A 57,671-nucleotide genomic window follows, 5' to 3' on the forward strand; every position below is an offset into this window, starting at 1 on the left:
CCATTATTATTGGTGTGGCAGCTCAAGTGGCTATTACCTCATTCAGAGACAGCCTGAACAATACCATCGACAACCAATCCAAGGAACTGTTGGGCGCCGATCTGGAAATTGAAACAGAAAAACCACCCCCCGACACCCTTACTACCTATTTTAATTCGCTGGGCGGTGAACAGGCTACCATCACACAATTTCCGTCTATGGTGCTACTTCCCAAAACCGGATATACCCGTCTGTCGAATATTCGCGCACTCAAAGGTGACTTCCCATTTTACGGCAAACTGGAGACTATACCATCATCAGCTGCACAATCCTTTAAGACTGACTCATCAGCACTAGTTGATCAGGCATTGCTAACACAATTTGGGGCTGAAGTAGGAGACTCTATTAAAATAGGTGAAGTTACTTTTCCCATTGGCGGTGCGATAACCAAAGTGCCCGGCGAAGCAGCTGCAGCATCACTCGTGGGGCCGCGCATTTTTATCCCGCAGTCTATGCTAACCGCCACAAACCTTATCCAACCCGGCAGCCGCGTAGAGTATAAACAATATTTTAAGTTTGCTGACGGCCGGGCCATGAATCCTATAGAAACAGAACTTGATTCGCTCGAAAGTAGCCTTAATATGGATGTGGATTACGAGACGGTAGAAGAACGGCGTGAAGAAATCGGCGAAGCTATCAGCAATCTGGGCAAATTTCTTAATCTTGTTGGCTTTATTGCCCTGTTGCTGGGAGGCATTGGTGTAGCCAGTTCCATCCACGTGTATATCAATCAAAAGATTAATACGGCATCGGTTCTGCGTTGCTTCGGTGCGTCTTCGAATCAGACAATGAGCATTTTCCTCATACAAGCCGTCGTGCTTGGATTTTTGGGGGCCCTTACCGGCACGGTGCTCGGCGTGGGGATTCAATACTTGCTGCCTAGCTTGGTAAGCGATTTCCTGCCGGTAAATGTGGAGCTTACGATATCCTGGCTTTCTATTGGTCTTGGACTGTTCACCGGCACCGGGGTTGCGCTGGTCTTTGCCCTGCTCCCACTAATGGGGCTCCGAAAAGCTTCACCACTGTATGCCCTGCGTACCATCGAAGGATCCATTACCGAACTGCTATCCACCAAAACAAAATCAATTATCTATACTGCTGTAGTAATAACGGTGGTAGGCTACGCTGTCCTGCTTACCGGGGATTGGCTTATTGGCGGACTTTTTACGCTTGGCATGATCGGAGCATTTGCATTACTTCTTCTAGTCGCAAAAATGCTTATCAAATTAGTACGTCAATTTTTTCCCTCACACTGGCCGTACGTATGGCGACAGGGGTTAGCTAACTTATACCGTCCACACAATCAAACAGCCACGCTTATGCTCTCTCTTGGATTGGGGATGCTTTTGGTTAGCACACTTTATTTTAGCCAGGATATGCTAATGAAAGAACTTGATTTTGCTACTCGCGATGATGCTCCAAATCTTATCTTCTTCGATATTCAACCTGACCAAAATGAGGGCGTCAACCAGCTTTTGAAGGATAACAATTTGCCTGTACTACAAAACGTACCCATGGTTACCATGCGGCTGGATTCCCTGCGAGGACGCAGCACACAGGCCATCGACGATGATTCTACTAATAATGTACGCGACTGGGCGCTGCGCCGTGAATATCGTTCCACCTATCGCGATTCGCTCATCGACTCCGAGACCCTGACCCAAGGCAAATGGATTGGCCAAACACCTGATACCGGACGTGTCCCCATTTCGGCAGCCAAAGAAATTGCTACGGATCTCAATCTTTCTATCGGGGATTCCCTTACCTTTGATGTACAGGGTGTACCCGTCAAGGGTTATGTGGCCAGTATCCGCAAAGTTGACTTTCAACGGGTCCAACCTAATTTCTTTATGCTCTTCCCGACTGGTGTACTCGAACCGGCCCCCCAAATTTATGTAACCATCTCCCGTGCCGCAAATGAGGATATTTCCGCTTCCGTCCAGCAGGCCGTGGTACAAGAATATCCCAATATTTCGGCTCTTAATGTGGGACAAATCTTGGAAACCATTAATCAATTTATTGGCAAAATATCATTTGCCGTGCAGTTTATGGCGTTGTTTAGCATTATCACAGGACTCATTGTCCTGGCCAGTTCTGTAGCTACCAGCCGATTCCAGCGTATCAAAGAAAGTGTACTGCTGCGTACTCTCGGTGCCAGCAAAAAACAAATCATCCAAATACTATCCGTGGAATACCTCTTTCTGGGAATCCTCTCTGCACTTACGGGACTAATATTATCCATCGGCGCCACTTGGCTGCTGGCATATTTTTACTTTGACATCACCTTTACTCCGAACCTGTGGGTTATTTTGATTGGCATACTTGCAGTTACTGCTCTAACAATCTTCATTGGGATGATCAACAGCCGCAGCATCTATACCAAAACACCGCTCAAAGTACTTCGCCTGGAAACTACCTAAAGCTAATATGATGAATATTTCCCAACGAACAAGTCTTATATCAGGCATCATTTTAGTGGTTTGCCTGCTCATAGCAGTCTTAACCTATTATTACACCGGCCAAATAGTTATTGCCATCTTCTTTGCCCCACCCATCATCCACTGGATCCTAAAAAAACGACAAAAGTCATCGGATAGTTAATATCCTAAGCACATTTGTTAATAGAAGTAAGCTTACTCATATTACAGTAGTGTTAATCTTATATTAATCGTAGATATGAGTACTAAAAAAACGTTTAGCCATTTTTTACCTGATATTCGGTTGCCCTCCCGGAAACAGAAAGATGCCGGTGCTGCACCGGGAACTATCGAACATATTGGTGAACGCCATCTCGACGAAGTTCAAATAATCGTTCGTGACTATGATGAGAACCAGTTAAATGTAGAATCTGTTCCCGATATCCATAATGTGCAGCCCTTTCTTGAAGCCGCATCCAACACATGGATTCAGGTTAGTGGCCTCCACGATACCGATAAATTGACATCCATCTGGGAGTTTTTTGACCTCCATCCCCTTATTCGGGAAGACATTGTTAATACAGCTCAGCGTCCCAAAGTAGAATTCTATGATAACTGTGTGTTTTTCGTAATGCGCATGCTCAATTATTCGGATCAAGAACTTACGGCTGAGCAAATAAGCATCGTCCTTGGCAACGATTTTGTGTTATGTTTTCAAGAGACAGGCGAAGACTATTTCAATCCTATTGTAAAGCGGTTATCTACCAAAGATGCACGTATCCGCAAGCAAGGTACCGATTATCTTACCTATGCACTTATCGATACTGTAGTAGATTATTATTTTAATATCATCAATCATTTAGCCGATGAAATTGAACAGGTAGAAGATGAACTGCTTGAAGAATCAGACACTGAGCAGTTAAATCAGATCCACAAACTGCGCAGAGAAATTATCTTTTTCCGCAAATCCATCTGGCCACTGCGTGATGCCGTTAACGCAACCATTCGCGACGAAACAACCTTTATAGAAGATAATACAAAAATATATCTGCGGGATGTATATGACCACATGATTCAGTTGATTGACAATATTGAACATTACCGCGATATGATGCTGGGCATGCATGATATGTATATGTCACAAGTCAGTAACAGGATGAATGAGGTAATGAAAGTACTAACGATTATTGCCACTATTTTTATTCCCCTGACTTTTATTGCCGGCATTTACGGGATGAACTTTAATCCCGAAAACAGCCCTTATAATATGCCGGAACTCAGCTGGTACTGGGGGTATCCTGCATCACTGGGTTTTATGACCATTATCGCTCTAATTATGATCTATTATTTTAAACGAAAAGGCTGGTTTTAGTTTTTTTTCAAACATTATCACCTTTAATAGAATAATTATTTTTTTCTGATAATTGATTATCTTATCTAATAACAAATCTACTTTATTTAAAACGAATCAAAGAGGCTACCATGGAAAATATCAATATTCTAGTACCGCTCGATTTTTCCGATCTGGGATCGAAAGCACTGTACTCGGCTGAAAAGATGGCGAAATTATTTAATGGTTCTATCACACCCTTCCACTCATACCTTCCGCTTAACGAAGTTAACAGCGGGCCCTACATGTTTGGGATGGAACCAGCCTCGGTAGGAGAATATGATAACATTGAAGATACGCTGCACGATCGCTTAGCCGAAATTGCCAATGAGGCAGTAGATTCTTCCCTGCTGACGGAACCGCAAATTTCTATTGGCAACCCAGCACAAACCATTGTTGAAGAGGGAGAAAAATTTGACATGATCGTAATGTCCACCCACGGCCGTACAGGGTTTTCGCGATTTTTCTTGGGATCGGTGTCGGAAAAAGTGCTACGCACTTCGCGCGTGCCGGTGCTCATTGTAAATCAAGAACGTGAGCTTGATACGTTGAACCGAATCATGCTTACCACCGATTTTTCGGATAACTCGCGGGCAGCCTTCCCCTTTGCCAAAGCTATTGCCAAACAGGCCGGCGCTAAACTTGAACTGGTAAACATTTTGGCTTACGACCAACAGCATGAAGAACAGCCGGAACAATCTAAAATCGACCTGCGCCGACAACGACTTGATGTGCTGGCGAAAGAACAGCTGCACGAAATAAGTGATCTGGTGGAAACAAAAGTTATAGTCTCCACCGAAACCCCACACGAAGCAATCTTAAATTTTAATCTCAATAATCCCCACGATTTGATTGTTATGTCCACTGTGGGACGAACCGGCATCGACTATCTTATGATGGGGAGTACTACGGCTAATGTGGCCAGACATGTTAAAAGCCCCGTACTGAGCTTGAATCCTAAACAACAAACTGAGCAGTGAAGCACACTGACTTTTCTTTTGTTTTTATTTTCTTTCTCGTATTTGCATTGATCAGCGGCTGTGGCACCGAATATCAGCCTTCAGAAGAAGACAAAGAGGATCAGGAACCACAAGAAGAAACCAATCTTCCTACTACCGATGCTGTAGCAGCTGATGCCAATCTGGATGCTGTGACATGGAATTTACTAGGATATGGAACGGGCTTTACCGGACCTTCGGACACTCTGCAACAAACGAAAAATATTATCAGTGTCATCGACTCTCTTGATGCCGATTTGTATGCCTTCCAGGAGGTAGCTGGCCAACGAGACCTGGATAAAATCGTAGATCAAATGAAAGAATTTAAGGGATTTGTGACTGATTTCGTGCCCCGATCCCAAAAAATGGCTGTTGCCTATAACACAAATACAATTGATTCTCTGGAGGCGGGCTCAATAAAAAATGTTGCCAACATTAGTAATAACGACTGGAGCTACTACTGGGCCAGTGGACGCATTCCACTGTATTTCCGATTTAACTACACCTTTGGAAATACTACCAAAGAATTCTATGCTGTCGTTATTCACGGAAAGGCTAGTGCCGAGTACGAGGCCTATCAACGGCGAAAAAAAGCAGCCGAAGGACTTTATACTTACCTGCAAAATAACAAGCCGGATGCCAATATTATCTTGCTGGGCGATTATAATGATGATGTGGATAAGTCTATATACTCTTCTGAAGATCAGAATGGGAATGAAGTATATCAGCAAACCCCCTATTATAATTTTGTTAATGATACCCAAAATTTTGAGGTCATCACTAAAAAATTCTCTGATACGGACGAATCTGCTTCGGTCAACTATTCAGACATCGTTGATCACATCACCATGAGCGATGAGCTGTCTAACTTGTATGTTGACAACAGTACCGATATTTACAAAGAGCCCCAGTCGTTTATCACCAATTACGGTACTACTACCTCTGATCATCTTCCCGTCTCGGCCGCATTTGATATTACGGCTTCGAATTAACCTGTGTATCATTAAAGTACGATAAGCAAGTAAATTATCTATCCCGCGGCTTCATTCGCCCCATTGGAATCGGGGTTCTTTGTGCACAGCATGGCATTACACCCTATATCCCTCACAAAATTTAAAGTGCCATTTTAAAGCCGGCCATCACATTTATCCTAGTCACCTCTTCGGTTGCCACTTCGCGGGTACTGGGCGTTTGATATAACGTATTTTGATCTTTCCAAAAGCTGTACTGCAACCCAAAGTCGAACATGAGCCCTTTCGTGATAATCGCACTAAATCCACCGTTAATAAACTGCCGATCTCTGTTTAAATTTTTCTGTGGACTGGGGAAATAAGCATAGCCAATACGAGGTGTAAACCGTTCATTAATAGCATATTCTATACCTCCGCGCAGGTTTATCACATCCCGGAAGTTGGATCGAACAACATTGTTAATCCCGTTTTCCTGGGGATTTAAGTTAAGGTCATCAAACTCTATACGTGCATCCGAATAAAATACCGCCTCTGCCGAAGCCGAAAGGGTAACGCTATTCGCTAAAGCTACCGTTGCCCCACCATTAATTCGCCGGGGACGCGTAATTTTATATGAAAACGCTCCGGGTGCATCGTCTTCAAAAACCACACCGTTGTCAAAAGTAGTTCTCAAACTGGTATTATATTCTTCATCAATATGTAATGTGCTGGGAAATTCATACGCCCCCCCAATACTTAGCTGTTCCACTGGTTTAAACACAAACCCAATCCTGGCGCTAAACGCACGAATATCTCCATCAATAGTATCAATACTTTCTATTGACTCAATATCAGTCTCAAAGTTACCGTCTCCGTCAGTATCAATAAACTGCGCGTCATAATCGTTTTGACGATCCGACTCCAAAAAGTTACGGCGATAAGAATATGAACCGCTCAGATATCCCACGGAAGCTCCTACAAAGAAATTCTTTGAAAATTCAGTAGCAATAAATGCCGAATACTCTCCCATTCGGCCCCGCTCAGTAAGTTCAAAATCCTGATTGATACCTGGATATGAATTAGGGTTAGAAAAAAAGCGAAAGATAGATTTTGTGTTGGCAAAAGAACTGTCGGTCGCCGCAAAATCAATGGCATACACATCAAAAGCAGCAAAAAACAGACTATCGTCAGCAAAAGAGCTATTATAAAAATCAGTGATGGTAGACTCGTTATTGCGGCCACTGCCAGACAATGCACGGTTAAAATCAGTGGTTTGACTAAAGCCCCCACCAATCACCAAGCTGCCCCGAGCCGTTGGAATCTTATAGGCCAACATGGCATCTCCTATGCTGGTCTGATTATCAGAATATTGCGAAGTATTTCCCAAATACGTGCTGCTTTCATCCAAAAATCGACTGCTTAATCCAAGTGATAAATAGCTGTCTTTCAGCAAGGCCATCGTGGCCGGATTTGCCTGGAACCCACCCAGTCCTGCGGCATCGCTGACTCCCGGCATCACCAAACTCACCGGATCATACGAAGGATATTCGAGGCTATATCGCAATACATCATCCGCCGTTTGAGCGTTAAGCACTCCGGCCAGAACAAAAAGTAAGGCGAATGCAATTATGCTTTTTTTACACATACTTCTCGTAGTTGCTGGAAAATTCATCATCTCAATTTATAGAATTGAATTTATAGGCTAATTGTCGCGACTTCTATCTGAGGATGAGCTTCCGCCACCGTCATTTCCTCCACTCCGGGAACGGGATGAACTGCCGCGTGAACGTGAACTGCTCGACGAAGACTGACTGCTACCTACACTCGATCTATTGCTAGTGCTGGATCCTACTGTAGATCGACTTCTAGTAGTTGCTGCTGAAGAAGAACCAAAACTAGATCTGATAGATGACCCAAAGGTAGAATTAGACCTACTGCCAGTAGTTAAGGTCTGCGAATTTCGTTTTAAAAACTCTTTAAAACGATTTAACAGGGTACGCCTGTCGTTTTCTCGCACCTCAACTGTAACCTTTTGAAAGGTTCTGGATTGTTGCTGTGTAGCTATATTATCCAAATCATTATCTGAAACAGAACGATTGCGAATACGCTGTGAGGAACGGTTATCATTACCGCGATCGTCTCGGCTACGAACTGTCCCTCGGCTGTTGTTTTCCGAACTACTGCTATTGCGTACTGTGCCTCGGTTACGGGTCCGCGAAGTGCCTACCGAAGACCGAGTACGTACGGTAGTACCACCGGACGTTACGATCGATTTTTGCAGGCCTCTGACCGTTCCATTATTACTCCCTCTGCTCCTGTTTACATTTACCCGATCCGTACCAATACTACGCCGTCCGTATCGATTATTTTTGCTTACATCCTGGCTATTGCTACCATAATAAATACTGGATCCATAAGAATTACTATAGGCATCGTGGTTGTGATATCCCCAAAATCCACTATAGCCATAACCGTAAAATCGATTATAAAAATAACTGTGATAAGGATATCTCCAAGAAAAGCCAAGACTAAAACGGCTGCCATAATAATACCGTGGACTATAGAAACTACCGAATCTCCAGGAATTGTAAAATGGACTGGTTGTCAGATATGGCTGTTGCCATCCATAAGGATAGTATCCGTAGTCATTAAAAGATAAACCATAAAAATTATAGGGATTACATTCACATTCCTCCCATTTTTGAAGATATTCATAATATTTATAAGTGCTTCTATAGTCATCCTCTAATGACTGCCTGGTCTTGATGTTCTCTCCCTTCTCCTTATAGGCCTCTGCAGTTTCACCATTATTGTCGTCATCAGTCCATGAGTAACCACTTACGTTTTCTTCTTGCTCATCGTTACTTTTCTGAGTCGTTTTCGAATATTGCAACTGCGTATAACAACCTGTTAACAGTATCGCAAACAACGTAAGTAACAAAGCTTTGAAATGTCTCATAACAGACTCCTCTGGGGATTTAGTTTATCCATGTAAAGTGATTTTCAGCTTCTACTAAAACTTATGAACTGTTTTGTTATCCAACAATCACATGTTCATGTGAAGGACTAAATTTCACCTTTCAGCGATTTGGCAATCACTTCGGCCTTAGAATTAACGTGCAGCTTCTTGTAAATATTACGGATATGGGCACGCACGGTATCGATAGAAATGTCATAGCGGTCGGCAATCATCTTGTAACTGAGCCCATCTACGAGGCCGTTAACAATATCATGCTCACGGGGTGTTAAGTTCGAGTCACTGTCTTTTTTGGGCGTATTTTCCTGAAAATGATTGATAACTTTTCTTGCAATCTGCGGAGACATCGGTGCCCCACCATCAGCAAGTTTTAGGATAGATTCTTTAATTTCCGGCAGTGAAGTGTGTTTCAAAAGGTAACCCGAAGCCCCGGCCCGCAAAGCATTAAATATTTTATGTGAATCATGATAAACGGTAAGCATAATAATATCGATATCCGGATACTCTTCTTTGATAAGACCTATACCCTTAATACCAGACATACCGGGAAGCTCAATGTCCATTAGAATAATATCCGGGGCGGGATGCTCATCCAGATATTCTGTCATTTCTTCTACCGAGTCAACCCCAACGGGACAGGCAATCTCATCCTCCATGTCGAGATACCGCTGAATGAGATTGCGAATTTTTTTATTGTCTTCAACTATTCCAACGGTAGATTCCATAATTGAGTATTTAAAATATTAAGTGGCTAAGCTGTTAACTTTCTCTTTTTACATATACTTCGAAGCCGCTATCATTATTAAACATAATATCTGCATCAATACGTTTCGCTCGCATATTCATGTTACGCATTCCCTGCCCACTTTTCCGGTTAGCAGATGAGGTTGTGCCATTATCTTTGATGCTCATCCTAAAATTATCTCCATCGGTGCGCAGCTCCACTTCCACCTTCTGAGCATTCGAATGTTTAGCCACGTTGTTGATGGCTTCTTTAAAGATCAAATACAGATTCTCTTTAAGTGTAACATCCAGTTTTTTATCCATGTTTCCCTGAAAATTATAGGCGATAGTTTTCTGAGGAAGCACATTATTTACATAATCCTGCATGCGATCTGTCAAATCACCGACGGTATCATTACGCGCATCAATTGACCACACAATATCATCAAGACTGGTAACAATTTTTCGGCTTTGATTTCCAATCTGCTGGAGAGAATCCTGCAACTTACTGTTCACATCCATAGTCTGCAGAAAGTCTGATTGTAGAGCGATTTCCGTAAGAGCCGACCCTACATCATCATGAAGATCACTTGCTATCTGTACCCGCATACGTTCCATCTCCATCATCTTTCGCACACGGTAGTAATTATAAATAAAGAAAATTATAGCTGCCAGAATAAGCACTACTAGTCCAATAAACCACCATTGCTGCCAAAATGGTGCGAGTACTCGAAATTGGACCTCAGCTATTTCGGTGCTCCACTGGCCGTCATTATTTCGTGCTCTAACCTGAAACGTGTAGTCACCACCCATCAGCGAAGAGTATCGGGCAGTTCTTCGGTTGGTCTGCTGCCACTCTCCACCAGAGTTTTTCAAGCGATATTCATACCTCACCTGCTCGGGAGCTGTAAAACTAATCCCAATAAATTCAAATGTAATATTCTGGTTATCACTACTAATCTCCATGTTTGGCTTCATGGAAATAGGTTCACCGGAAACACGGATATTTTCAATATGAATTTTAGGAGGGCCGCGACTGGTATCTAATTGAGAAGGATCAAGCTGAGTAAGCCCATCAACTGAACCAAACCACAAATGCCCATTACTGTCTTTAAAAGATGCACCGGCATTCATCTCATTTGCCACAAGTCCCTGATCTTGTGTAATCAGTCTAAAAGGATGGACGGCGGAATCAGTTTTTGCCAATTGAAAAGTATCATAATCAAAACGGACAACTCCCTTGTTAGTTCCGATCCAATAAAACCCCTGATCATCTTTATTAATGAAATAGAATACATTCCCAGGCAAACCATCTTCAGGAGTAATCGTTTTGAAACTGCCTTGCTCGAACCGAGCAATCCCTCCAAATGTAGCAAACCACAGGGCACCGGAATCATCTTCCAAAATATCTATAACGCCATTGTTCGGCAAACCGTCTGTGATCGTGTAATTAGTAAACTCCTGCCCATTTAGTCTGCTTATCCCACCATAAGTAGCTATCCAAATAGAACCGTCTTGAGTTTTTTTGAGAGCCAAAACGGTATTATTAACTAAACCATCCTCTTCGGTATATTGCCGAAAGGAACCTTCTTTGTACCGTATAATACCTTCACCATAAGTGCCCATCCATATTTCATTGGATTCTTCGACCTTCAGCACATCTCTTACTTTTCGATACGGCAGTTCATCTTTATTGAAGTTTAAAAAGTTAGTACCGTCGTAGATACTCAATCCCCAGCGGGTACCAATAAGCAGTTGATTATCACTGGTATATTCCAAGGTATATACTTTATTATCAACTAACCCACGATCAGCATCATATACATCAAATTTGCCGGAAGATAATTCTGCAATGCCACCGCCGTACGTTGCTATCCAAGGATGTCCGTCCCGATCTTCAGAAATAGAAGTTACTACGTTATTTGGTAATCCTTGTCCTGAAGTATAATTCTTTAGATGGTCACCCAGAAACAGGCTAATTCCCCCGCCATAAGATCCGAACCAAATGTTGCCTTCACGATCATAATGCGTAGCATAAATAATATTATTAGCCAAACCTTCATCCACCGAATAGTTCGTAAATTCCCGACCGTTGAAATAACTTACTCCTTCTTCGGTGCCCAGCCACAAGTTCCCATTTCTATCTCTAGACATCGACCGGATGCGGTTATTGATAAGGCCATCCTGTTCATCATAACAATCCATCTGGTTCCTCTCTTGCCTGCAAAGTCCACCGCGGCTTGCTATCCAAAGGACATTATCATCGTTTATAATCAGATCTCGAATACGATCATCCGGCAATCCATGATTGGTTGTAAATGTTCGCAAATTGCCATCCTCTAACTTAGTGACACCATCTCTGGTACCAAACCAAAGCACACCTTGCTGATCTTCTACAATCGCCCGTACTCGATTCGATCCGATGCCATGCGTTTCTGAATACTGAGTAAGGTTATCCTCTCCGTCCAGATGCCAAACTCCTTCACCATCAGTGGCAAACCAAAATTCTCCCTGTTGATCTTCATGGATATCCAGAATAGTGCTGGATTCCAGCGGGCTTAACTTACTAAGCACATGGACACTGTCCTCCTTCATTATGTTTACCCCACTACCGGTACCAATCCACAGTCGGTTTGCACTGTCTTCGTAGAGCGACAAAATTTTGTTACTCAACAATCCATCCTCGGCATAGTAATTCTTGAATTGAAAACCATCAAAACGGTTCAATCCATAGCTGGTACCAATCCAAAGATAACCGTCGTTATCCTGCATTAAGTCGTTCACTACAGCTTCACTAAGTCCCCGCTCAATGGAATAGGTGCGAAAGGGAAAAGTCTGTGCCTGAACAGCACCAGCGGTCACTATCAAAAAAATAAACAGCAGTAATCGCTTCATAAACAGAATTTAGCAGTAGAACTTAATAACATTTAATAAATAGTACCTTAAAAACCATAACGCCATCCTGGATTCTCAGGAAGATTCAGGATGGCATTTATATTTTTCGAAGTCTTCTATTAGTCTATTAAAAGTTCTTGAAATAAAAAAAGCCCCGTTTCAAACGGGGCTTTGCAAAATTAAGTATCTTAACTTTTATCCGAGATATGCCCGTAAAGCTGCACTGCGGTTATGGTGACGCAGTTTACGCAGGGCTTTTTCTTTAATTTGTCGAACGCGTTCGCGGGTCAAATCAAAACGTTCACCAATCTCTTCGAGCGTCAACGAATGCTCACGACCTATACCAAAATACAGTCGAATAACTTCTGCCTCACGATCCGTAAGCTTAGATAACGCTCGTTCAATCTCAACCTTCAGAGATTCACCCATCAGGTCATTGTCAGGATCGGGTGTTTCTTCATTTTCAAGTACATCCAACAGACGATTATCTTCGCCCTGGGCAAAAGGTGCATCAACCGAAAGGTGACGCCCGGAAATTTTAAGAGTATCAGCTACTTCCGAAACGGTCATATCAAGACTGTCGGCCAGCTCTGCGGCAGAAGGTACGCGTTCATACTCCTGCTCAAGCTTGGATAGCTCTTTACCAATTTTATTAAGTGCTCCTACCCGGTTAAGCGGAAGGCGTACAATTCGGCTCTGCTCGGCCAATGCCTGTAAAATAGACTGCCGAATCCACCAAACGGCATAAGATATAAACTTAAATCCACGTGTTTCATCAAATCGTTTGGCGGCTTTTATAAGTCCCAGATTTCCTTCATTAATAAGATCACCAAGTGAAAGCCCTTGGTTCTGGTACTGTTTGGCAACCGAAACTACAAACCGAAGATTCGCTTTGGTTAAATCCTCAAGTGCTTTCTGACTACCTTTTTGGATTTCCTTAGCAAGACGAACCTCGTCTTCGGGAGTAATAAGTTTTTCTTTTCCAATCTCTTGTAAATAACGGTCAAGAGATTCTGATTCTCGAGTAGAAATACCTGAACTTCTAGCCACTGGACTTAATGGATTTCATTAGGATTTACAATGAGTTGTTAACGGATACTATTGATCAACGTGAATTCTGCTGCTAAATTATGATCAAATTGTCGCAAGATATGAACGATAGCCGCTTTTGGTTAATAAGAATTCTTCTTCTTAATCTCTGTAATATAATGGTAACAGTAGTCAATTTCTAATCATTCCAAAATTATTATTGATCGCCATTTAGCATTGATGAACCGGGGTAATCAGCATTTACACCAAAAAAATCAGCCGCTGTACAGGCAATATCACTGAAGGTTTCTCGTGTGCCCATATTCCGTTGAAAGGCTTTTCTATGCGGAAAAAGCAGGACCGGCACAAACTCACGACTGTGATCAGTACTTTCGGAGGTAGGGTCATTACCATGATCGCTAGTAATGATCAAAATATCATCCTCTTCCAGTTTACTTACGATAGCAGGTATAGCCCTATCGATCTCTTGCAGGCACTCTGCATAGCCAGCCGGATCAAGACGATGTCCATATTTTTGATCGGTATCAATCAGGTTTACAAATACAAAACTATCAGAAGCTGCCGACATTAAACTTAAAAGCTGAGAGATTCCTTCGGCATTACTTTTGGTGCGCCGGAATTGGGTAAATCCGTCACCTCCAAAAAGATCTATTATTTTACCAATAGAATAGGTTTTAATTCCTTCCTGTTGTAAACGATTAATCAGATTATAATCAGGCGGAGCCAGTGAATAATCATGCCGCTCTTCTGATATACGATCAAAATTCCCGGCAGTACCTTCAAACGGCCGTGCAATAACGCGCCCAACTCCGTGCTCATCCTGTAGCACCTCGCTGCGCGCGTATTCACACCATTCATAGAGCGTATCAACGGGAGTAACATCCACATGAGCGGCAACCTGAAAAACACTGTCTGCGGAGGTATATACAATGGGATATCCCGTTTGCAGATGCTCTTCTCCATAATCAGCAATGACTTCAGTGCCGGAATACGGCTTATTCACCAAGACCTGCTCTTTGCCAATCCCGTCACAAAACTGATCAATAACTTTCTGCGGAAATCCTTCCGGATAGGTTGGAAATGGCTGATTAAGCTGTACACCGGCTATTTCCCAATGTCCGGTTGTTGAATCCTTACCGGCGGAGACTTCTCTCATTTTACCGTACGCACAAAGCGGATCCGACTCAACGGGAACTGACGACAGCGGAATAATATTCCCTAATCCCATCCGCTGTAAATTGGGCAACTTACACCCCGTTTCTTTGCAAAGATGGACCAGTGTATTTTCATTTTCGTCCCCATATTCGACTGCATCTTCCTGTGCACCTACACCAAGTCCGTCAATGACAATTACATAACAGTTACCCATATCTATATAGCTTCATTTTTGTTCGATTTTAGTGCCTGCGACAATGCAGACTTCGCATTGCTCAACACCTGATACGAATCTCCATAATCGTCGGTTAGGCGAACGAAACCCACTTTTATACCCGTTTCTATCTCTTCACCACTTGAAAGTGTAAAAGCATTGGTGAATTTTTTCTTAACTGCTCGGGTCCATTTTTGAACAGTCTCGGAATCTTTATTCTGCAAGAAAAAAGAATACACATAGTCTGAGTTGTATCCCAAAATCCCAGGGAAACCGAACTGACTGGGATTAAATGCTGTAATCAAATCTCGCTGCATATCGGCCAGCTCTTCCATCCGCATTTTCGTCCGCAGTTCGGCCACATTGGAAATCGTTACCAACCCAAACCACGAATCATATGATACAATGTCTTTTTTGATTCGTAACAGCTCCGTATCCACGGTTCGCTCCCATAAATCGGGTAGAAAAGCACGATAGTCATTTGCAAAAATTGGGGCGTCAAGCTCCATATTAGGATCATTCGCCATCATTTGAAGTGCTGCTGTACGAACGAGATTGATAAATTTATGCTTGGTTGACTCTTTGAAAACAAGAGGATTCTTATCATACACCAACACAATGCCCTGTCGGCGATCTTTCATCATCAACGGAATAGCCATTGAAGCTCCTTCTGTGTGGAACTCTCTCGGTGACAATCGATTGGGATTATTATTCAAATGAATGGCAAATTCAGCCTCCCCGCAATTGGCGGCTTCATAAGCCATTGACCGTTCCACCATCTGCATGCCGATGGGTGGAGCATACTTAGCATCTTCGGAATTCATAACGTTACACCAGCCGTCCATGCCCTGCGTCACAAACGATGCACCACCGTCATTTAAAAAAGACTGAATCTTATTTAGCAGCTTTTTGACCATTTCGGCCCGATGGCAGTTTTCCTCCAAATCAGAGATTGTATCTTCATAGGCAATCCACTCATCCTCTTGTTCATATAAATCGCTAATTTCCAGATAAGTATTCAACACATTGCGCAGTGCGTTGATATAGGAATATATGACGTCACCGTTATCTTCTGTAAATACGTGTTCGCTTGATTCAAGTACCGTAATGGCCACGGTTTCCCCGTTATTTACAAAAGGCAACAGGGTAACATATTCTACGGGTACGTCATTATAATAATGGCTGAGAGCAGAAGCAGAAATATCTTCTCCAATCCGAACAGACACCGGCTCATCAATATCTTTAAATTTATCTAAAAAGTGATTCTCAAAGCTTATGCGATCTTTGAACATCACATTATCAAGCATAGTCGATTGAGTTTCCATAACGAACTGCTTACGGGAACGGTTAACCCAATACATATAGGCCGTCTCCATTTCAGAAGCGCTTCGGAGAAGAAACATCAGATCATTGAGCACTTCCTTAAACTCTCTCAACGCCTTTTCCTGGCGTTTTTGTCCCATTATATCAGCATTGGACTGTTCCTGTTCACGTGCCGTTGCGTAGTTTTCCATGCTGTATGTTAATTTATCTGATTAGCTAATTCTTCTGCCTGCTCAATCATTTTTTTGATTGCTCTCAATCCATTATCCCAGAAATCAGGCCTGGTAATATCCAGTCCCAATTTACCGACTATATTTTCGGGCCAGTCTGAACCTCCTGCGCGAAGCATCTCAATATACTTTTCCGAGAAGCCATTTTCTGACTGGGTATATTCCTCATACAGTGCCAAGACAAGCAATTCCCCAAAGGCATAAGCATACACATAGCCGGGTGTGTGCAAGAAATGGGGAATGTAGCTCCACCAAATATCGTATCCTTCAGTCAGCGTTACCGCATCTCCATAAATATCTTCCTGGGTATTGCGCCAAAGTTCAGAAAAATCTTCAGTCGTCAACTCACCATCTTCCCGTCGCTTGGTATGGATGGCATGTTCAAACCGATTCATCGATACCTGTCGAAATACCGTGGCAATGGTATCATCAATTTTACCAATCAGTAAAGCTAACTTTTCTTTAGGATCATCAAGCTTACGCATCAGCTTTTGAAATACCAGCATCTCACCAAATACTGATGCTGTCTCAGCCGTAGTTAGCGGGGTATCAGCCTGCAGGACTCCTTGTTCCCGAGATAAAAACTGATGCACGCCGTGTCCCAGCTCATGGGCTAATGTTTGCACATCTCGAATCTTGCCGTCAAAATTCATAAACACATACGGATGCACGGACGGCACCGTACTTGCCGAATATGCTCCACCGCGCTTGCCCGGTTTCATTGCAGCATCTATCCAGTTACGGTCGAAAAACTCACCGGCGACTGTACCCATATGCGGATGAAAATCGGTGTATGAATCGAGTACCATTTCACGTGCTTCATCCCACTGTATCTGTTTCTTATTCTTTAAAAGCGGCGCATAACGATCGTAATCGAACAATTCGTCATACCCCAACAAACTTCGCTTCAGATCATAAAATCGATGTACCAATCTGTAATTATCAGTTACTGCATCAATGAGTGTCTCGACCGTACCATCATCAATTTCATTAGCCAGGTTTCGGGATGAAATCCAGCTGTCGTAATTGCGCAACTTGTCATCGGTATGTTTGTCGGCAAGTAGTGTATTAAAAATAAAGGTAAGCGTACGACTGTGCTCTTTAAAGGTGTTGGTCAACGAGGCATGTGCTCTCTCTCGTAATTCACGATCCGGCTCATGCAGTTTACTAAGAACCTCTTGCCGAGTCAGCGTTTCTCCATCCAGTTCGAATCGCGCCGCTCCCATGGTCTCATCAAAATAGCGATTCCATGCGCTCCTGCCCGTCACTTTCTTTGCAGAAAGCACTTGCTCCTCTTTCTCACTGAGAATATGAGATTTATATCGTCGTGATGTCTCCAGGTAATGCTGGTAGTGTTCCAGTTCTTCACTACCGATAAGATCTTGTGCCCGTTCCTCATCTACATCCAGCCATTCCACATCAAAGAACACCAGCTTTTGGTGAATCTCAGAAGAAAGCTCGTTGGCCTCCTGCATCAGCTTCCCATATTCTGCATTATTGGTATCGGTAGACCAGATCAGATGGGCATAGGAACCAATTTTGCTAGTTATTTCTAACAGCTGTTCATATTCTTCTAAGGCTTCTTTTAACTCTTCGGCCTCAAGGTCGGCGATCTTTCCTTTATAGTCATCAATAAAGGAATTTGCCAGCTCTAATACTTTTTCTTTGTCATCTTCCAATGCGGGATCATCAATAGAATCGTACAGGTCAGAAAGATCCCACTCTATATTCTCTGCCCCTGTTTGCTCTTGCACATTATTGCTCATAAATACTATCTAACTAAATCACGTTATTAAATCACCGTTACCGCTCAATGAAAGTAGAGTTATAACTAGAATCTCTACTTCATAATCGTGATCTAATATAAGAATGATTCAATAAGACTCATACCTGTGAAAGGAATTAACCTGAGTGAAAATTACCTCTTGATGGTACACTTATAATATTATGTAGGAGATAATCGATATGGCTTCGAAATCAAATAATAAATCGTGTTCTGTCTTTTGAACAATGGGAGTAGAACTCCTTTTGAGTTTGTCACTTATTCCCCACGCTCAAAAAGTGCAAAAATTATATCCTCCAGACGCACCTCGAGGTGGTGCTTTGATATATGGACGAACATGCTGCCGCTCAGAAGATGAACAATTTCTTGCACTACATAACCAACAAGTTTTTAATAAAGAAGTGGTCCCCCCTACCACTTTGACTACAATGCCCTGCTTACCTCAAAGGATTCTCATCAAGCTCCAGACGTATCACGCGCTTAGGCTCGTCAACACTGAAATTTATACCATAAATACTATTCTTATATACCTGTAATTGCGACAGGTTATAAGGCACGGTTATGTACCGAGTGTTCATTGGATTTTGGTCTATGAAAATAACCATCCCACGCTTTCGGGCAGGATGAAACATGCGCAACAAGATAATATCGTTCTCCACCAAAAAGCCGGAAAACAGCGGGATCTGCTCTATCTATTTCGTTACCGGCCATAACTCATCCCTGGCCAAGGACATAAATCGTTCTTTAATATCCTGCAAATACGAAGAGGTTTTCGGACGCTCTGGTAGCTGATGGAGTGGTAACTTTTTTTGTTTGCCTGTACGAAGATTATATTTCCTAACAACAGGATCTTTTGTCTGCAGATAGTAAAACCACTCCCCATCTACCTCCCAGAATGTTCTATTTAAAAAAACATTTGGAACAAATAAACGTATATCACCGCTGGTAACCTTCTCTCTTTGATTACCCGGCAGCTGCAACAACTTTTCGGTGGGAGTACCATTCTTATCAAGGCGATAGAGAACATGGCTATTCTCCGATGTTTGAAATCCTTTACTCTTGTTATATACTCCAAACCATCCGAAGTCTGTAATAAAAACATTGTGCAAAGAATGGTTTTGGGGATTTTCGTACGAAATCGACTCTACATATTGTAGTTGTTTATCCCGAACCTCGAATACAGTAATACGAAACAACAGCATATCCAGGCAATAAATGCGCCCATCGGCTCCAACATGCAGCTGTACGATCCGTTGAAACTCTCCCGGTCCTTTCCCTTCACCCCCAGCCACAGACAATACCTTTCCCTCCTTGGTTATAAGAACTATCGTTTGGTCAGCAGCATCTACCATTATGAAACGATTTGATTGTGGTAGTTTTCGCAGGCTCCCTGGCTCTAATACGGAGCTATCAAAAGATAGCGTATCTGTTGTAACGCTTATTTGGGGAAATTTGGATTGTAGCTGGACTGTATAATTATCTGAGCTATTTTGGCTTTTTGGGTTAGTGCAGGAAAAAACGCTAAATAAAACAGTCAGTATTACAATTAATTCAATAGTATAACTCTGCATATGGTATTTAGTAATAGGTCTGCACGTAAATATAAACGTGCAGACCTGATTGAAAATTATTATTAACAAGTTGATAAACCAGAACATTGTGCTTGACAGCATTTTAGCTGTTTCCTACAAACAGCAGTTAACTCCCTATCACGGTTACTTACTACATATGTAAAACAATCTTGGGCTATGTCATTGCAAACATCTGTGCAAGACTCTTGAATATATCCTGCCTTTATACTTTTCATTTCATCTCAACTTAGACTTTTTGCTAGTTCCATAATAAATAAATGTTAATTTATGATTTATATGTTATCCGTTTTAAAATTTTACAGGGACAGATAACCCTGCTTAGCTTTTGCAAGCCACTCTTAACGAAGTTCTTTTGTGAGGTTGTTGTAAATACGCTCGATAAATCGCATATCCTGAGTGATAATTTCTGCGCGTCCCTGCATGCCATTAGTAGGTTTTAACTGCCGGTCATAACTTGTAGTAAAGCCGTTGGGAAAAGTAACTTTGGCAATAAATACACTATCTCTTACCGGGAATTCAGACAGGTAATCGACCTTCCCCGATACCGAGCCAAATTCTTTAGAAGGATAGCCACTAAAACGGACCAGCACCTCTTGGCCCTCTTGAATCTTACCATACGACCGCTGCGAAACCGCCAGCTCTCCAAAAAAACGGGTATTTTCAGGCTGCACATATGCCAGCCGTTCACCGCTTTTAATCGTTTGATTCTCCTGAAATATGCCGGCATATACCAGCTTACCGGCAACCGGTGCCCGCAATAGGTATTTTCGTTTCCACTCCTTTATCCCACTGCGCAAAGTGTTTAATGTCTGACGGAAATCAGCTTTCTTACTATCCAGCTGTTTGTTCAATTCCATCAATTGCTTCTTTTTCGCAATCAGTGAAGTGCGATTATTAATAATTTCAGTTCATTGTTCTCTTCCCCTTCCAGATCATAAAATTTTGGGGTCGTATGCAGCAGTAATGCAATACCGGTAGCCTGCTCATCTACTTTTGAGCTTAACCATTGCTGCAAAAAATCGTCTTTTTTGTACACCACCTTTCCTTTAGCCGGATCCGCGATATACACTTTTTGCCTGCTTATTTTATAGACGACCACAAAATGCTCTTGTCCCCAATGTACCACACACGGTAGTTCTGCCTCCCTTTTTAGCTGCTCCCAGGTGAGCTTCGCACCTATAGTTCGGAAGCCGATCTCTTCGGCCGCTTCGCTCATCCCTAACAACGACACCCCTTCGCGGTTTATACCGCTTTTCTTGCGAAGCGTCTCTAAAGTGTAATTCCGCCCGTGATGCTTAGCAATCATGCGAAGGCAGGTGGGCCCGCAATCCATTTGATCGTGCTGTCGATAAACCTTAAATCCTGTCATCTATTATAATACGTTATGCTATTTATTACAGAGATTAGTTATTCGATGTTGCTGGGAAATTTCGATTGATAAATTATTCAGCTTAGATAACAACAAATAAATACAGCTAACCCAATTGCTATCTCAGACAAATACATCGCAGTAAATGGTAATACTTTTGGACTTATCTTTGACAAATCAGGTATGTTTCAATCAAAAATTCCAACCGCTGCTATTTATCAAATAAAACGACACTATGCTTGAGATATATACTGAGATCTCTCCTGAATTTTGTCCTGAGAAATGACATTAATTGAGCTTATCACTTTGATATTTCCCTAAATAAACTACAAACCATTCGGTGACAGCCGCTGGTAGTCTAGTAGCTGACATAGAAGTATTTTTTAGGCTTCTTCCATAACAAACCGGTATTTAACTATTTGCTGTTGTCCGATCTCTTCCTGCGTTTCACGGGTATAAATATAATCGCCCTTCATCAACTGAATCGGTTTACTCCTCGGCCAGTTGAAGCGAGCAATCAATTCACCAGTTGGTTTTAATACCCACCAAATACTCAGAGAAGACCCTCTCTGAGAGCTAAAGTTCATAAGACCCTTTGGTTTTCGAGAGAGTAAATTTCGCCAGCAATTTTCTTGCTGCTGTCAAAACCCTAACTTTTGTTGACGGATACTCATGTTATTTTAGAATACACTTTGAAAATCGCACTACGAAAATTATGGTCTAAACATATCTCTCGGACTCCACCAATTTTCAATTTTAACATGCAGGTAGCTGACAAAATAGTCTCCGTAAAACCAGCCCATAAGTAAACAGATTATCCCATAAGAACTCAAAATCAAGTAAAAGACAGTACTATTAGGAAAAAATACAATTACAAAACTCAATGGAGTCACTTGCAGTACAAAAACACCAAAGAGTAAGGCCACTATAGAATTCCTCAGCTTTTGCCATACACTTGGTTCCTTACATACTTTCATTTTTGTTTCGTCTATTTCCATCTTATAGTGTAATTATTGTATTTACTATTTTCGATATTAAATCTATCTGTTTTGGTATAACTTTGTTTCAAGTAAGACCAAGTCTGCTTGAAGAATGCTTTTATTGTTTAATGGCATTCTACATTAATTTTCCATTTCACTATGCGGTCTATGACTTTTCGGGGACTATAACTCGTTATTTTTTCGTCAGTGCAATCCGGTACTTAACCACATACTCGATACCTGTTTCTTCCTTGGTCTTTTTGCTATACAGATACCCATTTTTGATGTCGTAAATCTCTTGCTCACCGGGAAGCGTCAGTTTTGCAAGGAGTTTGCCTGATTCTTCCAGGATCCACCACTCATAGCTATCACTTTGCCCCCCCGTTGGTACCGCCACCCAAATCCGGTTTTCATCATCAACCATCAAACGATCTATAATAGGATTTGCTTCCGGCAGCTCTTCATCATGTATATCTATTGCTTTCATGACATCACTTTGATCGTAAAAAGGTGTTGGAGTATGAGAACTAAGATCAAAGGGTGAGCCTTTTACCGGATAATAAATCGCAGATTGGTAGTTGCCCTTAGCATCGTACTTTTTTATCAAAAAATCATGGTTCCAAACCGAGTATAGTTCTCCTTCATCGGATATACCTGTAACCGTAGATCCCATAAATGGCATCGGCTTAAGTGACATTGGAGCTGACATTGACTCTGTCTTTCCCTGAGCCTTAAAACTTCTCCGGAATTCCAGAATATTATAATCCAGTGCAGCTCCGTCTGAGTCCATTAGCAGATACTTCGCCACCGGCCAGCCGGTTTCAGAGACTTGTTGGTAGAAACTGACTAAGTAATTACCATCATTTCTGGGATTCATCATTCCGAATTCTAGTCCCTCAACCGCTTTATGATCTCGTATCTCCAACCGCTCGATTAGCATGGTTCTTTCAAGGGAATAATCAGTTGAGTTATAAATATTGAACCGTTTATTCCTTACATCACGGATCAATATTTTTCCGGGTTGGGCCCTCATCCCCAATACATAGCCGTATTCACCGGGTCCATTGCCCGATCTTCCGATCGCGGTATGGAATGTACCATCTTCATTATATACATAAACCTGTTGAGCATAGTTAGATCCTGAATTCAAAATGATCACTCTATCCTTATCATCTACAACACAATTTTGTACCTGTGTTAGGTAAGGTTCCCCTGATTTACCAAACGTTTGCTCAGGAATCAATTCTATGGAATTTGCGGGTTCCGTATCCCCCGAAAAAACGGTGAGGTTCTCAGTTTCTTTAATATCCTGAGGAACTTCATCGAGGATGCGGATTTGTGCTGTTTCTTCAGATTGTTCTATTTGTTCTGTTTGTTCTATTTCTTTTTGTGAAGGGCTATTGGAGCATTGAACTAGAGAAAAAATTATAACTATACTCAGTAATAATCGTTGAAAATATTTCATGTATTCCATTGGTTAAACTGAAAACAAAAGGGTATTAATTAATACCCTTTTGTTTTATTAATTTTGAGTTTATTGATAATATTTCCCGCATAACTCAATCATTGATTTGTGCGCACTTTGAACAGTTTGCACACATTCTGTCTGATCCCAACCACTATACCACTCTCTACACTTGCGTGACACACAATTATAATACTTACTTGTCGTTTTACAGCTTGGGGTCGGGCAATCCATCTTACCTGCTTTTATATTTTTCATTTCATCTCTACTTAGTGTTTTTGCAAATGACATAAATAGTCACCGTTTAAATTAAAAGAATTATTATTGCTGCTATCGCAACACGTTGGTACTATATGAAAACTGCAGGACAAATATTTGCATTCTGTACTGATGAATAACCTGATATTTATGATTAGTTTGACACAGTGAATATTCTAGACCAGGCAGACCATAATCCATTCTAACATGCTGGTAGTATGTTTAAAAACTGTTCAAAAATTTTATGTAATATTCTTATCAGATTGCTATAACTATTAGATCAAAATGGATACGCTCTGATCTCTGCCTTTTCCGTTACAGCAAATATCCGGCGTTCTGAAAAATTAATATCAAAAATAGAAGAGAGATTAATGTTTTTTGATTCCAGTTTATATCGACGGACAAGATCACCCTTAGAATCAAACTCATGAATCCATAGCCTATTTAAAGGTTGGGCAAAATAGTTTTTGCCTATTCCCAAATACAGATGACCATCAGGACCACTTATACCAGAAACATATTTATTAAGTGCCACTCGCCCCCTTCCTTTTTCTAAAATATTTTCAGATTTTTCAAAGAAATTAGTTGTAAGCGAGTCCAGTTCTGGAGATTCAGGAGTATTTGTCTCCCATATCTTTTTTCCTGACATTTCATACTTTGCAATTTTAGGGAAGGCGCTATAAACAATATATATTTCATTACCTTTCCCTTGATTACTGATTGGAAACGCGTGGGGACGGTAATAGTTTGGTATTTCTCTTTGCTCAATTGAAGTGCTGTAGGCATCATAATCCAGCGAAAAGTCACTGTCCTTAGGAATATCACCTATCTTCCCTAGTCGGTCTCCTCCCCAATCAACCAAGCTGTAAAGCATATCAAAAGAATCACCGGGATAGATATTAGATAACAAAACATGGTCATTCTCTGTTATCGCAGGCTGATTATTAATATTTTTTGCACGCGGCTCTAGCGGTAAAGGTGCAGGAGGAGGGAGAGACTGCCGATTTTCTCTACCATAATTCATTGTACCAACTAAATTACCACCAATCTTAAATCGTGTAATACGAAATTGCAGTGGATCAATAACATATAAATAATCATTAGTTAAAAATATATTGTTTACGTTTAAAAACTCTCCCGGGCCCCGTCCCTGTTTACCATATTCATTGATGATATCACCCTTGTTATTAAATTCAAATACTGTTAATTCTGCAGCATCATAGATAAATAAATGAGAATTATTATTGTTAATCCTAATAATTTGAGGATTTGATAACTTGTGTTCCTTATAAGATACAATAGTCTCATACTTTTTAAGCTCCACTATTTCGGCATCTGTCGAAGAGTTGCCAGAAGGTGAGGTATTACTACAGTCAACCCAAAATATGGATATTATAATAGTAAAGAGAAATGTAGTAAATAGATTATTTTTTGCACTATTCGATTTTAAATACATATTCAATGAGTTTATACCAATTATTTATACTCAAAAAATTAAAATCTAAAAATTACCAAATATATAAAATAGCCGTTTCACCGAGGGGCACACAGTTAAAATGCACCTCGGCTATCGGCATTTTCTGTTTAATATTTATGCCCATGCTAACACGCATGGTGTTTTAATAGCACCAGCAGTACAGTCTTTTGATGGCCCCCACGTGGGATCACTGCAATTGCTATAATCAAAATCATCAGCCCAACAACATACGTTACAAGCCTTTCCTTCAGAAACTCTACCTGCCTTTACATTTTTCATTTCGTCTCGACTTAGTGTTTTCATAAATGACATAAATAGTCACCTTTTATTTGTATTGCAATTTATTATTATTTGCTAATGCAGATGATATAATCATAGTAAGACTTTCAGCCAAATGATTGAGATTTCCTGAGATTTATCCTGAGAAATGGTCACAACTATCCTACCATTGCTGCATTTACGTTACATATGACACAGATTATTTTCAGTAGGTTTCTCCCCCGCAAGACAAAAGGAGAACGAGCCTTCCATTACTTTTTCGTCAGTGCAATCCGGTACTTAACCACATACTCGGTACCTGTTTCTTCATTGGTCTTTTTGCTATACAGATACCCATTTTTGATGTCGTAAATCTCTTGCTCACGGGGAAGGGTCAGTTTTGCAAGCAGTTTGCCTGATTCTTCCAGGATCCACCACTCATAGCTATCACTTTGCCCCCCCGTTGGTACCGCCACCCAAATCCGGTTTTCATCATCAACCATCAAACGATCTATAATAGGATTTGCTTCCGGCAGCTCTTCATCAACGATCTCTAATGTGTTCATGACATCCTGTTGAGTATAGTTGGCCTCATCAGTGTATTCGTCGAGGTCAAAGGAAGAACCCGTAATGGGATAGTAGATCGCCGATTGATAAACGCCCTTGGGATTGTACTTTTTGATTAAAAAATCCTGCGTCCAGGCCGAGTAGAGTTCATTATCGCTGGACAGCGCGGTAACAGTCTTTCCCATAAAGGGTAAAGGCCTAAAAGCACTCGGGACACGCGAATTACTCTTAATAGCATTAAGATCAGACCGGAATACAAGAGGATTAAAATCCAACGCATTCCCATACGCATCCATCAGCATATATGTATATTCTGGCCAGTCAGTTCCAGAGCTCGGTTCATCGAATGTGATCAGGAAATTTCCGTCGTTTCTGGCCTCAAAATAACCAGATTCCAACCCCTGAACAGCCTCATGGTCCCTGACGCCCCACTGCTCAATCAGGGTCGACCGTTCAAAAGAGTAATCGTCTGTATTATATATATTTAGACGCTTGCTGGTATAGTCAAACACGAACACTTTTCCTGCCTCCGCTTGTAAGCCAAGGATAATACCATACTCCCCGGGTCCTCTGCCTGGACCACCGAGCTGGATATGGTAGCTGCCATCAGCATTGTAGGCATACACTTTGTATAGAAATGGACCTGCGCCGCTAGAGTATTCCCCTTGATCTAAAATGATTACTCTCCCCTTATCATCGACAGCAAATCCTATTATCTGTGTTAAGTAAGGCTCCCCTGATTTACCAAACGTTTGCTCAGGAATCAATTCTATGGAATGCGTGGGCTCCGCATAGCCTGGAAAAACGGTGAGGTTCTCAGTTTCTTTAATATCCTGAGGAATTTCATCGAGGATGCGGATATGTTCCGGTTGCTCTGGTGTGGATTTATTGGAACATTGAACAAGAAAAAAGCATACAACGATGCTTAGTAATATTGGTAATAAGCGTTGAAAGTATCGCATGTATTGTATTGGGTAAACGTTAATATATCGGCTTGTACCTCTATTATATATTGTAATACTTGGAATCTCTTTGATGATCTGAGAGATAGACCTTTTCGTATCTTCAATTCTTTCACAGGCTGGCAAACCAACATATCAGCACTAAACCTATATGGCAAAAGAAATATTTTCGCATAATGGAGTACCCAGGCAAGGTATATTTCGGTTTATTCTTGCATACCCATTTAACTGGATTAACCTAGTGCAACCCGGACTCTTTAAACTTAATTTTATGCTTTACAATACGATCTATCCCTTGTGGGATATCCCGTTCGCGGGTGTATAAGTAGCCGTTTTTTATTTTGAATAGCGGCGGTCTTTCCGCACTCCTTTCGGCACGGTGCCCCGGCCATTCGAACCGAGCCCGTAACCTTCCCTGTTTGCCCAATACCCAACCTTGGTAGCTGCTTTCACTGTCGGTAATGGTCTGTACCCAAAAGCGACCTTCATCATCGGCCACCATATTGTGAATAACAGGCCAGGTATCCGGTACCTTTCCCGGATGTTCTTCTACTAACTGTCTCTTGGCTTTTCCCAACTCAGTCTCTGAAAGTAATAGGGAACTTTTCTCATAGGAATAATAAAATGCACGGCGGTAATTCCCGTTCTTATCATATACTTTTATCAAAAAACGTCCTGTCCGGGCAGTAAACAGAAGACTATCGCCAGCAGTAACTATAGTACTTCGAGAGAATGGCATCGATCTTGGCAATCGAACCGTTCCCTTAGAAGTCATCCGATTCTCAGGTTTATAAAATGACGTTTTAGGTTCCGATAAAACCGGCTTCTCCCTTAACATACCTTTTTTTATAATTTTGTAGTAATAATTGCTAGGTATCATATTGGGATTAAATGGGCTTGATCCATCAAAACGTACAATAAGCCTTCCCTTATTTGTTGTTAACAAATTGTTTGCTGATAAAGCAGATAATTCATCGGTTAGCGAATCTGTCCTCACGATTATTTCATACTCCAAAGAATATGTATCCAAAGTAAACTTCCCTATCTTTTGTAATTTTGGACCTAAAATATATAAGTAGCCATTATTAATTAGTATGTCAGAGATTGTAATAAATTCTTTGGGTCCTCTTCCCTCTCGCAAGAATTTAGTTATAAAATCACCATCAGGGCTAAATACATATATTCCAACGGTACCGGGCTTGCTTACAGCAATATATACATTATCCTGATCATCGATCGCAATATCCCCGGTATAGCCTTCAAAAAATACCTTCTCATTACTCTCAAAAACCTGCTTCCGCTGGAACACGACGGTATCATATGATTGGTCGGAAAATGAATAAACGCTCAGGTTATCAAGGCTTTGGAGGCTGTCTGGCAGCTTTGCTTTCAGGCCTGAAATTTGTTCAGACCCGGCGGGCTTCTCGGCCGTTCGGCGGTCGTTATTACATCCGAAAAATAACACTACAATCGATAATTGTACGATATATCGCATATTGAAAATTAAATTCGCAGGACCCGGCGAAAGGTCCTGCGGTGATTATTATTAAGCTATTTATCAAGTTTAAGGAGCATTTCCAAATCCTGCCCCCACAACTGGCACAGCAGTAGCCTGATACATACGATCCATCAGGATTTGATTCTCCGTAAAGGCTTTCAGCTTGACTGACAGTAAAACTGCCATCAGAATATCCCAGTGCACTGCCGTCTGCATTTCTTAAAAATACCCGGCAAGGCGCAGAACCAGCCTTCACATTTCTATTTTATTTCTACTTAGTGTTTGTATAAATGACATAAATAGTCCCCTTTTATACTAACTTCGAAATTATTTCATTCTACATAACGGACGGCATTGGGAAGGGTGAGTCACATATAAATTTTCACCATCACATTCACATTTATATCTGTCTGTACCTGCCTTTACACTTTTCATTTCATCTCGACTTAGAGTTTTCATAAATAGTTATCTTTAACTTTGATTATAAATAATTATCACTGCTAAAGCAGCTGATAGTATCATAACAAGGCTGATGGCCAAATGCTTGAGATTTGTCCTGAAATATCTCCTGAATTTTATGGGGTTAAAACTGACAGCGAACGCTATTTTTTGTTACCAAAGAAATAACTGTAAATCAGGGTTTATTATGTATGATATTTACAAAATGAAAAGTTCCAATTTAATACTACAATACTTAACTTTAGGCTTAATTGCTTTGGGTATCTTAAAGCCCGGCAAAATAGTCACTTATAACTCGTATAGGCTTTTATTAGCCAAAAATTTAAACCAGTCAATAAGACCACATTTTGAAGTCGCTCGAATCTATATTCGGACCCAATTCCGCACTCGTTGAAGAACTATTTAACCAATACAAAGCTGATCCCTCTTCGGTACCAAACCATTGGAGACAATATTTTGATGAGGTAGAAGGCGTAGATACGTCGCAGCAAGTTGCTGCTAAAACGCCAAAGCCCGACAATGGCGATTCCTCACAAGCCTCTGTTACTTCATCCCAGCAGCAAGCAAAACCGAGTACAAGGTCGTCTGCTGATCAACAAGAGGAAGAAGTTTCCATCCCATCGGGGGCAACGCTCGAAAAAATAAAGGGCGTATCCAGCAAGATTGTCGATAATATGGATGACAGTCTGGATGTGCCAACAGCAACTTCGGTGCGTTCACTGCCTATGCGGATGCTCATTGAAGATCGAGCAATAATCAACCGTCATCTCAAAAAGCGCAATGAACCTAAATCCTCTTTTACGCATTACATTGCCTGGGCTATTGTAAAAGCGCTCGAAGAGTTCCCTAATATGAACAACTCCTTTGTTCGTAAAGACGGTGAACCGTTTAAAGTAATCCCTGACCAAGTCAATTTGGGACTGGCCATTGACGTGCAAAACAAAGATGGCTCTCGTAACTTACTTGTGCCCAACATCAAAGGGGTGGATAAGATGAACTTTAAGGAGTTTCTCTATGCCTATTCAGATCTTATTGACAAAGCCCGCAACGGTAATCTGGGAATTTCTGATTTCGAAGGAACTACATTAACGCTGACCAATCCGGGTATGATTGGCACGGTACAATCTGTACCCCGGCTTATGAAAACGCAAGGTGCCATCATTGCCACCGGTGCCATCGATTACCCTGCTGAATATCAGTCCATGCCGCAAGAGATGATCAATAAGCTGGGGATCAGCAAAGTAATGAATATAACTTCTACTTACGATCACCGCGTTATTCAAGGAGCGGAATCTGGTTCATTTCTGAAGAAGGTCCACAGCCTGTTAAACGGTGAGGAAAATTTTTACAGCGAGATCTTTGAGGATCTTGAGATTCCGTATGATCCTCTCCCCTATGGCGAAGATAATTATACCGGCCAGCTTGACAGCGGAAGTGCTTCTCTTGAAGAAAACAAGCGAGCTACTGCGGTTATGAATCTTATTAACATGTATCGCACCCGCGGGCACATCCTTGCCGATCTTGATCCGCTGAGCGACGAACCGGGTCACAGTCCTGAGCTGGAACTCGAATATTATGGACTATCACTCTGGGATCTGGATCGCGAATTTTATTGTGGAGGTCTTGGCGGCAATGAGAAAGCCACACTGCGCGAAATCATAAATCTTCTGCGCGAAACCTACTGCGGAAAGATTGGCGCAGAATTTATGCATATCCTGGATCTGGATGAACGCAACTGGCTGCGCGAACGTATGGAATCCACCACAAATACGCCTGATCTTGATAAAGATCAAAAAGAAGATATTCTGCACAAGCTCAATCAGGCGATGGCTTTTGAACAGTTTCTACACAAAAAGTATATCGGCCATAAACGATTTTCGCTTGAAGGAGCTGACACCCTTATCCCTATGATGCATCATATGCTCGAAAAGGCGGGCGAAGGTCAGGTAGAAAAAATATTTATGGGCATGGCTCACCGGGGACGGCTAAACATCCTCGTAAATATTCTCAACAAGCCCTATCGAAAGGTATTTGCTGACTTTGAAGGAAATCTCGATCCCGACAGTATACAGGGATCCGGCGATGTAAAATACCACTTAGGATCGAAGGGTACCTACGAAACCCAGGCTGGCGAAGATATTGATATTGAGCTCATGCCTAATCCCAGCCATCTTGAATCTGTTAATCCTGTAGTTGAGGGCGCCACTCGTGCTACCCAAGATCATGAGGGTGAAGATGCTGAAAAAAGTAACGTCCCTGTACTCATCCATGGTGATGCTGCCTTTTCTGGTCAGGGTGTAGTGGCCGAAACGCTGAATATGTCTCAGCTGGATGCCTACAAAACAGGCGGAACAGTCCATATCATTATTAACAACCAAATTGGCTTTACCACGCTGCCCGAAGACGGCCGTTCTACAAAGTATGCCTCTGATCTGGCAAAGGCTATCATGGCTCCTATTTTTCATGTTAATGGTGATAACCCTGAAGAGGCGGTCCATGCTATGCAACTTGCCTTTGAATACCGTCAGAAGTTTGGCAAGGATGTGGTTATTGACCTTATCGGCTTCCGTAAACACGGACACAACGAAGGTGATGAGCCTGCCTTTACGCAACCCGGTATGTATAAAGAAATTGATAATCATCCAACGGTTCGCGATATCTATACCGAACGGTTGCTTCAAAATGGCGAATTTACCGAAGAGGAGATGCAGGAGATCTTTGATGAATTTGATGAGCTTCTGCGAGATGCCTTTGATGATGCTAAAAACGCCTCTCCTCTTGAAGTCACCGATGACATGATTGAACGACATGAAATGTCACAAAAAGATTGGCCAGACTTCCCGGATACGACCTATCCCGAAGAGGAGCTAAAAGACATTGCTGTTAAACTTAATACAGTACCCAAAAATTTTGATGCCAATCCTAAGTTGTTAAAACAGTTGGCAAAACGTGCCGAAATTGTTGATCAAAATAAGGACCAAATTGACTGGGGCTTTGCAGAAGCACTCGCTTTTGGATCGCTACTCAAAAAGGGTACAACTGTACGCCTTACGGGACAAGATGCTGAACGGGGTACCTTTTCGCACCGCCACGCTATTTTGCACGGCACCCAAACTGATCAACAATTTACTCCATTGAATAATCTCAGTGATGAGCAGGCACCTTTTTATCCCTATAACAGCTTATTAAGTGAATTTTCCTGCGTTGGTTTTGAGTTTGGCTACAGTGCTACAAAACTTGATGCCCTCGTCATCTGGGAGGCTCAGTTTGGTGATTTTGCCAATGGTGCCCAGATACCAATGGATCAGTTTATATCAGCCAGTGAGGCAAAATGGGGACAGGAGTCATCGTTGGTCATGACATTGCCACACGGCTACGAAGGTCAAGGACCCGAACATTCATCCGCCCGTTTGGAACGCTACCTACAACTTTGTGCTGAGGATAATATGCAGGTTGTAAACCTTACCACACCGGCCCAATATTTTCATATTTTACGTAAGCAGGCCAAGCAAGACAATAAGCGACCGTTAATTATTATGTCGCCCAAAAGTCTGCTACGTCACCCATTGGCTACTTCGAAAACCGATGATTTGACTGACGGGAAATACCGTCCATTTATTCCCGATCAAGAAGTGGAAGATAAAAGTAATATCGATCGGTTAGTTCTCTGTTCCGGCAAGGTCTATTATGATCTATATAAACAACGTCAGGAAGAAGAAATTGACAATATTGCCATTGCGCGATTAGAACAATTTTATCCCTTCCCTGATGCAAGCGTCAATAATATTTTAGAAGAGTATGACCATGTAGATGAAATTGTCTGGTGCCAGGAAGAGCCCAAAAATATGGGCGGATGGACGTTTGTTGCTCCACGAATTATGCAAGAGCTTCAAGATGGACAAAATCTGCGATATGCTGGACGACAGGCTTCAGCTTCTCCCGCAACCGGACAGAAAAAGGTGCACAAGGTAGAACAAGAAAAACTGGTTAACGAAGCTCTGCATTAATTAGTGATCACATAACCATGACAAGTTTTTAGAACTTGTCATGGTTGATTAGTTATCTCCTCAAGACTATTTGGCATTGTAGCTCTGCTGCAATGCCTTTTTTATTTCTCAAAAAATACGCTATAGCATAAAAAAAGAGGCTGTCCGAAAAGTCTCAATATAAGTTTGAATACATTAATAATGTAGGCGTTAGAAGAAAAAAAAGGACAATCCTCCTGTCCTCCTTCTCCAAGGAGGAACGCAAGATTGGAAAAGGTAGCCCTAGAATGAGCATCTATAAAATCCCTCTTGGAGAAGAGGGATTTAGGGAGATTGATCACGCCTTAGTTATTTAGGGGACGTTTACCTTCATTGGACTTTTTGGGCAACCTCTTCAAATCACTATCAACATAGGAAGTTTTCTGAAACTTCCTATGTTCAGAACCAATTATGAGTATATAGATAGGTACTTTTAACGCAAGCCATTCTTCACTCCTTTACAAATGCGGCTGACGGCATCGTGGCTGTGCAAGCTCTCCATATGTACACAGCGAACAACAAAATCGTAAATGCACTCTTCGTCATTTAGTTCTTCGTAGAGTAGTCGTGCCGCATCTTCCACAAATTTTTGATAGGCGCCATTCATTTCTGCAAAGGCCTGTTCATCTTCGCGCTTTACCATCACCTGCGTTTCAGTCATTAGTGCTTCTCGGCAATGGCTTACCAAGTCTTCCACAAAAAGCTCATCAGTAAGCTCTACCGTTAAGCTTGCTACACTTCGCTGACTGTGAGGAATACTAGCCACCTCTCTCTGTTCGCGTGCATGCTCTGAAAGCTCATATGAGCAGGGACATGCACTACTATATTCAAAATCTAAATGCATAAACTTTCGGAATCTACCCTCAGCATCTATAGTGCCTTCAATGGAAGTTGTATAATACTGATACCCTTCCAAGCCCGACCGCAGACTTTCCTGCATAATGGGATAGTTAAACGATAATTTTAGATATGCAGAATGAGTATCAAGGTCTTCTCGGTATGTTTGAAGCACCTTTTCAAGCTTATCCGGATGAAAAACATCATCCTTAAAGTCATAAAATGACCGCATAATACGACTCATATTTATTCCTTTCTTGCCGGCTTCGAGGCCCACATATCCGCTGACGGAGGTCTCCAACGTAATAAGCTCACCGTCGGGACGAGGATATTTTAACGGCAGCTTAAAATCAGAAATACCTACTTGCTGGATAGGAACATCTGCACCTTCAATGAGTGATGCCGGTCCATTTTGAAGATCCGGCAGACTATCTTTATAGCTTTCGGATGCAATAAATGTAGGATCGTAATATTGTTTCAATTTGGTGGATAACATTCGTTTGAACTACAGTTGATTTAACTTTTTACAGGAACTTCTTTGTCCAAAAGATATGGACAATATTTTGCTGAATTTCGTTCGGTTTCTTCTAGTTCTACTTCGTACAAAAAACCATTCTCATCCGTTGCTTCCCGGATGGGTATTTCTATCTGTTCAAAAAAAGCTTTAACCAGGTTTTCTGTTGAGGGCATAATACCGTCTAGAAAGTCAACGTCCAGGTTTAAATTTTTATGATCACATTTTTCAATAATGTGTAATTGAATAATATCTTTCAGTTCAGAAAGATCAATAACATAACCGCTTTCAGAATCAGGAATGCCGGCAACGGTCACTTTTATAATATAATTATGTCCGTGCCAATTTTCATGATTGCACTTCCCAAATTTTTCCTTATTCCATTGATCTGATTTATCTGGGTTATGTAACCGGTGTGCAGCGTTAAAATGTGCTTTACGTGTGACGAAAACCAAAATTATATCTGTTACATTGGTTAATGGTGAACTTTTACAACGATTCTGAAATTTTGAAGGTTCCCTTCGACTAAAATCAAATTAAGTTATTATTTGAGGCTATTATTATCAACTTGCTTAAAATAAAAAAAGGAGGCCCCGAATCAACGGCACCTCCCTGTGATCAGCACACCTCACACATTGCATGTGAGATATTTGTATAAGACTATGCGCCCAGTAAAATTTCTTTATTTATCTTAAAATGAATACTTAAATCCCAAACTAACATTTCGGCCGGGATTAAACCGGCTGTACACCTGATCCTCGGCACGGAATCCCTGATACATTTCTTCTCTTTTTTCACTGAGAATATTAGAGATATTGAGGCTTACAGATGCAGCCCCAAACGACTTATTCAGATTAAACCGCAGACTGTGAAAAGGATCAGAATACACATCAGGAAAAATACCTCCCCCCACAAGCACGAGTGTTTCTCCTTTCACATTGTAAAACAACCCCGTATCAAAACCAATTTCAGGATTTTCATAAGTCAACCCTGCGTTGATGATATAGGGTGCCTGACCAGCCATTTGGCGCTGATCATCTACATTTTGTCCCTGCCGCTGATAATCTTTTCTAGCCTGAAACTCATCCTCAGTCATTTTAATTTGTGACTTCACAACAGTTACATTACCGTTAAAGCCGATATTTTCAAATGCAGAAGAAATAAATTCTAATGATTTTCGAATCTCCAGTTCAGCTCCAAATACCTGGCCATTGCCGACATTTCGCGGCTGATATTCACTGGTAGTCGGTGAATTTCGTAACCGAACAAGTTCGATGGGATCCTTGAATAATTTGTAAAAAGCACTGACAGACAACATCTGGTTGCGACTAAAGAATTGTTCCCAGCGGAAGTCAAAATTTTGAATACGTGTTTCCGTCAGGTTTCCATCCCAAGTACAATTTTGCCCGTTCGTATCACAGCCAATTTGAAATAGTCCTCCATTAAACCTCCGATTAGAAATAGGATCCAGAATTTGTGCAAAAGATAATTCTCGAAAAGAAGGGCGAGCAATCGTCTTTGAGTACGAAAATCGAAAGTTCATATCTTTGGATAACGAATAGGTGACATTGGCAGACGGGAAAAAATCAAGTGCATCCAGCACTTTAGCATCATCCAGATTTCTTGCATTCTGATCACCTTGTGCAAATCTAACTGATCGACCGGTATGACGCTGCACATATTTTTCGGCCCGAACACCTACATCGGCTTTTATATTTTGGGATAGACTGAATTCGTTTGAAATATAGAATGATGACTTTTGCACATTTGAGCTGTAGGCATTGGGGTTGGGCTCAATGTTACCGGACTGATAATATATTACACCATTACTGCCTCCGCCGTAAATATTTTCATCCACCAGTATCTCTGAGGGATCACCTGTCCAATTGGGCTGGTTACCAAAAAACGCCATATCATAAGAGAGGATTTCATAATCACGCTGCTTGTATACATGGCTTCCACCAAACTTAAATGTGGCAGTCTCTCCCAGTAATTTATACTCTTTACTAATGTTAACACGTCCTACCAAATTTGTTTCATCCATAGATCTCCAAAGCCTGCTTGGGTATCCCCCTGCTCCGGCGTTAAAAACGTAATTGGGATTAGGCTCCTGCCCACTCAGCGTATAAGTTACATTTCGTACATCAGGATCCTTCATTTCGGAAAGCGTTGGAGACAACCGCCAGTCAATTTCCCATTTCCCATCCTTAAAATAGTGGGTGCCATTTAACATTGCATTGGTAATACTTCGCTCACCGTATTCCAGATTATGCGAATCACCCAAATATCCTGATTGCCCGGGTGCACTTTCACTATTATTAATAAGAAAATTTGTAGCTTTTCGCTCACCGTTCTGTAAGTGCATACCAGTTAATTTATATTTGGATCTGGCAGTTTTAAAGGCGATACCCGCTAATCCTCCCAAAAGCACATTTTTTTCTGAAACTTTGCCATTCTGCGTATTTGCTCTTACTAACTCTGTTTGCCCAGGATCAGAAGGTACTTGATACTCACCAAAACTGTAATTATTGAAATGATTACTTGAATGTTTGTAAGTACCAGAAAATACATAGCCGAGCTTGTTCTCACTGCCCACATCAAATTGATTACCCAATGATAACCCCAAGGTATAGTCCATAGCATTGGTTGATTTTGTGGGTCCCAGTTTAGAATTAAAACTGTTTACAAAGTTGTACACCTGATCATCAGAAGCTCCGCTGATAGGAGTAGGAATATCATTCTGATTTTCTTTGGCAAGTTCAGGTAATGCCCGTGCCCCGCTGTCAAAACCCAAAAAATCAGTTTTACTTCCGCTGTTCGTCAAAAAATTGTTATTAAAATGCATTGCGGGATTATAATTAGTACTGGCCGAAACATTAAATATTGGTTTCTCGGGAAAATCAATCGTTTCGATATTTACAATACCCCCCGTAAAATCAGCTGGTAATTCTGCAGTGGCTGTTTTGTTAATTACCATATTTTGTATCAAACTGGTGGGAAAAATATCTACCTGCAGGCTGTTTTTTGTAGGATCTAAACTCGGGATTTCAACAGAATTCAGCATTGTTTTGGTATATCGGTCTCCTAACCCTCGTACATATACATATTTGCCACCCTGTATAGAAACACCTGTTACTTTTTTAAGGGCATCAGCAGCATCTGAAGCACCCGTTTGGGTAATTGTTTCAGAAGAAATTCCATCCAAGAAATTAGGTGAGTTTTTCTTCTTTGTCAGTAAAGCCGCTTCCGAAATGTTGATCGATTCGGCAGAGACAACAACTTCCTCCATATGTTCTGTCGCTGTCTGCAGTTGGATATTATCTACTACGGTTACTTCTCCCGGAGCAACGTCAATATCCCTTACCGTCATCGATTCATAGGAAATATAAGAAAGACGAAGATCGTACGTACCTGAGGGAACTTTTATATCAAACTTCCCATCCAGATCGGTACTTGCACCATTCGAGGTACCTTTAACAAGTATATTAACACCGACAAGCGGTTCTCCATCTGCAGCGTCGGTTACCGTTCCGCGAATAGTGCCTTGTTGAGCATATAACACACTGGTTATGCTAAGGCACATAATAATCAAAAATAATTGTTTAAAATTTTTCATGGGACTGATCACTAATAGTCGTTAAAAAATTGTGTGCTGTTATTAAAAAGAAGCTTGCCTTTGAATATCCAAAGGCAAGCTTTTGGAGTTTAGATACGTTTTTTATTCGAGTCCAATATCAGAAAGTGCATCAGATTGGCTAGCCCATGTCCAGCTAAACACGCTCACATCGGCACCAATAGAGGCCGAAGAAACATCTGCAACTTCGGTCACTTCACTCTGCAATCCAGAGGGAAAATAATCTGACTTGGTTAAGCCTGAAGGGATAACGGCTTCTATAGACGTAATTGCAAAACCGTTCGTGTTGGAAGCATAGTTTGAGTAATCACTAGAAATTGTATTATCAGCACTTCCACCACTCGTTGTTGCAAGTCCAAAGAATAGGATATTACTAACATTAACATTCGTATTTGCATCAACATCAATCATTTCGGAACCGTTATTTTCAACAAATGCTGATACATTTTGAATGGTATGAGCATTACCGCTTGGGTTGGAACCTTCTGGGCCATCCAGCTCCAAAGTAGAACCGCTGGGACTTAGCGTCACAACATTATCAACAGTTCCCTGCCAATCCTGATCGGTATCAAGAGCATCGTCACCGTTATTCCAAACCAAGACATTCGTAACGTCCACCGTACCGCCGAACCATTCAATGCCATCATCCTGGTTGGCTACAACTTCGATATTTTCTATTGTAGTACCGGTACCAACGCCACCAAGTGAGAGTCCATTAATCTCATTACCCTGACCAATGTTGGTTCCTCCGTGGCGAATGGTTACATACGTCAGAGAACCAGAACTGTCTCCAGCATCATTTCCACCATACAATCCGTTTTGATCTGTACTTGGAATACCTTCAATGGAAGCTGGGCTACTTGAAGCAGAAATAGGTGCATTGCCTAATACCAAAACACCGCCCCAAAGTCCACGTTGACTTGAATCTAAATTAGGACTGCTAAAGTTGCCGTTGTTCACCATATCGTGGGTGATCTCATCGGCTACTGAGGTAAATATTATCGGTGCATTTGCTGTACCGTTTGCATTAAGTGTAGCATCTCGTGCAACGAGCAATGCTGTTGCGTTCGTACCAGATCCGGCCTCTCCTTTTATGATGGCTCCGCCTTCAATTGTTAGTGTAGCTCCGCCTTCAACCGCGATTCGACCAGACAAGATATACGTTTTATCATCTTCCCAAGTTGTGTCGCTGGTAATATTATCAGTTACAGTAACTTCAGTCTGTTCATCTTTAACCGAAACCACTGCAGTAGCATTATTGCTCATTCCCTCTGTATCTGTGACTGTTACTTCAACGGATCCGGCCCCAGCTTGATTACCGGTGTAGTTTATAACAATATCTCCGCTTGTATCTCCTGAATTGGGCTCAGAAGAAATTGTTGCGTCACCATTGTTGGCGGTAACACTGGCTGATTCATACCCAGCATCAGCAGTAACACTGAATGTTAAGTCAACAGATTCTCCGGTCAACACCTTCTGTGCATCCGGTTCTGTTACGCTAGGTGCATTAGAACTGCTAGATGTAGAATCATCATTACAGGATATGAATAAAGTAAATATCAGCGCTAGGCTAATAGTATATTTTAGTATCTTCATAATTTATATGATGTGATTGTTTGGGTTATGGATTAATTGAGTAGTCGAACTTACAGGACGGGGATTAGCATTGAATAAAATCAGTGTTACCAAATCGTTATTTCGGATGAACAATACCAGATGAGCGAAACAGGAAATTCCAAGAGTACTATATGGAGGACGATATAATGGAAATTCCATTGAAATAAGATCTATTGGCTGTGCTGATTTTATCTTGCCTGTATTCTGACTAACACATCCAAGTATAACAGACCCATGTTGCAAGAATATTATGAGGTAATTATCCGTCTGTTACGCTAATTTTAAGCCAATGTTAAGAAGCGAAGGGAAATTCAAACATCGGTGTTTACCACCGATATTGTGATACAAATTCCATTATTTAAGAAAAGATATTACCTTAAAGCAAGCTCTATAAAGGTAAGACCAACTATACAGTCAACTATTATAAATTACTCTAAGGAATAGTAAAACTATTTACAAACAATACAGTCTCCTAATGAATACTCTTTTGCTACTAAAGGGACAAACTATCCTTCCTGATTTTGATCACTGTCAAAATTAACCACATCTCCCTCGACCTGCTGCATACACACGCCCTCCTCTTGTTCGGTAATTTTTCCTATAACTACAAAATCCTGAAATTCATCAGCTAATTTTTCTACACTTTCCTCTGGCAAAGTAAACATCAGCTCATAATCCTCACCACCATATAGTGCATACTTATCTACGTCTTCTTTCATCTCATCGGCTACGGTACGCGTATCCAGTGCAATCGGAAAGGCTGCCTGATAAACATAAGCACCCAGCTCAGAGGCATTGGCAATGTGCTTGAGTTCACTTACCAGTCCTTGCGTAACATCGATCATAGAAGTGGGACTGATCTTTAACTCACGAATTTGATTGATAAAGTCTTGACGCGCAACAGGAACCAATTGTCGTTTAACGACATATTCATAGTCGTCGAGATCAGGCTGGAAAGCAGTTTGCTCCTCCTGCTCTTCCCAGAATTCCTTTTCTCTCATTAAAATGCGCAGACCGGCAATGGCGCCTCCCAAGTCACCAGTTACACAAATTGCATCATCTTTGTTGGCTCCCCGGCGATAAATGATCTCATCCTCAGCTACAGATCCATAGCAGGTGATATCGATACTTAACGTCTGGTGAGAGGCTGTCAGATCTCCACCCACAATCTGGAATTCGTAATCTTCACCAGCAGCTCCAATGCCACGATAAATCTCTTGTAGCATATCCACTGACAGTTTGTTGGGAACAGCCATATTAACTAATACCACCTCAGGCGTACCGTTCATTGCATAAATGTCACTAACAGCAGCAGTGGCAATTTTATAACCTAAATGATGAAGCGGAACATAGGTAAGATCAAAGTTCACCCCTTCCATAAACGTTTCGGAACTGAGTAGTTTATATCCTTCTTTGTTTTCTATGACGGCAGCATCATCACCGTACCCTTCTGCTACAGATGAGTGGGTAAAGCTATTTTGCTCCATCAGCTCATCAATAAGTTCCGTACGACCAAGCGATTGTATAGTTCTAAAATTTTTGTCAGACATAGTAGTTTGATAATAAAAAAGGCAGGTACACAAAGTGTACTTGCCTTTTGAAAAAAATATTTAATTAACTGTAAACTAAGATTGTTCTTGCTTCGTAGAATAATTAATTCGAAGTGCGCCTGCTTCACGCAACTCCTCCTGAATATCGGTCACAATACCAAATTCAGCTTCATCATGTACACGAAGAGAAACAATTAGTTTAGGTTGTTCTTTAAGCTTGTCATACATGATATTGCGAACTGCTGCAACATCTTCTATGATTGAGTCATCAATCTGTATCTTTGTAGCCCCCAACTTAGTTCCTGATAACTTTTGCGGACCGACATAGATATAGCTGACAAGCCGTTTTTGTTCGATTTTTTCGATGTTTTGTGCCTGGGTATAATCAACTTTTACCTGTAAGGTAACTTCCCGAAGCACAGTTGTTACCATAAAGAAAATGAGTAACATGAAGATAATATCCGGCATTGCTGCCATCGGGATATCTTCTTTCGTTTTAGCAGATTTCTTTTCAAAATGTCCCATAATTGGATAAAGTTATTTGTTGGGCTCTGCGATTGAAATTTTCTTTGGATAAGCATTATCTACAGCCTTCTTTCTCTCACTGCCTTCCTTCAATTGTTCATAAGGTACGCCAAATTGAGATTGAGACTCTTGGTTCCGAAGCTCTTGGTAAGCTCCCATTACCTCATCAAGCATGTCAATATAGACATTATAAGGTGTTTTGCGATCCGTTTTTATGGATACAATAGCCTTATCCGGAGAAACTGACAAGTTCGGATCCTGTCCCCTGTTGGTAACAAAATCTTTTAAATTTTGCTTAACCTGAGTTACAGGCGTTGCCTCTGTTTCACCGGTTCCCATCAACACCTGACCCTGAGAATTAACCAGAATCTTCATCATATTACGAGTTTTAATGGGCGGTGGGTCTTGATCAGACTTTGGCGGCAGCTGTAATCCAATACCCGTATCAACGTCAATAGTTGTTACAAGCAGGAAGAAAATCAGCAATAGGAATGCAATATCTGCCATCCCTGCACCACCAATTTCCGGGTCTTCTCGTTCTTTATCACTTCCAAACATGGTTATTTCCTAAGAGTTATATATTAAATGTCCCGCGAAGACCGGTAAGCAGAATGATCAGAACCATTGCTGCCATCATAAACAACATTGTACCAATTGCAGCTTTTGTAACAGTACCGGCTATTGCAAAAGCAATACCGAAAACTACAAATGGAACAATCATTGTTACTATCTTTTTGATGTCTTGCTTGCCTTTCATGATGCTTCGAACACCGGAAACCAGCATTCCAATCACACCAAGGCCGATTAGTCCCAAACCGAGTCCTAACGCTAGTGATACAATCATAAGTAGAAAAAGTTATGAGTTAGTTATGAAATTTTATGATTCAACACCGACTGTTATGCTTCAGACTCGGAAGAAGAGGTATCGACTATTTGCTCACCTTTTTCAAGAGCAATAATAGAGTCAATAAGCGTAATAGAACTTTCTTCCATTTCAGAAATCAGGCGATCAATTTTCGAGACACAATAGTTGTAGCCGATCTGCAAAATAATACCTGCAAGTAGTCCAGCAGCAGTAGTCAAGAGTGCCACCTTAATACCACCCGCAACCAACGATGGTGAAATATCACCGGCTGCTTCAATGGCATCAAATGCCTGAATCATACCTACAACCGTACCGAGGAACCCAAGTAGTGGTGCAATGGCAATAAACAGCGAAAGCCAAACCAACCCACGCTCCAGAAAGCTCATTTCAATAGAACCGTAGGCTGAAATTGCCTTTTCTGCGGCTTCAACACCTTCATCTACCCGCATAAGTCCTGCTTGAAAAACAGAAGCAACAGGACCGCGTGTTTCAGCACACAGTTCTTTTGCAGCAGGTACGCCGCCTTCTTGCAGAGCTTCTTGCACGTCCACAATAAAATTGCGCGTGTCAATGTCAGCAAGGTTTAGTGTAATAATTCGTTCCAGAAAGATAGCCAGACCAAGAATCAAGGCCACAAGGACTGGCCACATAAAACCGCCCTCATTACCTTCATTAAATTTTTCAACGAGCACATTAAAAAATCCCGGGTCACCTGTAGCTTGTAACAGAAAGAGCGTTATTGTTGATGTCATACTATTATTCCGATTAGATTAATTGGTTATCTGTTAATAAGGGCTTACAAAGATGCAAAATGATAGATCATTTTATCTAAAATGTCAAAGACATACTAGCCTATTTTTTGCAAATATCAACCCTGTACATGTTTTTTAAATGTTAAAACTAATTGTTACCTGATGCTACTGTTGCAGTTACATCATTAAAATGTTGAAGACCCGCATCTAAAAATTGCTGAAATTCTTTTTTATCAGCATATCCAACAAGCTGTTCAAGTATCTCTTCATTTTCAGGATTTAAAATAACATACGTCGGCAAAGCCACCGTACCTGTTAACTTAAACTGAAATCGTTGGTTTGCAGGTCCCTCCGTTCCGTCATCCGTATATAAACGCACTTGCTGCATTTTTGCAAATCGTTTTTTTATAGATGGGAGTGGAAATACATTTGTTTCCATCGCCCGACAGTTTGTACACGTATAGCCTGTAAAGTCTATAAATACCGGCTTATTTTGTTTGATAGCTTTCTTTTTGGCTTCCTCAAAATTGCTCGACCACATTTCTGAATTAGCCATTTCATTGCCGGATGTTTGCTGCTGTGCGAAAGAACGCACAACACTAACATCCGTGGCTTGCTTGGGCGGCAACCACGCATCCCAAATACCCAGTGACGCCCCCATTAATCCGGGTATTAAATAAAAGCTAAACAACAAAAAAGGCATAGCCAGCATTAGCCGTCCCGTACCAATTTGGCGCGACTCTGACTCGTTACTGATACTGTAAACACCTAATAAATATAAACCTGCAAGCAAAAAGATGGCAATCCAGGTGGCAATCGCAAAAGGACGCGATATAATGCCCCACTCCCAAACAAGATCAACATTGGATAAAAACTTGATGGCAGCTGCAAGTTCAATAAACCCTAATAAAACTTTTACAATATTCATCCACGAACCGCTCTTTGGCAACGATTCTAACCAACGGGGGAATAATGCAAATGCCACAAATGGACTTGCAAATGCCGTTGCAAAGCCTGCCATCCCAATAATAGGATAAAACCATTCTCCACCGGTTGTTGCTGCCAACACACCCCCTACAAAAGGAGCTGTACATGAAAAAGAAACGGCACTGATAGTGAGCGCCATAAACAGAATGCCCACCGCTCCGGTACTTTCATTACTTTTTTGATTTAACCAGTTTGTAAGCTGGTGCGGTAACCGCAGATCAAAAGCACCAAGCAAACTCACCGCAAAAACAATGAGCACTAATGCTATAAATAAGTTGACCCACGGATTTGCAGCAAACTGATTAGCCCCCGAAGCCCCAATAAACACCGCCAGCAGTGCTCCCAAAATGGTAAATGTAATTACGATTGCTGCACCAAAACCAAGAGCTTGTCCAATCGCCTTACGACCTTGCCCCTCCTTTTCTTTAGAAAAAAACGAAACAGTAAGCGGAATCATAGGAAATACGCAGGGTGTCAACAGTGCCGCAAAGCCTGCAGTAAGAGCAATCCATAAAAAAGAAAAAATCCCTTGCCCACCTACATTGCTTGTTTTAACAGAGCTATTATCGGTAGCATCCTTGTTTTTAAAGGAACCAGAAGTATCCTTAGAGGTATTGCTATTTGCAGATTCCACCCCCCCAAATTTCTGATAAGGCATATCGGCCACACCGCTAACATTCACCGAGTGCGTGATAGACTTTGTTTGAGGAGGGAGACACTTTTCGTCATCGCAAACCTGATATAGTACTTCCAGGTCAACTTCAGCAGAACCTGAAACATTTTTCCGGAATGCAATGGGAATTGTAAATGTAGCTTCACCTGTATGCCAACCCAGCTCCACATTAAAATTGGGGTCCATCTCTATGGCCGGCTCCGATTCGGTAGGATTTCCGGCAATTGCCATTTTATCGCTGACCGATGAAAACTTGGTAGGATAAGGTCCGGCATCAGGATCATTGGCAATAGAATACAGGTGCCATTTCCCATTAATGTTAGCCTCAATGGTAATATCAAAAACCTCACCGGCAGCTACTTGTTCAGGAGCCTCTATTACAGAATACGAAACCGGATCCATCATCTGACCCTGAACAAAAAATGGGGATAACACCATTACGGCGATCCCCACAAAAAATTTGAGTGTCGATATTTTCATTACTGGATAATTACATTAAACGCTTCGGGCTTATTGCTTCACCACCCAAACCTTGATCTCTGCTTTGATTTCACTAATCAAGTTTACGGTTGCCGTATATTCACCCAGTGTCTTGATGTCTTTATCCAGAGATATCTTACGTTTGTCAATATTGATATCGCGTTCAGCTAGTGCGTCAGCGATATCCTGATTCGTTACTGAACCGTGAATACGCTCATCTTCGCCAACAGCTACTGGTATGGTAACAGATGTTGTTTCCAGGCGTTCGGCCATATCCTGAGCCCTTTCGACGGTAAGCTCGGCACGACGTTCTGCCTTCTCTTTCATCCGCTCAACACGTTTTAATGCACCGTCGGTGGCCATCATAGCCTTGCCTTGGGGAATTAAATAATTCCGGCCGTATCCGGCTTTAACTTCAACGATGTCGCCGGCATCACCCAGCTTGTTAACATCTTCTCTTAAAATTAACTTCATGTATTTGTTAGCCATGGGAATATAAAATCTTTTTTATCGAAGGTTATCTGCTACATATGGGATTAAACCAAGAAATCGTGCACGCTTAATCGCCGTTGTCAATTGACGCTGGTACTTAGCGCTTGTTCCTGTCACGCGGCGGGGAAGAATTTTTCCCTGATCATTGGTAAACCGCTGTAGCAAATCAGTGTCCTTATAATCAATGTACTCAATGCCAGCTTTGGTAAACTTGCATTCTCGTTTCTTTATGTGACCCTTTTTCGGGTGTGATGGATTCTTAATCATAATAACAAAAGGTTGTATTTAAAGAGATGGATTAATCTTCGTCTTCTTCCTCTTCCTCATTGTGCTCTTCAACAAAGACAGGGGGGACAGCATTTTTACGCTGAAGTTCACGGTGACGCATCATTTTCGCATCGTACCGAAGCGTCAGATACCGCATGATTTCATCATCAATGCGAAGTGCGCGCTCCAGTTTTTCGATGAGTTCTCCAGGAGCTGTAAAGTAAGCATTTACGTAATATCCGCTCGTTTTGCCTTCCATTTCATGCTCAATCTTGCGAATACCCCATTGATCAACCTCGTCAATTTCACCGTCATTATCCTTGATAATACCGGTAAACTTCTCAACAATCTCGTCGTACTCATCATCTTCGAGTACGGGATTTATGATATACGTTATTTCGTAATAATTTTTACTCATGTAGATATGTTTCCTTTGGTTGTTCCTTCATTGAAACAGCCGACATAGTGACTTTCACTCGTCAGCAGGCACGCAAAGATAGCTTTTTTTGTAGTTAATTACAATCTAGTCAGTCAATAAAATTTGATAATCTTAACAACGCTGAACCTAACCAACAGATTCTCTTTCTCCTCTGCTGCTAAGGAAAATAAGATCTAACCCTACTACTGTTAGCTTCTACTGAGAGGATAATAATTCCCAATCCTTAGGACAGCAGTACAGTTTAACAAAACACCAAGAACAAACATCAAATGAAACTGTAATACCCCGCCAGGATTCAAAATACTGACAGGTCTGATGCATAATAAAACCCGCAGTGGCTGGGAGGCCACTGCAGGAAAATATTATTATTACGGCAATAAGAGTTCGCCGTCGGTTAATATCGGGTGATTACTCCACCGGGCTCCAGTAGGGAGTATTGTCGGCGGCGCTGTGGTCCGTCAGCTTAACGGAGGTGTCGCTGCCGTCGGCATTGGTTTTATACACTTCATAATTACCATCGCGCGTGGAGTAAAAGGCCAGTTCACTGCCATCGGGCGACCAGCTGGGCAAACCATCCGACGCCGGATCGTTAGTCAGCTGCTGCACGTCGTTGCCGTCGGCATTCATGGTGTGGATCTCCAGGTTCCCCGAACGGTCGCTGGTAAAGGCAATGGTGCTGCCATCCGGCGACCAGCGGGGCGTAGCATTATAATCGGTGTCGCTGGTGATCTGCTGGTGGTCGCTGCCATCAGGATTCATGCTGTAAATCTCAAAATCTCCGTCGGTCTTGCTGGCATAAACAATCTTAGACCCGTCCGGGGACCAGTGCGGAGATTCATCACCAGCGCTGTTGTTGGTCAGCCGCTGCTCGCCGCTGCCGTCGGCTCCGATCGTATAAATTTCTAGATTCCCACTACGTTCGTCCACAAAAGCCAGGCTGCTGCCGTCTGGGGACCAGCTGCTCGCCCCTCCGAGCAGGGACACTTTCGCTCCCGCGGCCGTCAGCTGCTGGACGTTCGAACCGTCAGCATCCATCACATACAGGTGCGTCGTAGAACCGCCACGGTTACTGACAAAAGCAATCTTGGTGCCATTAGGAGAAATCGGACCGGCAAAGTCAGCGGCGGTGTTGTCGGTTTGTTTTGTCGGTGTCGAGCCGTCGGTATTCATCAGGAATACTTCCTGGTCTCCGTCGCGGTCGCTGGTAAAAGCAATCTTGCCATCAGCTGCGGCCTGGCACTCCACGTCAAAGGAGGTGGAGGTGGTATCCCCGGCGGTAATGGTTACCGTTTGGGAGTTGCTCCCGTTTTTTACCGCACAGTTGCCGGCCATGCCGGACAATTCGGTATTCACATCCCCTTCGGAGAGACCCGCTAGGATTACGGTGCCCGACGAAGATACGCTCTTGCTGGTGCCACCGGCGCTGACGGTGTAGCCGTCGCCGTCAATGTCATCACCGGTGCTGCTGGTGGTCACTTCCACCGCCCCGGTGGTGGGTTCGTCATTGTTGTTGGGATTGGTCGGGCCGTGGCCGTCATCACCGCCGCAAGAAAAAATAAATAAGATTGAAAGAATTAGAATTGATAATTGTAATAATCGTTTCATAGTCAATAAGAGTCTGGGTCAAAGTTAACTGTTGTGATCTGTTGTCATCACAGGTCCTTATACACATTGGCGGCGGGGGTACCCCTAAGGGAATTACCTGCCCAACAAAGCCAACGAAATACTACTTCTACATTGCAACATGCGTGTTGGCCAGCAAACATAGGACAAATTAATTTCATCATAACCCCCGGCAGGTCTGATCCATAATAAAACCCGCAGCAGCTGTGACGCCACTGCGGGTAAGAGTATGATACAACAATATTCGCTGTCGGTAGGATTTTCATCGTCGCATAATTGTCGGTATTCGGTGAAAATATTGCTCGTACCTAATATCATACGTACCAATAGACTAACCGATTTATCGGTGACAAATAAGAAGGAAAGGTACTTTAATCTTTTAGAACTGCCACACACTAGTTCCAGCCCCAAATATCACTAGTTATTGACCCAGTAGAACTCTGTCAACAGAAAATGTAAGATTAGCTACACTAGAGGGTAATCTATAACATGAATTATGTCAGGTCGGGGTGAATTAAATCCAACTAGATCTAAACGATCATAAGCTATCCCATCAAACTGGGAGAAATCGTTTACAAGATATCAATAGGAAAAGGTACAGTCGTTTCAAAGAGGTTGCGATCGTTCAAGATGATAAAATTGGTGTAAAACATTATCCGCCCAGCAACGCAATCCAATCACTGGCATAATATGAGGAAAGTAAATTGTGCAGGTCACCGAATGCTACTCCAAAATAAATTGTCATTGCAGCCAATACAATTAATGTAGAACGAAGTAACCACCCTGATTTAACCAGCGGAACGTCTTTATGCGGATCTCGAAAATACATGTACACCATGGGACGTAAGTAGTAATACACGCTGGCAGCACTGGCCAATACACCGACAATAGCAATAGTTAGGTATCCGGCATTAATAGCAGCGGCAAACACCATGTACTTTCCAATAAATCCAACAAAAGGGGGAATACCTGCCAGTGAAAATAGGAAAAAAGACAACATAACTCCCATCAAGGGGCGCTTAAAGCCCAACCCTGCATAATTGTTGACGTCAGTAAAATCAAGTCCCTGTTGGCGTTCGTAATAAGCAACTACGCCAAATGCTCCCACATTCATAATAGAATAAGCAAACAGGTAAAACAGCATAGCAGTATATCCTTCGGGCGTTCCAGCCGCTAAACCAACGAGTAAGTAACCGGCATGTGCAATGCTGGAGTAAGCCAGCATCCGTTTGATGTTATCCTGCACCAACGCTATCAGATTACCCAAAATCATAGTAATGACGGCTACCACCTCAATCACTTCCGACCAGTTAGCCGTGGAATCGGGAATCATCTTGGATACCACAATAATAAGTGCAATAAATGAAGCCGATTTTGATGCCGTAGCCATGTAGGCCGTCAGCGTTGTGGGGGTACCTTGATATACATCGGGCGTCCACATGTGAAAGGGAACAGCCGAAATTTTGAAGAAAAAACCGATAAGCAAGAGCCCAGCTCCAGCTATGAACAACAGGTTAGAGCTCGCAGCTTCAGCTATCGCAGGCAGTGAAAGTGTCCCCGTGGCGCCGTAAAGCAATGCCATCCCGTAAAGCAAAAAGCCGGTAGAAAAAGCGCCTAAAAGAAAATATTTAAGTGATGCCTCTGCCCCAGTCTTACGTCCTTTAAAAACACCGGCTAGCACATACAGACAAATAGACATTGTTTCGATTCCAATGAAAATCATAATCAAATTATTTGCACTGGCCAGCCCCAGCATGCCGGCCGTAGCACAAAGTATCATGGCGTATATCTCACCGTAATCATGATCAATGGCACTCAGATATTCGCGCGATATTAACACACAAAAGAGTGAGCCAAACAGCACTATAGCATTCCCGAAAGCAGTTACACCACCATAGGTAATCATCCCGGAAAATGCTGTTCCCGCTGTGCCAAACATATCCATAATGGAAAGAGTCAGCGCCGCAGTAAGCGAAACGACTGTCAGTCCATAAATAGCACCATGGTCATCTTTGTACGAATCGATAACGATGGCAATGAGTCCGGCAAGACCTGTAATGATGCCGGGTAAAAACGCGGTGATATCGTGTAAATAATTCATACTGCTGATTAGTTATACAGTGACTCGATGGTATTTGCGAGCTTAATATCTTTTTCGGTAACCTTCCCGCCGGCATCATGAGTACTCAGCGAAATGTTGACCGTATTATATACATTAAAAATTTCTGGGTGATGCACCTGCTCTTCCGCTTCAAATGCAATGCGATTGATAAAAGCCATGGCGTCCCGAAAATTATCAAAATTAAACTCTTTGCTCAGCTTGTCATTCTCGTGTGTCCAGCTAGGAAGGCTATTTAGTTCTTTTACAATCTGATCGTCGGATAGTGGTTCAGCCATTGTACTATTTTGTTTTTGTTTTGGATGCTAGTTCATCGGTAACATCATATAATGATGAGGCCCACTGTGGAAGTTCCTGCTGATTAGCCGAACGTTTAATGGCCATACGCTTTTCGTTGGATGATTCAAGAAGCTCCTGCACTTGTGCCTCAGAGTACTGCGTAAAGTCAACAGGACGGATACCAATCCATACCATAAAGATAACCAGTGGTACCAATAGTCCAATTTCGCGAGCATTTAAATCCACCAGCTCCTCATTTTCTTCGTGCTTTAAGGGACCAAACATTACGCGTTGATACATCCACAGCATATAAACGGCAGCCAGAATTACGCCCAACGCTGCCAATACTACAAATACATTTTGTGGTAACACTGCGGAGTTAAAAGTACCATTCAGAATCAAGAACTCACCAATAAAACCGTTCAATCCGGGCAGGCCAATAGAAGCCAGGGTAGCAATCATAAACATTACGGCAAAAACCGGTACCACTTTAGCAATGCCTCCGTAGTCTTCGATGTCACGCGTGTGAGTACGGTCATAAATCATCCCTACAATCAAAAAGAGAGCACCTGTAGAAAGCCCGTGATTAATCATCTGGATAAGCGCTCCCTGCACGGCAATGGTGTTAAAAGCAAACAAGCCGAGTACTACAAACCCAAGGTGACTGACAGAAGAGTAGGCCACTAATTTTTTTACGTCTTTCTGTACCATTGCTACTAATGCACCGTAGATTATGCCCACAACAGCCAACGTGGCCATATAGGGTGCAAAAGTTGTAAATGCATTAGGAAATAACGGCAGGCAAATGCGAAGCAGTCCATAGGTTCCCATCTTCAGCATAATAGCGGCCAGTACCACCGAACCTGCTGTAGGGGCTTCGGTATGAGCATACGGCAACCAAGTATGAAATGGAAATAGCGGCACCTTAATACAAAAGGCTAACGAAAATGCCAGAAATAAATAGGTTTGCTCAACTAATCCAATGTAATAGCCGTTACCGGAAAGGAAGCGCCAGTCCGTGGTAAATCCATATCCTTCGATGGCAGCTCCAGCGTCATATCCTACATAGATGAGCCCAACCAGCATAATCAACGATCCTACCAGCGTATATACAAAAAACTTGATCGTGGCGTGAATTCGATTCTTGCCCCCCCAAATTCCAATCAGGAAGTACATGGGAATCAACGAAAGCTCAAAGAAAACATAGAACACAATCAGATCCAGTGAGGCAAAAACGCCCATCGATGCCGTTTGCAAAAGCAACAACATGGCATAGTATCCCATCAAGTGTTTTTTAACCGAATCCCAAGATGAGAGAATAACAATGGGTCCCATCAGCGTTGTGAGCATAAACAGCAGCAGGCTTAATCCATCCAGTCCCAACAAATATTTAATATCCAGACCGGTCATAATAGGATTACCTTCGGTCAGATATTGGGCTGTTGCCGAGTTTGCAATATCAAAATTGAATAGTAGCGGCAGCGACAGCAAAAAGGTTGCGGAAGTTGTGAGCAGGCTTATCCATTTGGTGGCCTTATCATTGCGGATTGCCAGTATTGCGGCAATTCCGACAATCGGTAAATAAATACAGACGTTTAAGAGTAACTCCATTATTAGTTCTTTTTTACAGGATCAACATGCTTAGTATGAGGATAACGCCGAGAATAAATGCCAGAGCATAGCTACTGGTAACCCCCGTCTGGGTATAACGGAATACACTGCCAAACAGCCGCACTACCCCGCCAACCGTATTAACGACACCATCCACAATTTTCATATCAAATTTGGCTAATCCTTTGTCAGACATTCGAACAATAGGATCTACCACAACTCCTTCGTACAATTCATCGAGGTTGTATTTTTCTTTCCAAGTTTGATACAAACCTCCAAACCAATCGGAAAGCTTAGCGTCTGACGATTCGGTGGCTCCACTGCCGTACATGCGATAGGCACTATATACCCCGGCCACGGCAATAACGATGGAAATTCCCATCAGCATCCACTCGGTGGCGTGCGAAAGTGTAAGTCCAAAGTCGGCAGTAACGTTATGCAGCCAGTTATGCAGGAGGTTAATATGTTCTTCGTGGTGTGTAAAAGTAGCCAGTAAAAAGTTGGGGACACCCAGAAACCCACCAACTACCGATAAGCCACCTAATGTCCAAAGCGGTATGGTCATCGTCTTGGGACTCTCATGCAGAAATTTCTCTCCGCCGGCTGCTTCGCTAATCTTTTCAGGCAGCTTAAATTCTCCGTTAAAGGTTCCGAATGTGAGACGGAACATGTAAAAAGCCGTCAAGAACGCCGTGATGATGCCTATCCCCCAAAGTATCAGGTAAAGCGAACCAGCAAATTCACCAAATCCGGCGTTAAACGTAAAAGCTAAAATTTCATCCTTCGAGAAGAATCCAGCCAGCGGCGGAATGCCGGCAATGGCTATGGTCGCAAGCAAAAACGTTTTATAAGTCGAAGGCATATATTCTTTGAGCCCACCCATGAACCGCATGTCCTGCGGGTCGAAATGTACATCTTTACCCTCATTATGCAGGCCATGCTCTACATGCTCCATAGCATGAATTACAGAACCGGATCCCAAAAAGAGACAAGCTTTGAAAAATGCGTGTGTCACCACGTGGAACATGGCAGCCGTAAAAGCTCCAGATCCAAGTGCCAAAAACATATACCCCAATTGCGAAACGGTTGAGTACGCCAGTACACGTTTAATATCATTTTGGGTGATGGCAATAGTTGCCGCTACAAAAGCAGTCAACGCACCGATAACAGCAATAATCATCATAACCTCAGGCGCCATTACAAACATTTCGGACATCCGAGAGATTAAATAAATTCCTGAGGTTACCATCGTTGCAGCGTGAATAAGTGCCGAAACGGAAGTCGGACCGGCCATCGCATCAGGCAGCCACACAAAAAGCGGAATTTGCGCACTCTTACCGGTAGCCCCAATAAACATCAGCAGGCCAATCCAAAATTTGCCGTCCGCAGGAATAGCGTCAAGATTACCAAGCACCATATCAAAATCGAGACTGCCCACGTATTGGAAGGTCAAGAACATGGCAACGAGAAAAGCAAAATCTCCTACCCTGTTATACCAAAAGGCTTTACTGCCGGCAGCAGCGTTGGCCATGTCTTCGTACCAAAAGCCAATGAGTAAATATGAACAAAGGCCAACTCCCTCCCAGCCTAAGAAAAGCAACAGCAAATTATCAGCCATCACTAAGTTGAGCATCGCAAAAATAAAGAGATTCAGAAAAGCAAAAAACTTCCAATAACCCTCATCACCCCACATGTAACCAATGGAATACAAATGGATCAAAAACCCAACACCTGTTACAACCAACATCATCACAATTGAAAGCTGGTCGAGCTGGTAGGCAATATCTACGCTAAATGACCCGACTTCAATCCATGTGAAAAGCTCCGCAAAGACGGGTGCAGCTCCTTGCCCCATATTCAGAAAAAAGTAAACGGCGATGGCAAAGGGAATAAAAACAGCCAGATTTGCTATGGTACCAATAAGGGTCTTCTTTTCGCGAAAGGAGTCGGAAGACAGACCAATAAGGCCATTAATAAGAAATCCCAGCAGCGGGAAGAGTATAACCAGCGTTGTAAGCGTTGTAGCAGATTCCATTAACTATGATCTTTCAAGGTTTGTATCCTCATACATTTTAGGTCCAAATGCGTAGCCAATAACCCAACTTTTAAGGGTAAAATCACAAGTGGCAAAGATACAAAAAAGTGAGTGAAGGTAAAGAGTTTATTGCTGTTTAGACCCGTTATATGATCAAGGGAATATCTCTTACACGAGATGCTTTTATGTATCCAATTAACTTTTGATAACATCCAATTTCTACCAACGAAGCAAGTTAATATTACTGATGTCCACCGAAAGGTTATTGCGAAAAATGGCAATAATAATTGCCAGCCCTACTACGGCCTCAGCTGCCGCAATAGCAAGCGAAAAGAACACTAAAATCTGTCCGTCAATATTGCCGTAGTGACTGCTGAAAGAAACCAACGATAAATTAACGGCATTCAACATCAGTTCTACGCACATAAAAATCACAATGGCATTCTTGCGAATTAAGACACCAACAATACCAATACAAAACAATAGCGCACTCAGCGCCAAAAACCAGTCAATACCAATCATTTATTGTCCTCAGTTCTAACTTTGTGTTGTGCTATCATCAGAGCTCCGTTCATGGCGGCAGTCAAAAGCATAGCTATTATATGAAATGGAAGCAGGTACTTTGTATAGAGCACATCCCCTACTGCTTCTACCGTTCCCACTTCGGCCATTTTGGATGATATCATAGGTAATGTATCTGAAAAACTGCCAATACTGTACAGGATTTGAGCAAATACGCTAACGCCCAGTAAAAAAGCAACAAAATATTTTAACCGCAGCTTGTTAAACAAGCTTTGTTCTTCATCTACGTTCAATAACATAATGACAAACAAGAACAGTACCATAATGGCGCCAGCATATACCAAAATCTGAATGACAGCCAGAAACTGTGCCTGCAGCAATAGAAATAAACCTGCTAGTGACATCATATTAAAAACCAGAAAGAGTGCACTGTTGACGGTATTTTTACTTATCACCATCATCAGCGCGGAAGCAACTGCCAAAACAGCCAGAAAAATAAAGGAATACGTAATCATAAATATCTAATTATTTAGTGGCTTCAAAGGTAGATAAATTTGCCAACCTCATCAACACAAATCCGGATTTCAGCTTATATTTTTTAATCTTTAAAAGAGTAATCCTAGACTGTCAGGAATTGAGTAATAACAAAAAATTCGGTAATACTTATTACTTGTTATCCATTCATCTTATAAAAATTGTAGGAACTTCTGGCTAAAAATATCCCATCACCAAAAATAAATTAATCCCACTATACCTACCGCCCAACAGTACCAAGAAAAGGGGTGGATACCTTTTTTACTTAGTAAAATAATAAGATACTTGAGCGCAAAATATCCGGAAATAAATGACGTCACAAATCCAACGATAAGAACCAGCAATGCATCGAAAGAAACCCCCAGTTCTATCATCTCAAAAATTTTGAGTAGCATGGCCCCGCCAATGACAGGTATTACCATCAGAAAAGAAAAATTAGCTACCTTCTTCCTTTTAATTCCCAAGTACAACCCTAACGAAATAGTCGAGCCCGATCGGCTGATGCCGGGCAAAATAGCAAAGGCTTGAGCCAATCCAATACCAAATGCACTGCCAGCCGTAACATCTTTAGTAAATTGATCTCTAAAACGGGTAGCAAATAAAATGGTGCCGGTCACCAACAGCATAGCCGAAACGGTAACCGGATCATTAAATATATTGGTGATCACCTCTTCGAGCGTTAATCCCACGATCATGGCGGGGAGCATACTCAGTAAAATAAAGCCGGTGAGCTTGATGTTACTGTCTGTAGATATTTTATTAGAGAATTCAGCTGGATTTGCTACGAGTTGCCACAACGAAGACAGGATATCGGCAATATGGCGCCTGTAGTAAATGATAATACTGCAGAGGGTTCCAAAATGCACTACTACTTCGAAAGTAATGCTTTTATCCAGTTTGGTACCCAACAATTGTTCTGCTAATACCAGATGACCTGAACTGCTGATGGGCAAAAATTCAGTTAATCCCTGAATAAGTCCCAATAAAAAAGAATCTATGATTTCCATTTATTACCTTTAGACATTTATATTTCTGCGCAGGAAAATAGTTATTACATAATTGAATTCTAAATCAACCATTTAAGTTTGCCATGGATACATCCGTAGATATGGAAAAGCTGGGCCAGAAAATTGAAAAGTCCAGTGCATTTATTGAAGACATTTACACTGAGCTCGACAAAGTTATTGTTGGCCAGCAATATATGATTGATCGGCTGCTTATCGGGCTGCTTGCCGATGGACACGTACTGCTTGAAGGAGTGCCCGGGCTAGCGAAAACACTCACTATTTCTTCACTAGCTAAAGTTATTAATACTGATTTTCAACGCCTGCAGTTTACACCGGATCTGCTGCCTGCTGATCTGATTGGTACACTTATTTACAATCAAAAGGAGGCCGAATTTACTGTTAAAAAAGGACCTATTTTTGCGAACATTATTTTGGCTGATGAGATCAACCGATCCCCTGCCAAAGTTCAAAGTGCCTTGCTCGAGGCTATGCAGGAACAGCAAGTAACCATTGGCGAAAACACCTATGAGCTCGAAGATCCTTTTCTTGCTCTTGCCACTCAAAATCCGGTAGAACAAGAGGGAACCTATCCCCTGCCCGAAGCACAGGTTGACCGATTTATGATGAAAATAAACATTGATTATCCTACCGAGGATGAAGAGTTAGAAATTATGCGCAAAAATGCGCGCACCGGCGAAAAGCAAGTTCTGGAACCAGTCGTTGATGCTGATAAAGTGCTGGAGGCCCGTAAGGTTATTAATGAAATTTACGTAGATGAAAAAGTTGAAAAATATATTATCAACCTGATCTTTGCTACGCGGGATCCCCAAAAATACGGGCTCGATGACCTTGCTGAACTCATCAATTTTGGAGCATCTCCCCGTGCCTCTATTAATCTTAACCTCGCGGCCCGTGCACATGCCTTCATGGAACATCGTGCTTATGTTACGCCCGAAGATATTCGCACTGTGGCTATGGATGTACTGCGCCATCGCATTATTCCTACTTTCGAGGCTGAAGCTGAAAACATCAGCTCTGAAAACCTGGTCGAAAAGGTGATGAGCAAAATTCAGGTGCCGTAATTCCTGATATAGCTTCTATTAGAATCCTTTGCAAAACCATATGATCTGAAATTGTCATCGCGGACCCACGTTTTTTGGGCATGGTGATCCCCAATATTGTGGGGATTCCACATCTCGCTCATTCCATCTCCTCCATTCGCAATGACACAACGTTTTGCCAAGCCCTCCATTAT

The 57,671-nt window shown here is 42.0% G+C and carries 44 protein-coding genes (1 of these 44 cut by a window edge); 7 read left to right on the forward strand and 37 right to left on the reverse strand.

Annotation, left to right across the window (positions count from 1 at the left end):
• From LX73_RS04205 to LX73_RS04220, 5 genes are all read left to right on the forward strand, one after another.
• A protein-coding gene (locus LX73_RS04205; protein WP_148898213.1) for an ABC transporter permease crosses the window boundary here: on the forward strand, positions 1-2,459 show its 3' portion. The gene continues 88 nt to the left of window position 1, outside the view; the window shows 2,459 of its 2,547 coding nt (coding positions 89-2,547); the start codon falls outside the window, past its left edge; the stop codon is at positions 2,457-2,459.
• A 7-nt stretch (positions 2,460-2,466) separates the two neighbouring features.
• A complete protein-coding gene (locus LX73_RS12925; RefSeq protein ID WP_170245575.1) occupies positions 2,467-2,640 on the forward strand; it encodes a hypothetical protein in 174 nt (57 codons plus the stop codon).
• Positions 2,641-2,715: 75 nt separating this feature from the next.
• Complete coding sequence (corA, locus tag LX73_RS04210; protein ID WP_148898214.1) at positions 2,716-3,828, forward strand: magnesium/cobalt transporter CorA; 1,113 nt, start codon at positions 2,716-2,718, stop codon at positions 3,826-3,828.
• Positions 3,829-3,938: 110 nt separating this feature from the next.
• A complete protein-coding gene (locus LX73_RS04215; RefSeq protein WP_148898215.1) occupies positions 3,939-4,826 on the forward strand; it encodes a universal stress protein in 888 nt (295 codons plus the stop codon).
• Entirely contained in the window at positions 4,823-5,836 is a 1,014-nt protein-coding gene (locus tag LX73_RS04220; RefSeq protein WP_148898216.1) for an endonuclease/exonuclease/phosphatase family protein, read from the forward strand. Before LX73_RS04215 ends, LX73_RS04220 begins: the two co-directional genes overlap by 4 nt.
• 121 nt (positions 5,837-5,957) lie before the next feature.
• On the opposite strand, the gene LX73_RS04225 is transcribed toward LX73_RS04220, so the two are convergent.
• From LX73_RS04225 to LX73_RS04300, 16 genes are all read right to left on the reverse strand, one after another.
• Positions 5,958-7,439 carry an OmpP1/FadL family transporter gene (locus LX73_RS04225; RefSeq protein ID WP_170245576.1) on the reverse strand — a complete coding sequence of 494 codons (1,482 nt, stop codon included), beginning with the start codon at positions 7,437-7,439 and terminating at the stop codon, positions 5,958-5,960.
• A 57-nt stretch (positions 7,440-7,496) separates the two neighbouring features.
• Positions 7,497-8,753: a DUF3300 domain-containing protein gene (locus tag LX73_RS04230; protein ID WP_148898218.1), complete on the reverse strand. Its 1,257-nt coding sequence runs from the start codon at positions 8,751-8,753 to the stop codon at positions 7,497-7,499.
• 107 nt (positions 8,754-8,860) lie between these two features.
• Entirely contained in the window at positions 8,861-9,496 is a 636-nt protein-coding gene (locus LX73_RS04235; protein ID WP_148898219.1) for a response regulator, read from the reverse strand.
• A gap of 34 nt (positions 9,497-9,530) precedes the next feature.
• A complete protein-coding gene (locus LX73_RS04240) occupies positions 9,531-12,389 on the reverse strand; it encodes a ligand-binding sensor domain-containing protein (RefSeq protein ID WP_148898220.1) in 2,859 nt (952 codons plus the stop codon).
• Positions 12,390-12,584: 195 nt separating this feature from the next.
• The gene (locus LX73_RS04245) at positions 12,585-13,439 is read right to left on the reverse strand and encodes a sigma-70 family RNA polymerase sigma factor (protein ID WP_148898221.1); all 855 of its coding nucleotides are present in this window, start codon (positions 13,437-13,439) and stop codon (positions 12,585-12,587) included.
• A gap of 196 nt (positions 13,440-13,635) precedes the next feature.
• The gene (locus LX73_RS04250) at positions 13,636-14,808 is read right to left on the reverse strand and encodes a phosphopentomutase (RefSeq protein WP_148898222.1); all 1,173 of its coding nucleotides are present in this window, start codon (positions 14,806-14,808) and stop codon (positions 13,636-13,638) included.
• A 2-nt stretch (positions 14,809-14,810) separates the two neighbouring features.
• Complete coding sequence (locus LX73_RS04255; RefSeq protein ID WP_148898223.1) at positions 14,811-16,322, reverse strand: GAF domain-containing protein; 1,512 nt, start codon at positions 16,320-16,322, stop codon at positions 14,811-14,813.
• A gap of 8 nt (positions 16,323-16,330) precedes the next feature.
• Positions 16,331-18,127, reverse strand: coding sequence for a M3 family oligoendopeptidase (locus LX73_RS04260; protein ID WP_148898224.1), 1,797 nt, complete (start codon positions 18,125-18,127; stop codon positions 16,331-16,333).
• A gap of 709 nt (positions 18,128-18,836) precedes the next feature.
• Positions 18,837-19,496: a 6-bladed beta-propeller gene (locus LX73_RS04265; RefSeq protein ID WP_148898225.1), complete on the reverse strand. Its 660-nt coding sequence runs from the start codon at positions 19,494-19,496 to the stop codon at positions 18,837-18,839.
• Between the two features lie 578 nt (positions 19,497-20,074).
• The gene (locus LX73_RS04270) at positions 20,075-20,593 is read right to left on the reverse strand and encodes a beta-barrel domain-containing protein (protein WP_148898226.1); all 519 of its coding nucleotides are present in this window, start codon (positions 20,591-20,593) and stop codon (positions 20,075-20,077) included.
• A 20-nt stretch (positions 20,594-20,613) separates the two neighbouring features.
• A complete protein-coding gene (locus LX73_RS04275; RefSeq protein WP_148898227.1) occupies positions 20,614-21,105 on the reverse strand; it encodes a cysteine peptidase family C39 domain-containing protein in 492 nt (163 codons plus the stop codon).
• A 383-nt stretch (positions 21,106-21,488) separates the two neighbouring features.
• Positions 21,489-21,692, reverse strand: a complete 204-nt coding sequence (locus tag LX73_RS04280) for a hypothetical protein (protein WP_148898228.1) — start codon at positions 21,690-21,692, stop codon at positions 21,489-21,491.
• 586 nt (positions 21,693-22,278) lie between these two features.
• Positions 22,279-23,550 (reverse strand): 6-bladed beta-propeller, encoded by a 1,272-nt coding sequence (locus tag LX73_RS04285; RefSeq protein ID WP_170245577.1) that lies wholly within the window; start codon positions 23,548-23,550, stop codon positions 22,279-22,281.
• A 538-nt stretch (positions 23,551-24,088) separates the two neighbouring features.
• Positions 24,089-25,264, reverse strand: coding sequence for a 6-bladed beta-propeller (locus tag LX73_RS04290; protein WP_148898230.1), 1,176 nt, complete (start codon positions 25,262-25,264; stop codon positions 24,089-24,091).
• A gap of 551 nt (positions 25,265-25,815) precedes the next feature.
• A complete protein-coding gene (locus tag LX73_RS04295) occupies positions 25,816-27,072 on the reverse strand; it encodes an NHL repeat-containing protein (protein ID WP_148898231.1) in 1,257 nt (418 codons plus the stop codon).
• A gap of 238 nt (positions 27,073-27,310) precedes the next feature.
• Entirely contained in the window at positions 27,311-28,567 is a 1,257-nt protein-coding gene (locus tag LX73_RS04300) for a 6-bladed beta-propeller (RefSeq protein WP_148898232.1), read from the reverse strand.
• An 809-nt stretch (positions 28,568-29,376) separates the two neighbouring features.
• On the opposite strand from LX73_RS04300, the gene LX73_RS04305 reads away from it, so the two are divergent.
• Positions 29,377-33,036, forward strand: coding sequence for a multifunctional oxoglutarate decarboxylase/oxoglutarate dehydrogenase thiamine pyrophosphate-binding subunit/dihydrolipoyllysine-residue succinyltransferase subunit (locus tag LX73_RS04305; protein ID WP_148898233.1), 3,660 nt, complete (start codon positions 29,377-29,379; stop codon positions 33,034-33,036).
• A 451-nt stretch (positions 33,037-33,487) separates the two neighbouring features.
• On the opposite strand, the gene folE2 is transcribed toward LX73_RS04305, so the two are convergent.
• The 21 genes from folE2 to LX73_RS04410 form a co-directional block, all read right to left on the reverse strand.
• Positions 33,488-34,387: a GTP cyclohydrolase FolE2 gene (gene folE2 / locus LX73_RS04310; protein WP_148898234.1), complete on the reverse strand. Its 900-nt coding sequence runs from the start codon at positions 34,385-34,387 to the stop codon at positions 33,488-33,490.
• A 20-nt stretch (positions 34,388-34,407) separates the two neighbouring features.
• Complete coding sequence (locus LX73_RS04315) at positions 34,408-34,860, reverse strand: 6-pyruvoyl trahydropterin synthase family protein (RefSeq protein ID WP_211359354.1); 453 nt, start codon at positions 34,858-34,860, stop codon at positions 34,408-34,410.
• A 236-nt stretch (positions 34,861-35,096) separates the two neighbouring features.
• On the reverse strand, positions 35,097-37,988 hold the full coding sequence (locus LX73_RS04320) for a TonB-dependent receptor (RefSeq protein WP_211359355.1): 2,892 nt from the start codon (positions 37,986-37,988) through the stop codon (positions 35,097-35,099).
• A 135-nt stretch (positions 37,989-38,123) separates the two neighbouring features.
• The gene (locus tag LX73_RS04325) at positions 38,124-39,635 is read right to left on the reverse strand and encodes an autotransporter outer membrane beta-barrel domain-containing protein (RefSeq protein WP_148898237.1); all 1,512 of its coding nucleotides are present in this window, start codon (positions 39,633-39,635) and stop codon (positions 38,124-38,126) included.
• Between the two features lie 527 nt (positions 39,636-40,162).
• The gene (gene thiL / locus LX73_RS04330; RefSeq protein ID WP_148898238.1) at positions 40,163-41,206 is read right to left on the reverse strand and encodes a thiamine-phosphate kinase; all 1,044 of its coding nucleotides are present in this window, start codon (positions 41,204-41,206) and stop codon (positions 40,163-40,165) included.
• A gap of 75 nt (positions 41,207-41,281) precedes the next feature.
• A complete protein-coding gene (locus LX73_RS04335; RefSeq protein WP_148898239.1) occupies positions 41,282-41,731 on the reverse strand; it encodes an ExbD/TolR family protein in 450 nt (149 codons plus the stop codon).
• Between the two features lie 12 nt (positions 41,732-41,743).
• A complete protein-coding gene (locus tag LX73_RS04340) occupies positions 41,744-42,289 on the reverse strand; it encodes a biopolymer transporter ExbD (protein ID WP_148898240.1) in 546 nt (181 codons plus the stop codon).
• Between the two features lie 16 nt (positions 42,290-42,305).
• The gene (locus LX73_RS04345) at positions 42,306-42,575 is read right to left on the reverse strand and encodes a hypothetical protein (RefSeq protein WP_246138160.1); all 270 of its coding nucleotides are present in this window, start codon (positions 42,573-42,575) and stop codon (positions 42,306-42,308) included.
• Between the two features lie 53 nt (positions 42,576-42,628).
• Positions 42,629-43,348: a MotA/TolQ/ExbB proton channel family protein gene (locus LX73_RS04350; protein WP_148898241.1), complete on the reverse strand. Its 720-nt coding sequence runs from the start codon at positions 43,346-43,348 to the stop codon at positions 42,629-42,631.
• Positions 43,349-43,496: 148 nt separating this feature from the next.
• Entirely contained in the window at positions 43,497-45,488 is a 1,992-nt protein-coding gene (locus LX73_RS04355) for a protein-disulfide reductase DsbD family protein (protein ID WP_148898242.1), read from the reverse strand.
• Between the two features lie 30 nt (positions 45,489-45,518).
• The gene (rplI, locus tag LX73_RS04360) at positions 45,519-45,977 is read right to left on the reverse strand and encodes a 50S ribosomal protein L9 (RefSeq protein WP_246138161.1); all 459 of its coding nucleotides are present in this window, start codon (positions 45,975-45,977) and stop codon (positions 45,519-45,521) included.
• A gap of 18 nt (positions 45,978-45,995) precedes the next feature.
• Positions 45,996-46,247, reverse strand: a complete 252-nt coding sequence (gene rpsR, locus LX73_RS04365) for a 30S ribosomal protein S18 (RefSeq protein WP_148898243.1) — start codon at positions 46,245-46,247, stop codon at positions 45,996-45,998.
• A 31-nt stretch (positions 46,248-46,278) separates the two neighbouring features.
• Positions 46,279-46,665: a 30S ribosomal protein S6 gene (gene rpsF / locus LX73_RS04370; RefSeq protein ID WP_148898244.1), complete on the reverse strand. Its 387-nt coding sequence runs from the start codon at positions 46,663-46,665 to the stop codon at positions 46,279-46,281.
• A 429-nt stretch (positions 46,666-47,094) separates the two neighbouring features.
• On the reverse strand, positions 47,095-48,291 hold the full coding sequence (locus LX73_RS04375; RefSeq protein WP_148898245.1) for a DUF5050 domain-containing protein: 1,197 nt from the start codon (positions 48,289-48,291) through the stop codon (positions 47,095-47,097).
• A gap of 670 nt (positions 48,292-48,961) precedes the next feature.
• Positions 48,962-50,410, reverse strand: a complete 1,449-nt coding sequence (locus LX73_RS04380; RefSeq protein ID WP_148898246.1) for an NADH-quinone oxidoreductase subunit N — start codon at positions 50,408-50,410, stop codon at positions 48,962-48,964.
• Between the two features lie 8 nt (positions 50,411-50,418).
• The gene (locus LX73_RS04385; protein ID WP_148898247.1) at positions 50,419-50,706 is read right to left on the reverse strand and encodes a 4a-hydroxytetrahydrobiopterin dehydratase; all 288 of its coding nucleotides are present in this window, start codon (positions 50,704-50,706) and stop codon (positions 50,419-50,421) included.
• A gap of 4 nt (positions 50,707-50,710) precedes the next feature.
• Positions 50,711-52,318 carry a complex I subunit 4 family protein gene (locus LX73_RS04390; protein WP_148898248.1) on the reverse strand — a complete coding sequence of 536 codons (1,608 nt, stop codon included), beginning with the start codon at positions 52,316-52,318 and terminating at the stop codon, positions 50,711-50,713.
• A 13-nt stretch (positions 52,319-52,331) separates the two neighbouring features.
• Complete coding sequence (gene nuoL / locus LX73_RS04395) at positions 52,332-54,353, reverse strand: NADH-quinone oxidoreductase subunit L (protein ID WP_148898249.1); 2,022 nt, start codon at positions 54,351-54,353, stop codon at positions 52,332-52,334.
• Between the two features lie 219 nt (positions 54,354-54,572).
• Positions 54,573-54,875 (reverse strand): NADH-quinone oxidoreductase subunit NuoK, encoded by a 303-nt coding sequence (gene nuoK, locus LX73_RS04400; RefSeq protein ID WP_148898250.1) that lies wholly within the window; start codon positions 54,873-54,875, stop codon positions 54,573-54,575.
• Positions 54,872-55,390 carry an NADH-quinone oxidoreductase subunit J family protein gene (locus tag LX73_RS04405; RefSeq protein WP_148898251.1) on the reverse strand — a complete coding sequence of 173 codons (519 nt, stop codon included), beginning with the start codon at positions 55,388-55,390 and terminating at the stop codon, positions 54,872-54,874. The genes nuoK and LX73_RS04405 overlap by 4 nt, the downstream gene beginning before the upstream one ends.
• 210 nt (positions 55,391-55,600) lie before the next feature.
• On the reverse strand, positions 55,601-56,416 hold the full coding sequence (locus tag LX73_RS04410; protein ID WP_148898252.1) for an undecaprenyl-diphosphate phosphatase: 816 nt from the start codon (positions 56,414-56,416) through the stop codon (positions 55,601-55,603).
• A gap of 83 nt (positions 56,417-56,499) precedes the next feature.
• On the opposite strand from LX73_RS04410, the gene LX73_RS04415 reads away from it, so the two are divergent.
• Positions 56,500-57,498, forward strand: coding sequence for an AAA family ATPase (locus LX73_RS04415; protein WP_148898253.1), 999 nt, complete (start codon positions 56,500-56,502; stop codon positions 57,496-57,498).
• The last annotated feature ends 173 nt before the right edge of the window (positions 57,499-57,671 follow it).

The sequence above is a fragment of the Fodinibius salinus genome (genome assembly GCF_008124865.1).
Lineage (GTDB): Bacteria > Bacteroidota > Rhodothermia > Balneolales > Balneolaceae > Fodinibius > Fodinibius salinus.

What these genes read in the sequence shown, in the direction of transcription:
- LX73_RS12925 (WP_170245575.1), top strand. Translation starts at nt 2,467, where the DNA reads ATGATGAATATTTCCCAACGAACAAGTCTTATATCAGGCATCATTTTA.
- corA (WP_148898214.1), top strand. Translation starts at nt 2,716, where the DNA reads ATGAGTACTAAAAAAACGTTTAGCCATTTTTTACCTGATATTCGGTTG.
- LX73_RS04215 (WP_148898215.1), top strand. Translation starts at nt 3,939, where the DNA reads ATGGAAAATATCAATATTCTAGTACCGCTCGATTTTTCCGATCTGGGA.
- LX73_RS04225 (WP_170245576.1), bottom strand. Translation starts at nt 7,439, where the DNA reads ATGTGTAAAAAAAGCATAATTGCATTCGCCTTACTTTTTGTTCTGGCC.
- LX73_RS04230 (WP_148898218.1), bottom strand. Translation starts at nt 8,753, where the DNA reads ATGAGACATTTCAAAGCTTTGTTACTTACGTTGTTTGCGATACTGTTA.
- LX73_RS04235 (WP_148898219.1), bottom strand. Translation starts at nt 9,496, where the DNA reads ATGGAATCTACCGTTGGAATAGTTGAAGACAATAAAAAAATTCGCAAT.
- LX73_RS04240 (WP_148898220.1), bottom strand. Translation starts at nt 12,389, where the DNA reads ATGAAGCGATTACTGCTGTTTATTTTTTTGATAGTGACCGCTGGTGCT.
- LX73_RS04250 (WP_148898222.1), bottom strand. Translation starts at nt 14,808, where the DNA reads ATGGGTAACTGTTATGTAATTGTCATTGACGGACTTGGTGTAGGTGCA.
- LX73_RS04255 (WP_148898223.1), bottom strand. Translation starts at nt 16,322, where the DNA reads ATGGAAAACTACGCAACGGCACGTGAACAGGAACAGTCCAATGCTGAT.
- LX73_RS04260 (WP_148898224.1), bottom strand. Translation starts at nt 18,127, where the DNA reads ATGAGCAATAATGTGCAAGAGCAAACAGGGGCAGAGAATATAGAGTGG.
- LX73_RS04265 (WP_148898225.1), bottom strand. Translation starts at nt 19,496, where the DNA reads ATGGTAGATGCTGCTGACCAAACGATAGTTCTTATAACCAAGGAGGGA.
- LX73_RS04270 (WP_148898226.1), bottom strand. Translation starts at nt 20,593, where the DNA reads ATGGAATTGAACAAACAGCTGGATAGTAAGAAAGCTGATTTCCGTCAG.
- LX73_RS04275 (WP_148898227.1), bottom strand. Translation starts at nt 21,105, where the DNA reads ATGACAGGATTTAAGGTTTATCGACAGCACGATCAAATGGATTGCGGG.
- LX73_RS04280 (WP_148898228.1), bottom strand. Translation starts at nt 21,692, where the DNA reads ATGAACTTTAGCTCTCAGAGAGGGTCTTCTCTGAGTATTTGGTGGGTA.
- LX73_RS04285 (WP_170245577.1), bottom strand. Translation starts at nt 23,550, where the DNA reads ATGAAATATTTTCAACGATTATTACTGAGTATAGTTATAATTTTTTCT.
- LX73_RS04290 (WP_148898230.1), bottom strand. Translation starts at nt 25,264, where the DNA reads ATGTATTTAAAATCGAATAGTGCAAAAAATAATCTATTTACTACATTT.
- LX73_RS04295 (WP_148898231.1), bottom strand. Translation starts at nt 27,072, where the DNA reads ATGCGATACTTTCAACGCTTATTACCAATATTACTAAGCATCGTTGTA.
- LX73_RS04300 (WP_148898232.1), bottom strand. Translation starts at nt 28,567, where the DNA reads ATGCGATATATCGTACAATTATCGATTGTAGTGTTATTTTTCGGATGT.
- folE2 (WP_148898234.1), bottom strand. Translation starts at nt 34,387, where the DNA reads ATGTTATCCACCAAATTGAAACAATATTACGATCCTACATTTATTGCA.
- LX73_RS04320 (WP_211359355.1), bottom strand. Translation starts at nt 37,988, where the DNA reads ATGTGCCTTAGCATAACCAGTGTGTTATATGCTCAACAAGGCACTATT.
- LX73_RS04325 (WP_148898237.1), bottom strand. Translation starts at nt 39,635, where the DNA reads ATGAAGATACTAAAATATACTATTAGCCTAGCGCTGATATTTACTTTA.
- thiL (WP_148898238.1), bottom strand. Translation starts at nt 41,206, where the DNA reads ATGTCTGACAAAAATTTTAGAACTATACAATCGCTTGGTCGTACGGAA.
- LX73_RS04335 (WP_148898239.1), bottom strand. Translation starts at nt 41,731, where the DNA reads ATGGGACATTTTGAAAAGAAATCTGCTAAAACGAAAGAAGATATCCCG.
- LX73_RS04340 (WP_148898240.1), bottom strand. Translation starts at nt 42,289, where the DNA reads ATGTTTGGAAGTGATAAAGAACGAGAAGACCCGGAAATTGGTGGTGCA.
- LX73_RS04345 (WP_246138160.1), bottom strand. Translation starts at nt 42,575, where the DNA reads ATGATTGTATCACTAGCGTTAGGACTCGGTTTGGGACTAATCGGCCTT.
- LX73_RS04350 (WP_148898241.1), bottom strand. Translation starts at nt 43,348, where the DNA reads ATGACATCAACAATAACGCTCTTTCTGTTACAAGCTACAGGTGACCCG.
- LX73_RS04355 (WP_148898242.1), bottom strand. Translation starts at nt 45,488, where the DNA reads ATGAAAATATCGACACTCAAATTTTTTGTGGGGATCGCCGTAATGGTG.
- rplI (WP_246138161.1), bottom strand. Translation starts at nt 45,977, where the DNA reads ATGGCTAACAAATACATGAAGTTAATTTTAAGAGAAGATGTTAACAAG.
- rpsR (WP_148898243.1), bottom strand. Translation starts at nt 46,247, where the DNA reads ATGATTAAGAATCCATCACACCCGAAAAAGGGTCACATAAAGAAACGA.
- rpsF (WP_148898244.1), bottom strand. Translation starts at nt 46,665, where the DNA reads ATGAGTAAAAATTATTACGAAATAACGTATATCATAAATCCCGTACTC.
- LX73_RS04375 (WP_148898245.1), bottom strand. Translation starts at nt 48,291, where the DNA reads ATGAAACGATTATTACAATTATCAATTCTAATTCTTTCAATCTTATTT.
- LX73_RS04380 (WP_148898246.1), bottom strand. Translation starts at nt 50,410, where the DNA reads ATGAATTATTTACACGATATCACCGCGTTTTTACCCGGCATCATTACA.
- LX73_RS04385 (WP_148898247.1), bottom strand. Translation starts at nt 50,706, where the DNA reads ATGGCTGAACCACTATCCGACGATCAGATTGTAAAAGAACTAAATAGC.
- LX73_RS04390 (WP_148898248.1), bottom strand. Translation starts at nt 52,318, where the DNA reads ATGGAGTTACTCTTAAACGTCTGTATTTATTTACCGATTGTCGGAATT.
- nuoL (WP_148898249.1), bottom strand. Translation starts at nt 54,353, where the DNA reads ATGGAATCTGCTACAACGCTTACAACGCTGGTTATACTCTTCCCGCTG.
- nuoK (WP_148898250.1), bottom strand. Translation starts at nt 54,875, where the DNA reads ATGATTGGTATTGACTGGTTTTTGGCGCTGAGTGCGCTATTGTTTTGT.
- LX73_RS04405 (WP_148898251.1), bottom strand. Translation starts at nt 55,390, where the DNA reads ATGATTACGTATTCCTTTATTTTTCTGGCTGTTTTGGCAGTTGCTTCC.
- LX73_RS04410 (WP_148898252.1), bottom strand. Translation starts at nt 56,416, where the DNA reads ATGGAAATCATAGATTCTTTTTTATTGGGACTTATTCAGGGATTAACT.
- LX73_RS04415 (WP_148898253.1), top strand. Translation starts at nt 56,500, where the DNA reads ATGGATACATCCGTAGATATGGAAAAGCTGGGCCAGAAAATTGAAAAG.